This is a genomic window from Sphingobium chungbukense, assembly GCF_001005725.1.
Classification (GTDB): Bacteria; Pseudomonadota; Alphaproteobacteria; order Sphingomonadales; family Sphingomonadaceae; genus Sphingobium; species Sphingobium chungbukense.
Map to the genome: position 1 here is coordinate 1 of NZ_LBIC01000022.1, position 56,621 is coordinate 56,621.

General features: G+C 61.1%; 56 protein-coding genes, 3 pseudogenes and 1 other annotated feature (1 of these 60 running past the window's edge). Of the genes and pseudogenes, 18 read left to right on the forward strand and 41 right to left on the reverse strand.

The genetic code is table 11. The annotated features are described in order from the left end of the window. Positions 1–249: pseudogene (locus YP76_RS25695) on the reverse strand (HlyD family secretion protein); the annotation flags it as partial. Positions 250–462: 213 nt separating this feature from the next. Then, positions 463–675: pseudogene (locus tag YP76_RS28960) on the reverse strand (hypothetical protein); the annotation flags it as partial. A 137-nt stretch (positions 676–812) separates the two neighbouring features. Here YP76_RS28960 and YP76_RS29350 point away from each other — a divergent pair. After that, positions 813–953 (forward strand): annotated as a pseudogene (locus tag YP76_RS29350) (transposase DNA-binding-containing protein); the annotation flags it as partial. A gap of 262 nt (positions 954–1,215) precedes the next feature. Then, complete coding sequence (locus YP76_RS28970) at positions 1,216–2,187, forward strand: IS4 family transposase (protein ID WP_212611297.1); 972 nt, start codon at positions 1,216–1,218, stop codon at positions 2,185–2,187. 9 nt (positions 2,188–2,196) lie between these two features. Here the strand turns inward: YP76_RS28970 and YP76_RS25705 are convergent, their stop codons facing one another. The 8 genes from YP76_RS25705 to YP76_RS25740 form a co-directional block, all read right to left on the reverse strand. Beyond that, positions 2,197–2,790, reverse strand: a complete 594-nt coding sequence (locus YP76_RS25705; RefSeq protein WP_232307734.1) for a plasmid pRiA4b ORF-3 family protein — start codon at positions 2,788–2,790, stop codon at positions 2,197–2,199. Further along, complete coding sequence (gene tnpC / locus YP76_RS27440) at positions 2,787–4,382, reverse strand: IS66 family transposase (protein ID WP_082718743.1); 1,596 nt, start codon at positions 4,380–4,382, stop codon at positions 2,787–2,789. Before tnpC ends, YP76_RS25705 begins: the two co-directional genes overlap by 4 nt. 67 nt (positions 4,383–4,449) lie before the next feature. Beyond that, the gene (gene tnpB / locus YP76_RS25715; RefSeq protein WP_226869714.1) at positions 4,450–4,806 is read right to left on the reverse strand and encodes an IS66 family insertion sequence element accessory protein TnpB; all 357 of its coding nucleotides are present in this window, start codon (positions 4,804–4,806) and stop codon (positions 4,450–4,452) included. Beyond that, entirely contained in the window at positions 4,803–5,195 is a 393-nt protein-coding gene (gene tnpA / locus YP76_RS25720) for an IS66-like element accessory protein TnpA (RefSeq protein ID WP_082718744.1), read from the reverse strand. The genes tnpB and tnpA overlap by 4 nt, the downstream gene beginning before the upstream one ends. Before the next feature lie 481 nt (positions 5,196–5,676). Next, a complete protein-coding gene (locus YP76_RS27445) occupies positions 5,677–6,270 on the reverse strand; it encodes an ABC-type transport auxiliary lipoprotein family protein (RefSeq protein ID WP_076605791.1) in 594 nt (197 codons plus the stop codon). Further along, positions 6,267–7,202: an MlaD family protein gene (locus tag YP76_RS25730; RefSeq protein WP_046766224.1), complete on the reverse strand. Its 936-nt coding sequence runs from the start codon at positions 7,200–7,202 to the stop codon at positions 6,267–6,269. The genes YP76_RS27445 and YP76_RS25730 overlap by 4 nt, the downstream gene beginning before the upstream one ends. Then, positions 7,203–7,970, reverse strand: a complete 768-nt coding sequence (locus YP76_RS25735) for an ABC transporter ATP-binding protein (protein ID WP_046766225.1) — start codon at positions 7,968–7,970, stop codon at positions 7,203–7,205. Continuing rightward, on the reverse strand, positions 7,970–9,067 hold the full coding sequence (locus YP76_RS25740; RefSeq protein WP_046766268.1) for an MlaE family ABC transporter permease: 1,098 nt from the start codon (positions 9,065–9,067) through the stop codon (positions 7,970–7,972). The genes YP76_RS25735 and YP76_RS25740 overlap by 1 nt, the downstream gene beginning before the upstream one ends. A gap of 172 nt (positions 9,068–9,239) precedes the next feature. Between YP76_RS25740 and YP76_RS25745 the strand changes: the two genes are divergently transcribed. From YP76_RS25745 to YP76_RS28975, 4 genes are all read left to right on the forward strand, one after another. Then, complete coding sequence (locus tag YP76_RS25745) at positions 9,240–10,187, forward strand: MlaD family protein (RefSeq protein ID WP_046766226.1); 948 nt, start codon at positions 9,240–9,242, stop codon at positions 10,185–10,187. Between the two features lie 122 nt (positions 10,188–10,309). Beyond that, on the forward strand, positions 10,310–10,990 hold the full coding sequence (locus tag YP76_RS25750; protein WP_226869715.1) for a TetR/AcrR family transcriptional regulator: 681 nt from the start codon (positions 10,310–10,312) through the stop codon (positions 10,988–10,990). Beyond that, positions 10,990–12,588, forward strand: a complete 1,599-nt coding sequence (locus YP76_RS25755; RefSeq protein ID WP_046766227.1) for an ABC1 kinase family protein — start codon at positions 10,990–10,992, stop codon at positions 12,586–12,588. Before YP76_RS25750 ends, YP76_RS25755 begins: the two co-directional genes overlap by 1 nt. A 177-nt stretch (positions 12,589–12,765) precedes the next feature. Then, positions 12,766–12,984: a sigma factor gene (locus YP76_RS28975; RefSeq protein ID WP_226869720.1), complete on the forward strand. Its 219-nt coding sequence runs from the start codon at positions 12,766–12,768 to the stop codon at positions 12,982–12,984. Positions 12,985–13,050: 66 nt separating this feature from the next. Here YP76_RS28975 and istB read toward each other — a convergent pair whose 3' ends face one another. Beyond that, on the reverse strand, positions 13,051–13,779 hold the full coding sequence (gene istB, locus YP76_RS25760) for an IS21-like element helper ATPase IstB (protein ID WP_046766228.1): 729 nt from the start codon (positions 13,777–13,779) through the stop codon (positions 13,051–13,053). Positions 13,780–14,143: 364 nt separating this feature from the next. On the opposite strand from istB, the gene YP76_RS29355 reads away from it, so the two are divergent. From YP76_RS29355 to YP76_RS25790, 4 genes are all read left to right on the forward strand, one after another. Next, on the forward strand, positions 14,144–14,599 hold the full coding sequence (locus YP76_RS29355; RefSeq protein WP_082718745.1) for a DUF4158 domain-containing protein: 456 nt from the start codon (positions 14,144–14,146) through the stop codon (positions 14,597–14,599). A 15-nt stretch (positions 14,600–14,614) separates the two neighbouring features. Continuing rightward, positions 14,615–15,843 (forward strand): IS3 family transposase gene (locus YP76_RS25775; protein WP_099187114.1). Its coding sequence is split into 2 segments (ribosomal slippage): positions 14,615–14,903 and positions 14,903–15,843, totalling 1,230 coding nucleotides; the frame shifts between segments, so codons are not numbered across the junction. Beyond that, positions 14,896–15,012, forward strand: a sequence feature (AL1L pseudoknot). Its footprint overlaps the gene before it by 117 nt. An 89-nt stretch (positions 15,844–15,932) precedes the next feature. Continuing rightward, positions 15,933–18,203 (forward strand): Tn3 family transposase, encoded by a 2,271-nt coding sequence (locus YP76_RS27460; protein ID WP_062017345.1) that lies wholly within the window; start codon positions 15,933–15,935, stop codon positions 18,201–18,203. A gap of 379 nt (positions 18,204–18,582) precedes the next feature. Further along, positions 18,583–18,825: a hypothetical protein gene (locus YP76_RS25790; protein ID WP_046766234.1), complete on the forward strand. Its 243-nt coding sequence runs from the start codon at positions 18,583–18,585 to the stop codon at positions 18,823–18,825. A 7-nt stretch (positions 18,826–18,832) separates the two neighbouring features. On the opposite strand, the gene YP76_RS25795 is transcribed toward YP76_RS25790, so the two are convergent. From YP76_RS25795 to YP76_RS28980, 21 genes are all read right to left on the reverse strand, one after another. Beyond that, positions 18,833–21,640 (reverse strand): conjugal transfer protein TraG N-terminal domain-containing protein, encoded by a 2,808-nt coding sequence (locus tag YP76_RS25795; RefSeq protein WP_046766235.1) that lies wholly within the window; start codon positions 21,638–21,640, stop codon positions 18,833–18,835. Positions 21,641–21,656: 16 nt separating this feature from the next. Beyond that, the gene (locus YP76_RS25800; RefSeq protein ID WP_405053760.1) at positions 21,657–23,054 is read right to left on the reverse strand and encodes a conjugal transfer protein TraH; all 1,398 of its coding nucleotides are present in this window, start codon (positions 23,052–23,054) and stop codon (positions 21,657–21,659) included. Positions 23,055–23,122: 68 nt separating this feature from the next. Next, the gene (locus tag YP76_RS25805; protein WP_405053759.1) at positions 23,123–23,911 is read right to left on the reverse strand and encodes a conjugal transfer protein TraF; all 789 of its coding nucleotides are present in this window, start codon (positions 23,909–23,911) and stop codon (positions 23,123–23,125) included. 63 nt (positions 23,912–23,974) lie between these two features. Then, positions 23,975–24,358, reverse strand: a complete 384-nt coding sequence (locus YP76_RS25810; protein WP_226869716.1) for a hypothetical protein — start codon at positions 24,356–24,358, stop codon at positions 23,975–23,977. After that, entirely contained in the window at positions 24,348–26,240 is a 1,893-nt protein-coding gene (locus YP76_RS25815) for a conjugal transfer protein TraN (protein WP_046766237.1), read from the reverse strand. Before YP76_RS25815 ends, YP76_RS25810 begins: the two co-directional genes overlap by 11 nt. Then, a complete protein-coding gene (trbC, locus tag YP76_RS25820; protein WP_046766238.1) occupies positions 26,237–26,980 on the reverse strand; it encodes a type-F conjugative transfer system pilin assembly protein TrbC in 744 nt (247 codons plus the stop codon). Before trbC ends, YP76_RS25815 begins: the two co-directional genes overlap by 4 nt. Before the next feature lie 12 nt (positions 26,981–26,992). Next, positions 26,993–28,012 (reverse strand): conjugal transfer pilus assembly protein TraU, encoded by a 1,020-nt coding sequence (gene traU / locus YP76_RS25825; RefSeq protein WP_405053758.1) that lies wholly within the window; start codon positions 28,010–28,012, stop codon positions 26,993–26,995. Beyond that, positions 28,012–28,284: a hypothetical protein gene (locus YP76_RS25830; protein ID WP_319024297.1), complete on the reverse strand. Its 273-nt coding sequence runs from the start codon at positions 28,282–28,284 to the stop codon at positions 28,012–28,014. The genes traU and YP76_RS25830 overlap by 1 nt, the downstream gene beginning before the upstream one ends. Further along, positions 28,281–28,937 carry a type-F conjugative transfer system protein TraW gene (gene traW, locus YP76_RS25835; RefSeq protein ID WP_046766240.1) on the reverse strand — a complete coding sequence of 219 codons (657 nt, stop codon included), beginning with the start codon at positions 28,935–28,937 and terminating at the stop codon, positions 28,281–28,283. Before traW ends, YP76_RS25830 begins: the two co-directional genes overlap by 4 nt. Further along, positions 28,934–29,473, reverse strand: a complete 540-nt coding sequence (locus YP76_RS25840; RefSeq protein ID WP_046766241.1) for a S26 family signal peptidase — start codon at positions 29,471–29,473, stop codon at positions 28,934–28,936. Before YP76_RS25840 ends, traW begins: the two co-directional genes overlap by 4 nt. Then, the gene (locus YP76_RS25845) at positions 29,454–30,110 is read right to left on the reverse strand and encodes a type-F conjugative transfer system protein TrbI (RefSeq protein WP_046766242.1); all 657 of its coding nucleotides are present in this window, start codon (positions 30,108–30,110) and stop codon (positions 29,454–29,456) included. The genes YP76_RS25840 and YP76_RS25845 overlap by 20 nt, the downstream gene beginning before the upstream one ends. Next, a complete protein-coding gene (locus YP76_RS25850; protein WP_046766243.1) occupies positions 30,103–30,468 on the reverse strand; it encodes a hypothetical protein in 366 nt (121 codons plus the stop codon). Before YP76_RS25850 ends, YP76_RS25845 begins: the two co-directional genes overlap by 8 nt. Positions 30,469–30,475: 7 nt before the next feature. Further along, positions 30,476–33,061 carry a type IV secretion system protein TraC gene (traC, locus tag YP76_RS25855; protein ID WP_046766244.1) on the reverse strand — a complete coding sequence of 862 codons (2,586 nt, stop codon included), beginning with the start codon at positions 33,059–33,061 and terminating at the stop codon, positions 30,476–30,478. Beyond that, positions 33,061–33,885, reverse strand: a complete 825-nt coding sequence (locus YP76_RS25860; RefSeq protein WP_061938797.1) for a hypothetical protein — start codon at positions 33,883–33,885, stop codon at positions 33,061–33,063. Before YP76_RS25860 ends, traC begins: the two co-directional genes overlap by 1 nt. Beyond that, positions 33,882–34,772 (reverse strand): DsbC family protein, encoded by an 891-nt coding sequence (locus tag YP76_RS25865; protein WP_046766246.1) that lies wholly within the window; start codon positions 34,770–34,772, stop codon positions 33,882–33,884. Before YP76_RS25865 ends, YP76_RS25860 begins: the two co-directional genes overlap by 4 nt. Further along, the gene (locus tag YP76_RS25870) at positions 34,759–36,096 is read right to left on the reverse strand and encodes a TraB/VirB10 family protein (RefSeq protein ID WP_046766247.1); all 1,338 of its coding nucleotides are present in this window, start codon (positions 36,094–36,096) and stop codon (positions 34,759–34,761) included. The genes YP76_RS25865 and YP76_RS25870 overlap by 14 nt, the downstream gene beginning before the upstream one ends. Beyond that, on the reverse strand, positions 36,096–36,899 hold the full coding sequence (locus tag YP76_RS25875) for a type-F conjugative transfer system secretin TraK (RefSeq protein WP_046766248.1): 804 nt from the start codon (positions 36,897–36,899) through the stop codon (positions 36,096–36,098). The genes YP76_RS25870 and YP76_RS25875 overlap by 1 nt, the downstream gene beginning before the upstream one ends. Continuing rightward, on the reverse strand, positions 36,896–37,477 hold the full coding sequence (locus tag YP76_RS25880) for a type IV conjugative transfer system protein TraE (protein ID WP_046766249.1): 582 nt from the start codon (positions 37,475–37,477) through the stop codon (positions 36,896–36,898). Before YP76_RS25880 ends, YP76_RS25875 begins: the two co-directional genes overlap by 4 nt. Before the next feature lies 1 nt (position 37,478). Next, a complete protein-coding gene (traL, locus tag YP76_RS25885) occupies positions 37,479–37,769 on the reverse strand; it encodes a type IV conjugative transfer system protein TraL (RefSeq protein ID WP_046766250.1) in 291 nt (96 codons plus the stop codon). A gap of 57 nt (positions 37,770–37,826) precedes the next feature. After that, a complete protein-coding gene (locus YP76_RS25890) occupies positions 37,827–38,147 on the reverse strand; it encodes a hypothetical protein (protein WP_046766251.1) in 321 nt (106 codons plus the stop codon). A gap of 290 nt (positions 38,148–38,437) precedes the next feature. Continuing rightward, positions 38,438–38,719, reverse strand: coding sequence for a hypothetical protein (locus YP76_RS28980; protein ID WP_232307735.1), 282 nt, complete (start codon positions 38,717–38,719; stop codon positions 38,438–38,440). Here YP76_RS28980 and YP76_RS25895 point away from each other — a divergent pair. Next, on the forward strand, positions 38,718–39,248 hold the full coding sequence (locus tag YP76_RS25895; RefSeq protein WP_052757584.1) for a hypothetical protein: 531 nt from the start codon (positions 38,718–38,720) through the stop codon (positions 39,246–39,248). The genes YP76_RS28980 and YP76_RS25895 overlap by 2 nt on opposite strands. On the opposite strand, the gene YP76_RS27465 is transcribed toward YP76_RS25895, so the two are convergent. Continuing rightward, on the reverse strand, positions 39,229–40,245 hold the full coding sequence (locus YP76_RS27465) for a lytic transglycosylase domain-containing protein (protein ID WP_052757585.1): 1,017 nt from the start codon (positions 40,243–40,245) through the stop codon (positions 39,229–39,231). The genes YP76_RS25895 and YP76_RS27465 overlap by 20 nt on opposite strands. A gap of 40 nt (positions 40,246–40,285) precedes the next feature. Between YP76_RS27465 and YP76_RS25905 the strand changes: the two genes are divergently transcribed. Next, positions 40,286–41,581, forward strand: coding sequence for a hypothetical protein (locus tag YP76_RS25905; RefSeq protein WP_046766252.1), 1,296 nt, complete (start codon positions 40,286–40,288; stop codon positions 41,579–41,581). Between the two features lie 165 nt (positions 41,582–41,746). Next, entirely contained in the window at positions 41,747–42,646 is a 900-nt protein-coding gene (locus YP76_RS25910; RefSeq protein WP_046766253.1) for a MucR family transcriptional regulator, read from the forward strand. Between the two features lie 133 nt (positions 42,647–42,779). Here the strand turns inward: YP76_RS25910 and YP76_RS27470 are convergent, their stop codons facing one another. The 4 genes from YP76_RS27470 to YP76_RS28060 all read right to left on the reverse strand — a co-directional run bounded on the left by YP76_RS27470 (position 42,780) and on the right by YP76_RS28060 (position 44,502). After that, the gene (locus tag YP76_RS27470) at positions 42,780–43,085 is read right to left on the reverse strand and encodes a type II toxin-antitoxin system RelE/ParE family toxin (RefSeq protein ID WP_076605793.1); all 306 of its coding nucleotides are present in this window, start codon (positions 43,083–43,085) and stop codon (positions 42,780–42,782) included. Continuing rightward, positions 43,039–43,332 (reverse strand): type II toxin-antitoxin system ParD family antitoxin, encoded by a 294-nt coding sequence (locus YP76_RS27475; protein ID WP_076605794.1) that lies wholly within the window; start codon positions 43,330–43,332, stop codon positions 43,039–43,041. The genes YP76_RS27470 and YP76_RS27475 overlap by 47 nt, the downstream gene beginning before the upstream one ends. Before the next feature lie 342 nt (positions 43,333–43,674). Then, positions 43,675–44,211 (reverse strand): helix-turn-helix domain-containing protein, encoded by a 537-nt coding sequence (locus YP76_RS25920; protein ID WP_082718746.1) that lies wholly within the window; start codon positions 44,209–44,211, stop codon positions 43,675–43,677. An 81-nt stretch (positions 44,212–44,292) separates the two neighbouring features. Beyond that, the gene (locus tag YP76_RS28060) at positions 44,293–44,502 is read right to left on the reverse strand and encodes a hypothetical protein (RefSeq protein WP_046766255.1); all 210 of its coding nucleotides are present in this window, start codon (positions 44,500–44,502) and stop codon (positions 44,293–44,295) included. Here YP76_RS28060 and YP76_RS25930 point away from each other — a divergent pair. The 3 genes from YP76_RS25930 to YP76_RS27480 all read left to right on the forward strand — a co-directional run bounded on the left by YP76_RS25930 (position 44,501) and on the right by YP76_RS27480 (position 48,013). After that, the gene (locus YP76_RS25930) at positions 44,501–45,118 is read left to right on the forward strand and encodes a GntR family transcriptional regulator (protein ID WP_169576699.1); all 618 of its coding nucleotides are present in this window, start codon (positions 44,501–44,503) and stop codon (positions 45,116–45,118) included. The two genes, YP76_RS28060 and YP76_RS25930, sit on opposite strands and share 2 nt — an antisense overlap. A 506-nt stretch (positions 45,119–45,624) precedes the next feature. Beyond that, positions 45,625–46,257, forward strand: coding sequence for a lasso peptide biosynthesis B2 protein (locus YP76_RS25935; RefSeq protein ID WP_046766257.1), 633 nt, complete (start codon positions 45,625–45,627; stop codon positions 46,255–46,257). 46 nt (positions 46,258–46,303) lie between these two features. Continuing rightward, the gene (locus YP76_RS27480) at positions 46,304–48,013 is read left to right on the forward strand and encodes an asparagine synthase-related protein (RefSeq protein WP_158230105.1); all 1,710 of its coding nucleotides are present in this window, start codon (positions 46,304–46,306) and stop codon (positions 48,011–48,013) included. Here YP76_RS27480 and YP76_RS25940 read toward each other — a convergent pair. The 4 genes from YP76_RS25940 to YP76_RS25955 form a co-directional block, all read right to left on the reverse strand. Then, the gene (locus tag YP76_RS25940) at positions 47,895–50,423 is read right to left on the reverse strand and encodes an alpha/beta hydrolase family protein (protein ID WP_046766258.1); all 2,529 of its coding nucleotides are present in this window, start codon (positions 50,421–50,423) and stop codon (positions 47,895–47,897) included. The genes YP76_RS27480 and YP76_RS25940 overlap by 119 nt on opposite strands. A gap of 56 nt (positions 50,424–50,479) precedes the next feature. After that, positions 50,480–53,578, reverse strand: a complete 3,099-nt coding sequence (locus YP76_RS25945; RefSeq protein WP_082718749.1) for a TonB-dependent receptor — start codon at positions 53,576–53,578, stop codon at positions 50,480–50,482. 120 nt (positions 53,579–53,698) lie between these two features. Next, the gene (locus YP76_RS25950) at positions 53,699–54,676 is read right to left on the reverse strand and encodes a FecR family protein (protein ID WP_062017348.1); all 978 of its coding nucleotides are present in this window, start codon (positions 54,674–54,676) and stop codon (positions 53,699–53,701) included. A 14-nt stretch (positions 54,677–54,690) separates the two neighbouring features. Continuing rightward, the gene (locus YP76_RS25955; protein ID WP_139111427.1) at positions 54,691–55,374 is read right to left on the reverse strand and encodes an RNA polymerase sigma factor; all 684 of its coding nucleotides are present in this window, start codon (positions 55,372–55,374) and stop codon (positions 54,691–54,693) included. 113 nt (positions 55,375–55,487) lie between these two features. On the opposite strand from YP76_RS25955, the gene YP76_RS28065 reads away from it, so the two are divergent. Both YP76_RS28065 and YP76_RS25965 read left to right on the forward strand, forming a co-directional pair. Continuing rightward, positions 55,488–55,772, forward strand: a complete 285-nt coding sequence (locus YP76_RS28065; RefSeq protein ID WP_139111426.1) for a hypothetical protein — start codon at positions 55,488–55,490, stop codon at positions 55,770–55,772. A 140-nt stretch (positions 55,773–55,912) separates the two neighbouring features. Next, on the forward strand, positions 55,913–56,621 hold the 5' portion of the coding sequence (locus YP76_RS25965) for a HEPN domain-containing protein (protein WP_046766262.1). 188 nt of this gene lie beyond the right edge of the window; the window shows 709 of its 897 coding nt (coding positions 1–709); the start codon lies at positions 55,913–55,915; its stop codon lies off the right edge, out of view.

A 56,621-nucleotide genomic window follows, 5' to 3' on the forward strand; every position in this document is an offset into this window, starting at 1 on the left:
CTTCGGTGAAACGGTCACAAAGTCCGCGCGCACATAGGCGTTGTTGGTCGATTGGAGGTACTGGCCGCTTGCGCGGTAATTCATATACCAGACGATGGCCGCGATGATGCCGGCGGCAAGCGCGGCGATGAGGACGTAGCGGACTATCGGGTAGCGCTCGAGAAGCGAGGGCTTCTTCTCAGCCTGGGTCTCCGATTGCGCATCCTGCTTAGGGTCACTGCCGTTTTCTTCAGCCCGCTCGTCAGCCACTCTACAACCCTATGATATGTAAACCGCGCCGTATCATAGTGGGCTTCGGATATTATTCCACCTGTTCTGATTGATTTTCGTATGGAGCTTAACTCCGGCAGCCCGACAGAGCGGCGAGTGTTGGGTTCGCGTTGTTCCACCCCCCAATCTTTAATGATCGAGGAAGTCACATGAACCCCACCTTTAAATGCTGAGCTTGTTAGCGTGAGCTCATCAGAGACGACAGCCTCGGGATATGGCGGCTCCCCGTAAAAAGCCCCGCCGCGCAAACCCCGCATCGATTGCGGTATTGAGGCGACGTAGTGCTGGGGCTGCGCCTGTTATTTCCCTCACCAAGCCACGAAAAGGTATGATCGAGTTGACAATCGTCTTTCCACCAGCTTCCGCCACTTTACCAAGACGATTTTCGTTACGGTCCGCTCCTACATCGTAAGCGTGGGCTGGAGCTTCCAATTACCCACATCTCGCCGCACGACTGATTCCGCTCGACTCATGGCTATTGCCTGAAGGGAGCGGCCCATGATTCATCCCCAAGCACCATTTCGCTGGAGCGGGGGTGCAAGGTGGGAAATTCTGTTTTCGATGCGGCCGGATGGGCTGATGGAGAAGTTGATCCCGGCGCCTTTCGTGATAAGCGGCTGGGCGAACGGCTTCGCACGATGCTTGAGCAGATGGCAGGTGCGATCGGCGCGCCGATTCCGATGGCTTGTCAGGACTGGGCCAATACCAAGGCGGCGTACCGCTTTTTGTCGAACGGCGCGGTCAACGAGGGTGAGATTCTCGCCGGGCATTTTCAGGCAACTCAGGCGCGTGTGGCTGCCCTTGACGGGTTCATCCTCGTTTTGCAGGACACCACCGAATTTTCCTATCAACGGCGCAATCCCGAGCGGATTGGTGCCATCGGTCTTTCACCGAGCCGGCGCGATGAATGGTCGGCTTCGGCTTCATATGGTCTGCGGCCTGCTCATGCACTCCAGCCTGGCGGTCACAACCGAGGGATTGCCACTGGGCCTGACAGCGGCGAAATTCTGGACCCGTACCAAGTTCAAGGGCACCAACGCGTTGAAGCGGCGGATCAACCCCACTCGGGTGCCGATCGAGGAGAAGGAGAGCTACCGCTGGCTCGAAAATATGCGCCAGTCGACGGCGCTGCTGGGCGACCCGGGGCGACTGGTTCACATTGGCGACCGGGAGAACGACATTTACGAGTTTTTCTGCGAAACACAGGCGCTCGGCACGCATTTCCTGGTGCGCACCTGTGTCGACCGTCTGGCCGGTGACGGTGGCCATACAATAGCCGATGAAATGAGCGAAACCACCGTGAAGGGCGTGCATCGGGTCAGCGTTGGCAAGGATGATCATGCCGACATTGAGCTACGCTATCGGCGCATCCAGGTTTTGCCGCCGATTGGAAAGCAAAAGCGCTATCCCTCCCTCAGCCTGACCATCTTGCACGCCCGTGAGTGTGGAACACCGGAGGGTCGACCCCCGATCGACTGGCGGCTCATCACCGATCTACCGGTAACAACGCCGGACGAAGCCATCGAAAAGCTCGACTGGTACGCCCAGCGTTGGAAGATTGAACTTTTCCACAAGATACTCAAATCCGGCTGCCGAGCCGAGGATGCACGGTTGCGGACCGCCGAACGCCTCGCCAACCTGATCGCCATATTCTGCATTCTGTCCTGGCGTCTGTTCTGGATGACCATGATCAACCGCACCGCTCCTGATGCATCGCCTCGGCTGGTCCTGACCGATGGTGAAATCACGCTGATCGACCGTCTTGCGGCGTACCGGAAGAACGGATCCGCAAGCAGAACCCTCGCCGATTATCTGACCCAAATCGCTCGACTCGGAGGCTATCTTGCGCGAGCCCATGATCCACCTCCCGGCAACATTGTCATCTGGAGTGTAAGCGCCGACAGAAGGTGGCGTTGACGCGGCCAGTCAGGCTTTGCGGCGTGTCCGCGGCGCCCATTTTTTCGCGAGCGCTTCCAGCCTTGCCTCGATCAGGGGGATATCGGGCTGGGCGTTGGGATCATGGTCGTCGCCGAGGGTCTCCAGCGCCTCTTCATGATATTCATGTTGGGGGTCGCCGAGCGCTTCGAGCTTTTCAGCATAGCCCCACGGGCCACCGCAGTCTTCTGGCGGCCTCATGCCTACTGCGTCGAGGATGAGCGGATATGTCAGGTCCGGCCTGGCCGGGCTGACGCGCTCGATCTTGACGCTGTGATCCCAGGCATCGCCAAAGTCGTAGAGATATTGGAAGGTCTTGCGCCTGGTATCCGCCAGAACCTGGGCGAGGGTAGCTTTACGGGCGTCGAGCGGTCCGTCGAAGCCGTATTCAGGATCGGGGATGCCGAAGCCGGTTTGCCCGAAGCTCATTTCCCACAGGTGAGAGTCCGTCCAGGAAAAGGCCGTCTGGAAGACGGTGTGCAGGCGATCGAGCCGGATATTGAGCGGGACCTCCAGCGTCCGACTGACGGTCGGTGTGACATCGTCCAGCGTAATCTTCATCCGCACCACGGTGCCGTTGCTCACGCAGCCTTCTCCAGATCGTTGGTCATCCTCGATGTCTGCCAGTTCCAGGGCAAGAAGTCATCGATCCGATTGATCGGATGGTTGCCGATGCGCTCGATGACGTCGGTAAACCAGGCCTCGGGCTCGACACCGTTGAGGCGGCATGTGCCGGCCAGCGAGTAAAAGAGCGCGGCGGCCTCTCCACCCTTCATGGAGCCGACGAACATCCAGTTCCGGCGCCCAAGAGCGACACCGCGCAGCGCGTTTTCCACCAGATTGTTGCTGATCTCGAGCCGACCATCATCGCAGTAGCGGATCATGGCCCGCCAGCGGTTGAGCGGATAGCGACAGGCACGCGCCAGATTGCTGTCGGAAGACAGGCCACGATTCTGGGTTTCGAGCCAGACGCGCAATGCCTCCAGCTTCGGCATCGCCTTGATTTGGCGGATACGTCTTCGCTCATCAGGTGGCGCACCCTTGATATCGCGCTCGATGGCGAAGAGTTCGGCGATCCGCACGACCGCCTCCGCCGCGATCGGTGACGGGCTCTTTTCCAGTATGTCGGTAAATTTCCTACGACTGTGACTCCAGCATCCAACTTCGACGATGTCCCTGGGAGCCTTGGTTTTGGGGTCGCGGTAAAGCGCGTTATAGCCCGCAAAACCATCCGCCTGGAGATACCCCTGATAGCCGGCGAGATGCTTTGCCGGATGCGCTCCGCCACGATCTGCGCTGAAGCGGAAGGCCACGGCGGGCGGGCTCATGTCGCCGCTGGAGCGATCATCGCGCAGATACACCCAGAAGTGCCCGGTTCGACTGCCGTCGCCATTGCCCAGCAGCGTGACCGACGTGTCGTCCCCATGGATTTTGGCGGCTTCCCGGATATAGGCGAACAACCGCTCGCCCAGCGGCGCCAGCAGCCACGCCAGTTTTCGCGCCCAGCGGCTCATCACATCCCGATCAATGTGAAGCCCAACGCGGCGGAAGATTACCGACTGCCGGTGCCAGGGCTGGTGATCGACAAAGCGATTGACGACGAGGTGGGCCAGCAGGGCGCTGCTCGCCATCACCTTGGGCAGCGGCAGATCGACAGCGGGCGCTTGTCGGATCTGTTCGCAGGATCGGCACGCCAGCCTGGGCCGGACATGGCGGATGACCCGGAAGCGCGCCGGGACATAGTCGAGAACCTCAGTGACGGCCTCGTCGATCTGCACTGACGGTCCATTACAACCGGCACTGCACGGGCCGGGCTGATGATCGACGGTCTGACGCGGGAAGTGTGCGGGAAGCGGAACGCGGCCGCCGGCTTTGCGGGCCGATTTCATCACGGGCGGCGCTGACACCTCATCGTTTGCCGGTTCCGGGGCTTCGACCTCCTCGAACATCAGCCGCAGCTGGGCGATATCCATTTTCTCGGAGCTGCGGCCGAACTGGACGCGCAGCAGCCGCGCGACACGATGCTCGAGCTTTTCGATCCGCAAGGTCTGGGCTTTGACGGTGGCTTGCGCCGCCGTCAGTTCGGCCCGTTCCTGCTCCATGACATCGGCCATCTCCAGCAGCATTTTCTGCAAGAGAACCGGGTCTGTGGGAAGGCGATCAAGGGCGAACCGCATGCCGCCGATAATAGCCGAAGCCCACGGTAAATCCTACATAAAATGGCGGTTTTCCTGATCTTTTTGGCTATGCGAGCCTCGGCGTGATCACCTCGTCGTGGACGATCGCCTGCTTCCAGTTCAGCCCTTCAACCAGCATCGCCATCTGGGCTGCCGACAGGCGGAGCGCGCCCTCATGAGCACGAGGCCACACGAACTTTCCGCGCTCGAGACGCTTCGCATACACGCATAGCCCGGACCCGTCCCAGACCAAGGCCTTCAACCTGTCGCCCCTTTTCCCGCGGAACAGGAAAACCGCCCCCGAGAAGGGATCAAGCTGAAGAATATTGCGCACCTGCGCCGACAGCCCATCAAATCCCTTGCGCATGTCGCACGGCGCCAGCGACAGATAGATTTTCGTCGAAGGCGGGAACGCCAGGCTCAATGATCCAGCTCCCGCAGGACATCGAGCACCTGTTTCAGGGCGGCCCGATCGACCTCGCCATCAACCAACACCGTCAGGCCGCACCGCCCGCGGACCTCGATCCGCCCTGGTTCCCCAGTTTTAGCCGACGGCGAAGACGATGCCAGTTCGACCGGCACGAAGCCTGCCATCGCTCCGCGGAGCAGCTGCTTGCGCCAGGTATAGAGCTGGCCTGTTCCAATGCTGTGCCGTCGAGCTACGGTCGATATGATCGCGCCAGGCGCCGTCGTCTCCTTCAGGATCGCCAGCTTCTCCTCGTCGCTCCAGTTCCGACGCCGCTCCAACCGTACAAGCGCTCCGCCATCACCGCGACCGCTCATACGAGGCTCGTTTGACTGCTCGATGTCCATGCTCACGCCTCCTCAAAAGCCGCGAGCTTTCCTATTCCGCTGCCGGCAGCAAGGCCGCCTTCCGTCGGCGCTTACTCTGGAGTGGATGGTCCCGACTGATGGACATCAAAATCGGTGCCGACGTCAGCCGTGTCACTTGTGGGTAATTGGAAGCGTCAGACCCCGCTTACCCTACATCGAAATCCGGTCCGAGAACATCGTCCAACTCAGCGATATTACGCTTTATCTCGTTGCAGGTGCGGGTCGATGCCCGATCATATGGGTTAGAAGAAGCGCTTAAGAGAATGGGTGGGATATCCTGCTTTACCGCTCCAACGTCTTTAGCTGGTTGGGAGGCAATAGATCGAACTGAATCCGTTCCGGTATTTTTGGATTCCTTGTGTCCCTCCTGAGCCGCGCCGGCAGACGCAAAAGTCAGTACCAAGATAGTAAAGGCAGCTGAAAATTTCGTCATATCCGTCCCTATCTACTATGATAATATTCAGATATTCCTGTACCACAGGGTAATCTCTTGTGTGATATTGGAGACGCCAGCACGATAAGCTGCAACGATGGACGTCACCGTCGCATCAGTGGCTCTTGTTCGCGATTCGAAGGACCGCACTGCCACATCACGTGCTGCCCCGCTTGTGACCTCTGCGCGCACGACAATAGTGATCAATGGGGGAGCCTTCAGTCCCTGATCAAAGGTGGCCGTGAACTGCGAAATTTCCGCCGACATGATGTCCGCCGGTTTTTGGAAGTCGCTTCGCGCAACTCGCGTTCGGGAAGACTGCTCCAGCTGGTCAATCAGAGCTAGACGGAACATCTCCGGGACGGGTTGGGACCAACGTGCTTTTGCGAGAGCAGCAACCCGCGAGTTGGCATTGGTTTCAATGCTGTCAGGCCGCAGATTATTCGGAAATGAAAGCTGGCGGACAGCAACAACCCGTGCATCGGCATCAGGCTGCCTTTGCGGGGGCTCACTGCGAAAGGAATATAGGTCCGCAGGCTTACCTCCGCCCAGAAGCCCACCAACACAGCCCGACAGCGAGACTAAGAGGAGCGCTGAAGAGATTTTTAGCAAACTTTTCACTTTGGCAGCTCCACTTCTCGCGCTTTCCCTCTTCCGAGAACAGAACGCGGATCTTGCTGTATTTGTCGGGTAAGTCGATCGAGTGACTCGGCAGCCTTTTCAAGCCCACGTAGAGCCCCCGCCACACGATTACCTTCTGGCCCCTCAAGACCTTCTGCACTCGCGTTCAACTTAGCTATAAAAGCCCGTGCATCGTTCGTCGCGCTCTTCGCATTCGCGGCCGCTTCTCGGATGTCTGCAAAGGCTTGCGTACCATCGCCCTGAATAGCGGTTCTCGCAGCCGCCGCAGCCTGCTCGATGTCACCCGACGCTGAATCAAGGCGACGGATTGCATTTTGAGCATCCGCAAACATTGCCTTTCGACTGTTAAGTTCTGCCGTCACTGATCTGATGTCAGCGAGCATGCCATCGACCTTTGCGATATTTCGGTCAGAAAGCACCCGATTGACCCGATCGAATGATTCAGAAACCTTAGCGAGGGTCTGCCCTCCCGCTTCCAGCACCGAATCCAACGACCCGGGCTTCGCCCTTATTATCGGGGGCTGCTCACGCGAAGCATCGCGAAGCAGTGGCCTTGTAGGCGAACCAGGAGTTAACTGGATAATGCTGACCCCTGTCACACCTTGGGACTCTTTTGAGGCAAATGTATCTACCCTTATGGGTGTACTCTCTTCGACCTTCACATCGATAATCACACGGCGAGAATTCGATGGATCTACACGAAGCTTCGTGATCTCCCCGACCTTGATGCCGTTAAAGTCAACTTCGCTACCTTCGGTTAGGCCGCGCACAGGTCCGTCAAAAACAACTCGATAATGGTCGAAGCCTTTACCAAATTGGTCGTTACCTAGCCAGAGAATGAAGCCGATCGCTGCCACCAGCAGACCAACTGTCAGACTACCCACCAGAGCGTAATTGGCATGCCTCTCCATTTAGTCGCCACCTGAGTTGAATCGCCGTGCTCTTCGGCTTTGAAAATAAGAGCGTGTCCATTCGTCTTCAGAATCACGCAGTTTCTCGACTGCGTCAGACGCGACGATCCTTTTGTCCGCCAGAACCGCTACTCGATCAGAAATTTGAAACAGGCTGTCCAGGTCGTGGGTGACCATGACGACAGTCAATTCCAAGGCATCACGCAGCGATACGATCAAGTCGTCAAACTCTGCAGCCGCGAGGGGATCGAGGCCTGCCGTTGGCTCATCTAAAAAAAGAAGCTTGGGATCGAGCGCTAGTGCACGTGCAACGCCAGCACGTTTTCTCATGCCGCCGGAAAGTTCTGCCGAGCGCTTATAAGCTGCATCATTAGCAAGCCCAACCAGAGAGATCTTCATCTGGGCCAATCGGCTTAGAAACTTGCCTCGAATTTCGGTATGTTCAAGAAACGGCGCTTCGACATTCTCTTGAAGCGTCAGGGACGAAAATAGCGCACCGTTTTGAAACATGACGCCCATGTTCGATGCGAGCCATTGCCGATCAGGACTATTAAAGATGTCCTGACCGTCTACTATTACCGATCCAGAAACTGGTCTCTGTAATCCCAACATCGTATTGAGCAACACGGATTTTCCGCCGCCCGAAGCGCCAACTATTCCAAGAATCTCCCCGCGATAGACGTCGAGGTCTAAATCTTCATGGATTACCGTTTTACCGAACGCTGTTTTAAGGTCGCGTACTTCGATCACCCTTTCCCGCTCGGCCATCACAGGTCCAATTTCATGAAAACGAGGGCGAAAGCTGCATCGAGGAGGATGATGGCGAACAATGCCTGAACGACTGCGGTCGTGACGTTTCTACCCAACACCTCGACGTCGCCACGGACGGCCATTCCCTGGCGGCAGCCAGTCAGTGCAATGATGATGGCCATTACAGGTGTCTTGATCAGACCAAGCCAGAAATGCTGAAGGTCCACCGTCTGCCGAAGACGCTCTACGAAAAACACTGGTGAAATATCTAAAGAAGCCCAGCTCACAAGCAGGCCACCAAGAATGCCGGCAATCATCGCTGCGACTGATAAAAGCGGGAGAGTAATGATCATCGCCAGCACGCGTGGGGTTACAAGCGCCTCCGTGAGATCGACACCCATGACCACCATTGCATCTGTTTCTTGGTTCATTCGCATAGCTCCGATTTGGGCAGCGAATGTAGACGTCGATCTGCCAGCCAGAAGAATTGCTGGTATTAGCACCCCAAACTCGCGCAACACCGATACCCCAACGAGCTGAACGGTGAAAACCGATGCCCCCAAGTTCCGCAGCAGGTTCGTGCCGACCAAAGCCACCACTGCCCCGATGAAGAATGTCATCGTCATGATGATTGGGAGCGCCTCGAGACTTCCCTGCTGCATCACGCTTACTAGCGCTCGCACGCGTAACCTGCGAGGGTTGATAACCGCTCTTCCAACGCCCACCTCAGAGCGGCCCAGGAACAGGATGTTACCATATAGTTCGCTTAGTCCTGCAACCACTTTGCGGCCTAAGCGTGTGAAAAAACCGTAAGACTTTTTGGGTTTTTCGGTCGCATGTTCCTGGATTGCGGGGGCAACGATGTCTAGGACACGCCGAAGCCGATCTGGTACATCGTTTCCTAGATCGCTGGCACCAAGCGCCTGAATAAGCGCGAACGCGCCTGCACTGTCGACCCGCCCTAATTGGCTCCAGTCGATCTGCTCGTCTGAAGCCAGCAAATGGCCATCGGTCGTTGCTCCCGCCGATTGGACCGTTGAGGCCAACCAATCGCCCGAAATTTTCGTTACGTTGTTTTCGGAATGAATGACGGGTTCAGAGAACGGCAAAATCACACCCAAAACCGTTTATGGTACGATACGGTATACTTAACGTGAGGGGATGTGCAATAGGGCAGGCTTACCGTGCTGTTCGCACACCGAGAATCGGCGTCCTTCAGGCACTGGCTGATGTGCGGGGACGGTACGGCCTAAAACTTACCTGCCGCCTTAATGGGATATCATCTCGATGGAGACACGGTCGAACAGCTTTCTGGTTCTCGCGGTGACGGGCTTGCTGCTGGGCACCTTGGTCTTTACGCTGTGGCTGTTGGAGCCTCGCAACGGGAACCGCAGGCCCTATATGATCCGCTTCTCGGGAAGCGTCGCCGGCATTGAAAAGGGATCACCGGTGACATTTTCGGGCGTGCCGGCTGGGCATGTTACATCTGTCGGATTCGACAGCCAAGACCCGTCCGTGGTTCTGGTAGCTGTCAATTTGGAACCAGAAATCCCTATCGTTACCGGCGTCAAGGCTACGATTGTCCGATCAGCATTAGGCGGAACGGCGAACATCAGTCTCGATGGCGCAACACATGATGCGCTCCCGATCGTTGCCGCAAAAGACGGGGAGTTCCCGATCATTCCTGCCAAGGAGGACGGGCTTCTTGGTGGTGGGGGAGACCCGATAGCACTTGTGGAGAAGGTAAGCCGCACCGTGGACTCCGTTTCACGCAACCTTGGTGCCGCTCAGCAGCAGCGCGCGAACGAGCGTCTTGCGGTGCTCGCGCACAACTCCGCGGGGTGGGTAGACAAGGTTGGAACGGCGTCGGAGGGACTCATCGGTGCGCGAGGGCGTATGGTTGCCTTGGGAGAGGGTTTGCAACGGTCAGGCAATCGCGCCGAAAGTCTGAGGGTCACCTTGAAAGATCGCGGTCCATCCGCTCTTGCTAAGGCGAACCGCAAATTAGGGATCGCTCGTGACTCAGCTGAAGGATTCGCTGCCCGCGCCGAGGCTCTGAGGCCCGAGATCGAGCGGGCGACCGCCCTGCAGGACCGCCTGGTCGAGACAATAGGTTCAGTAAGGAGCAAGGTAAGCGCCGTCAGGGAGACGGCCGTTCGTATCGATCAGGAGGGGCTGGGTCTAGGCTCTCCGTCCCTCCCCACATACAAGCCTGACGCAGAGCCTGGGAAATAATCTGCTTGCAACGTTTTCAAGCCGTCGGCGGAGTCCGAGCCGCGGCCACGGAGCCTACGGTCCTTGCGGCATTGCTCGTCAAAGTGCTCGGATCGCGCTATTCTCGGTCCAGGAGAAAGAGATTGAGCGATGATGAGAAGAAAAAGGCGCGGCGCCCCCGAAAGATGGGCAGACCGACCACCGAGGACGCGCTCCGCCTGACCTCGCACATCCTCAAGAGCGCTCGCCAACTGTTCTTCGAACACGGGTTCGATGGCGCCAGTGCCGACATGATCGCGGACCAAGCGCGCATCTCCAAACGAACACTGTACGCGCGCTTCGGTAGCAAGGCGCGCGTGTTCGAGGCGGTGATCCTCGACGAGATCGATACGCAGCTGCGCGCGCTCGAACCCTCCGGCAGCGACGAACCCGACATTGGAGCGCGCCTTCACGTGATTGCCGATCGCCTGCTCGAGTGGCTCCTGACGCCCCGGATCGCCTCCATGGAACGCGTCGTCATTGCGCAAGCGGTGCGTTTCCCCGCGCTCGCGGCGAACATCCACGACTTCGGTTACCAGCGGGCCGTCCAGTGGGTGGCATCGATCCTCGCCCACGCCAATGCCAAGGGAGAGCTTTCGCTGGCCGACCCCGTGTTCGCTGCCGAGCAGTTCGTCACACTCGTCGTGGTTGCCCCCATGCGCCGTGCAGCGCTGGGGTTGTCTCCGCCAGCTTATGACGAGGCGGCGCGCGATCGTATCTCGCGCGGTATCGACCTGTTCCTTGATGGCTGCCGCCCGCGAGACGGGGATGGTTGCAGCAAGTGATGCCCGCCACGGACGACGAGCCTCAGATCGGTGAGCGTGCGCGCCTCGCAGAGCTTATCCAGATCATGGGGCGCCACGGCCTGAACGGGCTCGCCTCTCGCCTGGGCCTGCTGCCCGGTCGTTCCGAGCAGCCGGTGGACGTCGGTACGCCCGAGCGGGTCGTCGCGCTGCTGCGGGACCTTGGACCCGTTGCGGTCAAGCTGGGGCAGGTGCTGGCGACCCGTGAAGACCTGCTCGGGCCGGAATGGGTGCGCGCGCTGTCGACGCTGCAGGACCGGGTGACCCCGTTGCCGTTCGAGGCGCTGGAGCCGACGATCCTGGCTGCGCTTGGCTCCCCGATCGCGGACGTGTTCGCGAGCTTCGACCGCGAGCCGATCGCCGCGGCCTCGATCGCGCAGGTTCATGCAGCCACCCTGAGCGACGGAACCGAGGTCGTGGTAAAGGTACGCCGACCGGGGATCGCGGAACGTGTCGATGCCGACCTGAGGCTGCTCCGCCGCATTGCGCGGCTCGCCGCGAGACACTCACCGGAGATCCGCCGCCTCAGGCCCGACGAGCTGCTCCGGTTCTTCGCGGAGAGCCTGTCGCAGGAAATGGACCTCAGTGCCGAAGCGGCAGCCTGCGAGAGCATCGGCGCGTTCCTGCAGCCGCTCGGCGTTCGCACGCCCGCCTTCTACTGGGATCAGGTCGGCCGCCGGATCAATGTGCAGCAGCGGCTCGACGGCATGCCCGTCCGCGCTATCCTTGATGGAGCGGGAGACTGCGGTGCGGATATCGCCGGCAGATATGCAGATGCAGTCCTGCGGATGATAATCTTCAACGGCCGGTTCCATGCGGACCCCCATCCCGGCAATGTCTTTGTCCTCGCCGATGCGTCGCTGGCGTTCATCGACTTCGGGGCGGTCGGCGTGCTCAGCCCCGCCCGACGAAACGAGGTTGTTACGCTCGTCCTTGCGATCGCCGGTGAGGACACGCGATCGGTGACGGACGTGCTGCTGCAATGGTCGGGCGAAACAGACGTCGATCGCCAGGCGCTGACCCGCGAACTCGACGCGCTGATCGGCCAGTTTCGCGGGGCGGTACTCCAGCAGATCGAGCTCGCCGACGTCTTCGGTCGCGTCTTCGCGCTGCTGCGCACCTACCGCCTGGCGCTACCACCCGATCTGGCCCTGCTGCTGCGAACCCTGCTGATCGCCGAAGGGTTCGTACGACGGCTCGATCCCGGCTTCGACATCGCGGCGCGCGCCGCACCGATCGCGCGCGAACTGCTGCGGGAGCGGATCGGCCCGGCCGGCCTCAAGCGGGGCGGACGCCGGCTGGCGACGAGCCTGGGCCGTCTCGCCGCCGCCTCGCCCGAGCTGGTGGCTTTCGCCGAGCGGGTAGCGCGGTCGGGCGCGCTGCCGATCGAATTACAGGGAGGCGCGGTTTCCCCAAATCCGACGTCGCCCTGGCGCGCCGATCCCAACATCCTGTCAGCCGGGCTGCTCGTCGCCGGCGCGATCCTTCAGCGCGACCATGATGTTGTCGGCGCAATGATGATGGCATCTGCGGTGCTGCCAGCAGCCTGGGCTTGGTTCGCAAGCAGGCAGAGGCGCTGAGGGAGTGGAACAATCCAGGACAGGTGGCGTTTTTCCGAAAAGTAAACCGGTCGGTATATATATTGCCGCCTAATTTCATCGAACAGGGGCCTATCTTTCTTGTCCGAACTATTGGAAAACCGATCGCATGTATCGACTGAGGAGTGGCCGGAATTTGGCGCCGCATTGAGCGACCTGATGCCTAGGCTGGCGAGCTATGCGCGATCGCTGGTCAGGAATTCCGATACTGCACAGGACCTTGTTCAGGAAGCCGTGCTGAAGGCCTGGCGCCACCGCGCGTCGTTTGAGCCCGGTACGAATTTGAAGGCTTGGACTGTCAATCGGCGTGCAAACGGGACCCCCTTTCGAGTATGGCACGACGGTCGAGGAATGCTCCTTGCACTGCGAGCGGCGTAGGGAGGGCGGAGCCCGACCGGAGGCGCGCGCAGCGCAAGGCATCTTAATCCCGGCGTGCCGCAGGGATCAGTTTCGGTTCTTGAAGCGCCAGCTGTCATTGCCGGTCTCGATGATGTCGCAATGATGGGTGACACGATCGAGAAGAGCGGTGGTCATCTTGGGATCGCCGAACACGGTTGGCCATTCCCCGAACGCCAGATTGGTCGTGATGATGACGCTGGTCTGCTCGTAAAGTTTGCTGACCAGATGGAACAGCAACTGCCCGCCTGAGCGGGCGAACGGCAGATAGCCAAGCTCGTCTAGGACGACGAGATCGAGCCGGGCGAGCTGGGCGGCAAGCGCGCCGCTCTTGCCGATCCGGGCTTCTTCTTCGAGGCGGGTCACCAGATCCACGGTGTTGAAGTAACGCCCCCGCGCCCCGGCGCGGACCACATTGGCGGTGATGGCGATGGCCAGATGGGTCTTGCCGGTGCCTGTGCCGCCGACCAGGACGACATTGCGCTGTGCAGGCAGGAACGCGCCGCTGTGTAGCGAACGGACCAGCGCCTCGTTGATCGGCGTCACTTCGAAGTGGAAGGCATCGAGGTCTTTCACCACCGGCAGCTTGGCGGCTGTCATTCGGTATCGGATCGAGGCTGCGCGGCGGTGGGTTGCCTCCGCGCGCAGCAGATCGGTCAGTATCTCCATCGTCGTGCGCTGCCGCTGAAGGCCGGTGGTAACGGCCTCATCGAACGCGCCAGCCATCCCCTTGAGTCCAAGCCCGCGCATCGCGTCGATCATGTCATGCCGCTGCATGGAAGTTCCTCAGTTGGTCGTAACGGGGTTCCCGTACCACTTTTGCCAAAAGTAGCGGTAAGAATAGTTGTGATAAATCAGCATGTTGCCGACACGCCGCATTGCCGCTCCGCGTAATATCAATGGGTTGTGTGGCATTCAGGTTTTCAAAGACTCTCCGCAAGAATTCCCATAGCCTTGTCTGTCGGCAAAGGAGAGCTGCCGATGGAAAGCTGGCGAGAGCAATATCTGGGCGTTGACGCGTTGCCCACTTCACTGACCCATGCGGAGATCGAGTACTTTTTCCAGCCGGCCGAGCATATGCTCCCATATGTCTCTTCGCGTCGGCGGCCTTTGACCCGCTTAGGGCGCTCCTGCACATCGGATTCCTGCGTATGACCGGCCGTCCGTTAGCCGGGTTCGAAAGAATTCCGCCCGGAATCCTCGAGTTCGTTGCCAATCATGCCGGCATTCCAGCGCCACAGATCGCAACGTTGCGTGCAATCTATCGACGCCGGAGACGCTGTTCGCGCATCAACGGCTGGCTGCCGAAGCGATCGGCTGGCGGTCTGCGGAAGACGGTGTGCTGCGAATGCTGACGGCCTTCTTGCGATGCCAAGCCGAGACACAGATCTCGAGGCCCGATTTGATACGTCAAGCGCGTCGGTGGTTGTACGATCGTTCGTATGTCTTGCCAGGGGAACGGTTGCTTGAGCGACTTGCCGCCGCGGCGCAGGATCATGTATTGGAAGGTCTGAGATCGGAGATCGAAGCTGCAGTTGGGGCCGAACTGACAGGCAGTTTGAACCGCACCGAGATTGCCGGAGGCCTTAACTCCTGAGAGTGAGGGTCTACGATGAGCAAGACGACGAACAAGTTCGCCCCTGAGGTTCGGCAGCGAGCGATCCGGATGGTGCTGGATCACGAGGGCGATTATCCCTCACGCTGGGCTGCGATCACATCGGTTGCCGAGAAGATCGGGTGTTCCGGTCACACGCTGCTGGAATGGGTGAAGAAAGCGGAGGTGGACAGCGGCAAGCGCGGAGGCGTGCCGACGGAGACCGCCGAGAAACTCAAAGCATTGGAGCGTGAAGTCCGCGAACTGCGGCAGGCCAACGAGATACTGCGCAAGGCGTCGGCATATTTTGCCCAGGCGGAGCTCGACCGCCCGTTCAAACGATGATCGCCTTTATCGACGAACATCGCGATGCCTATGGGGTCGAGCCGATCTGCCGGGTTCTGCCGATCGCCCCATCCACCTATCACGAACGCCTTGCCAAGCGGCGAGACCCGGCTTTGCAATCTGCTCGTGTCCGGAGAGATGAGGAGCTGAAGCCCGAAGTTCTGCGGGTCTTTGCCGAGAACTTCGGTGTTTACGGTGCGCGCAAGATATGGCGGCAGATGAAGCGCGAAGGCTTCGATGTCGCGCGCTGCACTGTGCAGCGGTTGATGCGAAATCTTGGTCTGCAAGGGGTGATCCGCGGCAAGCCGGTTCGCACCACGATTGCAGACAAGGCGGCCCCACGCCCGCTCGATCAGGTCAACCGCCAGTTCCATGCTCCGGCGCCGAACATGCTATGGGTTTCCGACTTCACCTATGTCGCGACCTGGGCGGGGTTCGTCTACGTTGCCTTCGTGATCGACGTCTACGCCCGTTACATTGTGGGTTGGCGCGTCAGTAGAACAGCGCATGCCAGCTTCGTGCTGGATGCGTTGGAGCAGGCCATCCACGACCGACAGCCCGTTCATCGCGGCGGCCTGGTCCATCATAGCGACCGCGGATCGCAATACGTGTCCATCAAGTACACCGAACGCCTCGCTGAAGCCGGCATCGAGCCATCCGTCGGCAGCGTCGGCGACAGCTACGACAACGCTTTGGCCGAAACGATCAACGGCCTCTACAAAGCCGAAGTGATCCACCGTCGAGGACCTTGGCGCTCGTTCGAAGCCGTCGAATACGCCACGCTGGAATGGGTCGATTGGTTCAACAACAGGCGCCTGCTGGAGCCGATCGGAAACGTTCCGCCCGTCGAAGCGGAGCAACGCTACTACGCCATGCTGGACGACGTCCCACTGGCTGCCTAATTTAAGAAAACTTGCCTCCGGCAATCTCGGTGCGGTTCAGTTGGTCAAGTCGTCTTTCCGCCGCGAGATCCATCCCCAAAAGCGTATCCTTGCTCGACTGGCTCCGCGCACCTGCCAAAGGCTTCGGGCGGAACGATATCCAAATGATGCAATCCCGTATCACTGAACTTCAATCGCTTGGTGCTGATCGGCTTGCCTTGCCGAACCTGACAGTCGGCCGGATTCGCCTCCACGCTGTCCGTATTGCGCGCCAAAAAGCGGCCACCCTTTCCCGCCTCACCGAGCCCCGGCGCACGGTCGAGATTGGCTGCTGGTTGAGGCTGCAATTACTGGAAGCGACTGACGCCGTTTTGATGCAGACCGGTCGTCGAATTGGGCAGCTGTGGAGTCAGGCGCGGAATACGGTGGAAGAGCGCGCGCTGAACGAGCTGAAACTCTATCGGTCCAGTTTAGGCATCATGATCGGCGCGCTCGACGACCGCCAAATGATCGATGCCGAATTTCGACAGGTCGCGCTGCGCGCGATGCAGCCCTTGCGATCCTTGCCTGCGACAAAAGGCAAGGTTGCCGCCATTCGCGTTCAAATGAGCGAAGCGCCATCGCGACTTCGCGCCCTCATGCAACAGGTCTGCACGTTGCCGATCGATGTCGCGGCTGCTCATCCGCTTCAGCAAGCACTGGAAACCCTCGCTAGTAAATATTCCAAACGCCAAACAGATCTGATGGAGTGGGAATGCGAGCCGTTCCTTCGGTCGCCTTCCGGCGCCGCAATATTGGGCGGTAACCCTGGCCAGAGGTTTGCAGCCTTCGAAGTGGCTACGGCTATGTTGTTGAAACGCGCCCTTCGCAATGGATCTGCCAGCTCACGCCACAGCGTGCATCACCGTAGTATTGCCGATCAGCTCATGCCAGCTATCACCTGGGCGAATTCTCGGGCACAAGCCTTGCGGAACAATGGCTGGCCAACGACGATCGAGGCTTACCTTCGCCGGTTTCAGGAACCGCTTGCATTGCGGATGGAAATGCTCGGCGAAGCCATCGCCGATGGCGAAATCGGCATTGCCAACGATCGGTTCCAGGTTCCGCGGCTGTCGGCTGCGCCAAAGGATCCCGCTGTCGACGAAACTAGGTCTGCGTTGTTCGGTCAGATCGGCGACGTCCAACTTCCCGCGGTGATGGTCTCCGTCGACTGCTCGACGGGATTTTCGAGCGTGCTTTTGGGCCGTGCCCCTACCCGTCCTGCCGAGCTGGAAGTGCTCTACGCTGCATTGCTGGCGCTTGGTACGGAAAAGACCGCCGCCGACATGGCTCGCATGTTGGACGGCGTGAGCGATGATCGCATCGAGATGATGATGCGAACGCTGGAAGAGAACGCACAGTTTCGGGCTGCAAGTGACCGTGTGGCTGCATCGATGCTCGCCAATCCCATCACGCGCCTGTGGGGCTCCGGCATTGCTGGCTCGGCCGACATGATGAGCATGGATGCGACGCGCCATCTCTGGCTGGCCCGGATTGAACCTCGGCGGCGCACTCCGGCAGTTGGCACGTACACGCATGTCGTCGATCAATGGGCAATCATCTACGATCAGCCCGTGCTGCTGAACCTCAGACAGGCGGGCGTCGCGATCGAAGGCGCGCTGAACCAGAAAGTCTGCGAACTGCAAAGGCTCGCCGTCGACACCCATGGGTTCACCCATTTTGCCATGGCCGCCGCCAAGCTCCTTGGTTTTGATCTGGCTCCACGACTGGCCGATCTGGCGACGAGGAAATTGTACCTGCCCGATGGCGTAGCCGTTCCGCAAACCCTCGAACCCATGGTGGTGCGCGTCAAAGTCTCGCGGCTTGCCAAGGAAGGCTGGGACAGCCTGCTCCATGTGATCATGTCGCTGAAGACCGGCCACAGTTCGGCCGCGACAATCATCGATCGGCACGGAAGTGCGGCAAGAGGCACGGCAACCTATGAGGCCGGGACATTGGTCGGGAAGGTCCTGCGTAGCCTTTTCCTGCTCGATTACCTGGTCAAGCCTGACTTTCGACGCGAGGTGCATCGCAATCTGTCTCAGGGAGAATCCGTGCACCAGCTGCAACGGGCAATCCTGGCGGGCAGGATCGAGGCGAAACACGGACGCAAGCACAGCGAGATTGTGGCAGTCTCAGGCGCGCTGACGCTGCTGACAAACATCGTCATGGCTTGGAAAACTGCAGCGATGCAGGAGGTCGTTGATGCGCGACCGGGCCGCTACCCGCCGGAATATCTCGCGCACGTAGCACCTGTCGCGGTCCGCCACAGCAACATGCACGGAAAGCTGCACTTCCCGATCAGGGAGCGTGGGCACCCGCGCAAGGCTGCGACCCCATAACCTGCACAAAATCCCAAGCTACTGAATTAATGAGGAAACTTCACGATGGTAATTTCTAAATCGTTGAATTTATCCCGTTTTCCTACCGCTACTTTTGGCGAAACCCGTACGGGAACCCCCGATACGGCGGTTTCGCCGCCTCTGACACGGCGCTATCAAACCGGAAACGACCCAGAATCGGGTTGGAGGGAATATTGACGGTCCGGCCACAGGCACATTCGATACGCATGTCGATCCGCGACTCAGCCCAATTCTGAAGGGTTGCAAATTGATCGACTGCATCCATTCAGCGCTTCCACCGTTTGGGACCAGCGGCTCAAGCGATACAGTGTTTCGGCAGTTAGAGCGGAACTCAAGTTGAATTAAACACCTGATATTGATGAAGAACGTCGGTTCGAATATAAGCCTCTTGGAGGCTGCTGTGCTTAAGATCGACCTGAACACATATGGAATGACGCAGGATAGCCCTGCTTGTCCAATCGTGCACATGACGCAGGATGAGTTTGATCCGCTTCAGCCCAATCAGATTGGAGACGGAGACGAGACTACCGCCCAACGTATTGGCTACGCCATCGCCTATCTCATCGCATTCTCGTGCGTCGCCTATTTCATCTACATTTGATCCCAATCTATCTCCGTAAGCGGGGATCCTGGAAGAAGCCTATTTCATGATCAGCGTTCACATCTGCCTGAACATCCGCTGATCCCCGTACCGCAGACGCACGCTGGATTTCTGCATTGTCGCGAACATTATCGATCGAATCTTTACCCTGATTGATGATTCGGCCTGCTGCTCCTGCATCGCCGGTATCTGGTCCATTCGGAATCCCCTCCACGGAATGCGGATGATATGTCGCGCGGACGGTGTCGAAATTTCCGATCTCTCGATGAGGAACGTCCACAAGGTTTGGGCTATGTATCAATTCCTGCACATCCTCTCGGATCGCCGATTGCTTTTGCTGCATCCATGAACCGATCAACGCATTCCTCGCATCACGCTGCTGATCGGTCAGCGTGGTCACCCACAATTCTGGAGCACCCATTCCAGGATTGCGGGACTGCTCCATGCGATACCAATCCGCTAATTCTTGCGAAAGATTGGCGCTTAGTTGCATTCCATGGGTTTCGGCATAGCTCGCGTCACGACTAAGCTGCTCCGATAGTTCGTGGAGTTTTCGTGCGGTCTCTTGGTACGATTTGGCGCGCGAAAGTGAATCCTCCGTACTTCTGGATGAACTCGCAGACATTGAAGCCCGATCGAATGTTCCATCACGGTCATAGGTTCCAAGCGTCTCGTTGGCATTTGAACCATTTGCATGCTCGTCACGCATATTGACCGAAGAGGAATTATTTGATTCCGTATTTCGTTGATCGGAGTTGCTGTGACGCATCGTATCAATTTGCTGCCCGGTTTTGCTAACTGTCCCACCAACACCTGGTAATACGCTACCAATACCGCGGCCGCTTTTTCCCTTTGCACCAGCCCCTGCACCACCGATGCCGGCACGTATCTCGCCAGCGACGGCGTCAATTGTTCCAGCCGTCCTATCATGACCTTGCGAAATGCTTTGACTTTGACCAACCGACGACCTCTCCTCTGTTCCTGCACTGGACGACGCCGTGTTACGATCGAACCGTTCGATCGACGTCCCAGATGAGCGTCCGCGGCTGCTGTCCCACCCGGAACTTTGCTCACTCGACGTGCCAAAGGCGCTGCGATTGGTGTGGGTACTGGTGAGGATGTCCGAAGCCGCGGCTTCATAAGCTTTGGCCTGCCGCTCCGCGACGCTCGCCTGCTCCCTGAGTTCGGACACAAAGCCGGTCGATGCGCGGGGTTCGACATCAAGGCGCGAAATCGCCTGATGCATGTCGATCACCTCGCTGCCATTGCCGAACGCCGACATCACGGACCCATTGTCATTGCGGAAGCTATAGGCCGGCCCACCGTCCTGGTACGTCGCCGCAGTGTTCCACTGGTCGCTCTGCCGCATATTGGACGTCTGGTTTGCCCAGCTCACATTGCCATAGGCGTAATTGCCGGTGGTCTGCTCGAGCGCGGCTGCCTCCGCCGCATTCTGCGCCGGCGCCAGCATCGACATGGATTGGCCGGCGATCGACATGGCGCCCCGCGCGAGCCCGGCGGCGAGAAACGGCACGCTCATCAGCATGAACCCGGCGATCGTCGCGGTTTCAGCGTTGACCGCGCCAATGCCGGCATAGGATCCGAGCGTCATGCCACCCTCGGCCACGCCGGTCGCGGCTTCCTCTGCTCGCGTCATGCAGATCATGTGAAGCACCACATAAAGCGGTCCCCAGGCAGCGAGATAGAAAAAGCCCGTCGCATAGCCCTTGAGCGCCGACACCCCGGTTTGCGGCATGAGGAACAGCGGGAAAATCACCGGGAACATGGCGAAGAAGACGACCGTCAGCACGATGTTGAGGATCGGAACCCAGGCCATCGCCTGCTGGGCGATGCTGTTATAGGTGTTGCGCGCCTGCATGTCGGCGCGGGTCTGCGCGAAGCTGTCGATCGCGCCGGCCGCCGCCCCACCCACCATATTGTTACGCGCCTGCATGAAGGCGTTGATCGCCGTATTCTGGCGCATCGCCTGGGCAAAGCCATCGCCGGACCCTGTAAAAGCGCCATTGACGACAGGGATGTCATGTTTGAGCTTGTCGGCGGCCAGCGTGTTGCTGAGCTTGGGATAGGCTTCCTTCCCCCAGATCGGCGCATGCGCATCGATCATCGGTGCCCATTGCGCGTCGAGCATCTGATAGGCCTGGCGGCAGGTCACGATATAAGGCGTGACCGTGGTGCCGCTGCGTTCGAGCCATTCCTGTGAGCGCGATTCCGCCTCGGTGGCGATCGCCGCCCAGAGATCGGTCGCCTTGGCCAAATCGGTCAGCGATTTTTGATAGAGCATGATGTCGCCGAACACGCACTGCTTCATATATTGCTCAAGGTTCGTCGAAAATTCAGCATCGCGGATGATGAAATTGCGGGTCGCGTCAAAGAGCCGCGCGCCGTAGATGAGGCCGTTGGTGGAATAATTGAGCTCGCTTGGCATGACGAACACGGTCTCGGCCGTGCGGGTCAGATAATCGCCGATCTGGGTGGTGAAGCTTGCCAGTACGCCGAGGCCTAACGGCACATTTTCGACGGTGGCAGGGGCAAGGCTGGGATTGATGCGGTCGGTCACCTTGATGCTGACCGTCGGGACCATCAAGCACATATAGATAAGCGTCGCCTGCAGGAACCAGTTGAGCCAGGCCTTGTAGTTCAGGGTGAAGGCGACGACGAACAGCGAGTAGATAAGGCCCATCACCATGGCGACGCGGATCATAGAGCGATAGCCCCCGCCGCCTGACCAGGCCGCGACGGCGTTGAAGGTGTTGACGAGATATTCGCCGCCGCCGACCGTGAAGACCTCCAGCATCGCCCGTCCCTCCCGCCTAGTTGAGGCCCTGGGCGGACAGCCCGCGTGAGAAGCTCAATGCCGCGGCCATGCCTGGCGACATGCTGTTTTGGAGCGTAGATTCCAGTGCCATGGTCCGGTTGATCACCTGCATGGTCACCTGGAGCTTGGTGTTGAGCTTCATCTCGCGCTGGGAGAAGCGCTGCCGGGCTGCGGTGATCTGCTGCTTCCACTGATCGGCGGTCGCCTGGTCGGCCGTCTGATAATGGACCTTCGACTGCTCGACCCGGTCCATCATATTGTCGAGCATGGCGTTCAGAAGGTCGACCGCGACGATCTCCGACAGCGCCTCGGTTTCGCCATAGGTGAGCTGCGTATGCGCATAGGCGTAAACGGTCAGGATCTTGTAGAGCGGGACGGTGGCGAGGTTGAGCAACTGGCGTTCAGCGGCGGTGAGCGCCGTGTTGGAGCGGACCTTCCCATACATGTCATCGATCATCTGCTGGATGCGGGGGCGAAGGGCGCTCGCCCGGGGGATGGTCAACGTCTGCTCACCCACATCATAGCAATCCCCATCATTGCATTTGAGAATCTTGACCGCCGAGCCGCCTTCGGTGCCATCGAGCAGCGCCGTCACCACCGCATCCTCGGCAGGCCCGAACATCACCACCTTGCCGCCGACGCTGGCATCGGTCGAGGGCGTCGTGACGATCGTGCCGACCAACGTCATCACATATTCGGAAAATTCCTGGTCGAACGCCCCGAATTTGGCGGATTTGCTGAGCGCCTCCCAGGTATAATTATGCTTCTCGCCGACCAGCTGGTCCTTCATCGCCGCGTCGGAATTACCCGCGATTGTGCTGTCGCGGCTCCCGCCATTATTGCAGCCCTGGCGCGAGGCGGCCCAATCGGAAAAGACACCCTGGCTGTTGCCGACCGCCTCGCAGATAGTGGCGCGGGTCGTGTCCATCTGCGGCCATATGCCGCCGACCAGCGCCTGCGCGGTCTCGCAGCTGGAGATGTTCATCTGGTTCAACAGTTGCGCCTTTTGGCTGAACTCGTCCATGACCTTGCCGATTTCAGGCGAGACGGAATCGATCGCGAGCTTGAAGGCAAAGCCCAGCGCATTGTTGGCGGTGGCCTTGAGCATCGCCACGATCTCGGACGCGTTGATGAAGGAGAAGGAACCTGAGAAAAGATCGATGCCGCCGCAGCCCGCACGCGCGCTCGGAAGCTGGAGGTTGAAGGGCGAGACGCTTTTCTGCGGAAAGCGCGTCCAGACATTGCCCAGCGAATAATAGCCCGCCGACTGGCCCTGGAAGGCGGTGGGCCCGGTGATGTTGGCAGCGCCCCCCGCATCATTGAAGAAGCTGTTCATCTCGGACGCCACATTGGCGTCGGCAACGCCGATGACGCTCAGATGCACCGCCGTCATCAGGGTGACGGCAGCAGCCCCGCGCTGAAGTAGAGAACGGAGCCTGCTGTCTTTGCTTGGCTGTGCCATCAATAATCACTCCCCACCTTGGTGTTGGTCAGCATGAATATCCGATCCATGATCTCGTCGGCGCTCAGCATCCCGAACCCGACGGGGACCGTCCGCTTGGTCGCGGTGTCGAACAGGACCAGCGCCGGCGTCTCGTTGCCCGGCACACCCATGCGCACGCGCTGGCCCGCATCCACCACATAATCGGGAAAATCGCGGTTCGGCCCGCCGTCCATCGACACCGCCATCACCGCCATGCCATGGCTGTCGGCCACGGATTTGAGGATCGGCCCGAATATCTCGCAGGCGCCGCAGCTTTGCGCGTAGAAATAGAAAAGCCCGTAGCGCTGCCCCAATGTTTCCAGCACTGCGTCTCGATCGGCCTTGCGATTATCGAGCCAGGCGCGCTTGCCGACCGTACTGACCGGCCGCTGAAGCGTGTAATCGAGATCGGGGTTCTGCCAGAGCGCCCGCTGCCAGGTGTCTGAGAAGGTCGAGGCGCGATCGAGTTGCTCCCGCTGGAAACGGACATAGGCGATGACATTCTGCTCTGTCGGTTCGAGGATCGCTCGTGCCTTGAGCTCATCCAGTTCCTTCGTGATCGCCGCCATCCGATCGGCGGCGCTTTGCTGGGGCGTTTGCGCTGGCTTTTCCGGTTCAGCCTTGGGCCTGACGCAATAGAACCACTGGCCGAGGCGGCGTTCCCGGCAATAGAAATCGTCTCCCGCATCGGACTGCTCCACGCCATCGGTCGCCGCACCGGGTTCGTCCGCGTGGACGGGAGCGGAAATTATGGCCGATGCCAGCATCCACGCCACAAGCACGCTTTTCATCGCCATTTTATCGACCCTCCTTGCCTTAAACACGCGACCTCAATGGCCGCCGGGCGCGCTGTCCAGTTCCCCCTTGGTGAGCTGCAGCACCGACATCATCAGCGCGACATCGAGCAGCCGCGTGCCCTGGTCGAGCATGCGGATGATGCCGTTCATGAGCGGTCGGGCCATGTCGCGGCCCTGGATGGTTGCGCGAAACCGGTCGCCGCGCTTGATGAGCCAGCCGCGCCCGGTCATGTGGCCGACGCTATCGGCAAGGGACTCACCCGGAATCCCGCAGTCGAACCATCGCCCTACTCCATCGTGAATCTCCTGCGCGCGCATCGGCGAAGGGCTGCGATAGACGCAGATGAAGATGGCAAGCTCGAAGGCGGTCATGTCCCATCCAAAGGGAGCGCGGGGCGCCATCATCTCATTGGCCATGGAGATCATAATATCCCTGTATCTTCGCTTGAATGTCCGTCATGGTCTGGACTTCATCAGGCAGCTTGGCCGCGTCCATGAACTCGGAATAGACTTCGGTAAAATCCATCACCGAGAGATCGAGGCTCGCAAACTCCTCGATGGTAAAGCCCTTGCACTGCTCCTTCTTGGGCTTGTCCCAGGGCTTGTTCAGCTGGATACGGCCCTGTTCCTGCAGGATGCGCGAGAGCTTGCTCTCAAAACAGCAATAGGCGGTACGCTTGGTCTTGCAGATGCCCAGGATGCTGGACGAGCAATAGGTGCCGACCTTGTGGCAAAAGCCCATCCGGTCCTTGATATCGAGCTTCATCTCGCCCTGCGAGCAGGCGAAGAGCGTCAAGAAAGGCGTCGCCAACGCCGCGATCGCGGCGGGGCCGCCGGCAAGCGCCGCCGCGCCCGCGCCGATGGTCAACAGCCCGGAGGTCTTCCCCGCGCAGCAGTTGATGAGCCCAAATACCGGCTTGTGGCAGCTGTCCCGTTCCCCTGAAAAGACGGTGAAATTATTTTCGTCAAACTCCTTGCCGGCTTGGTCGATCGAGTGGAGCGCCACCAGCGCGTCCTTGAACTCGGTCGAGGCCTCACGGACGATCGGTTCACAGTCGCCGTTGATGCAGTAGACGTCGCCGCCGCAAATATATTGCTTCTCCGCACCCCGTTCGCTCTGCGGCACCGGGCAGCGATAGACATTTTCAAAGACCTTGCAGGCGCCAGGGTCGTAGGCCGGATCCTCCTCGTCATCGATGCATTCCTTGCGCAGGAAGCTGCATTGGGCATTGGCCTCCAGATCAGCGCAGTCATTGCCCTCGCCGATAATGGTGCATTGGTAGCTGTTCGCTTTGGCCCAGCAATCCTGTGTGACGCTCACCCCATCGACCATCCGGGTCCTGGGTTCGCTGTCCGTGCAGACCGACGATGTGAGCGTGCATTGTCCATTGCGGACCGGCGCAACGCAGGAAGCCAGGTCATCCGCCGTTCCGACATGCACCTTGGTCGTGCCGCTCCCTAAGTCCACCACCGGCGCCGGGGTGAAGCAGCCGAAGGCATCGCAATATTTCTTGCCGTTTGTCGACGCTGCGGGCGCCGTGCAGCTATAGGTGCGCACGGTGTTGGATTGATAAAGCGAGCGATCCTTATTGAGGCGGCCCACATAGCGGCGCTCTACGGTGAAGCTCGTGCTTTCGAGGCTACACGTCGGGGCGGTTTCAAAGCCGGTGCAACTGCTGCTGCTCGTGTTGGGATCCCATCGGATCTGCTTATGCCACACCTCATTATACCAGTAGCCGCAGCTGTACCGGTATGCCGTCTTCTCCTCAAACTGCGGAACCTGGGGCACGGTGCAGCTGGGCTGGCTCTGGTCAACGCTGGCGCCGGCATTGCAGGTTGCCTCATAGCTGCTGGACTGCCCGTCGCCCGGCGGCAGCGCGGTGCAACTGCCACTCGTGCCGCCGATCTCCTGGCCCTGCAAATAGCTGCCCGGATCATTCTCAATCGTGGTCGCCCTGCTGGCTGTCGACTTGATCTCGTCATTGTCGAAGGTCGCCCGTGTTCGATCCGCGTCCGTGGTGATCCGGTAGCTCTCGCTCGTGGATTTGAGCGCCGCACTGTCATTTTCGAGTTTCTCAGGGTCATCGAAATAGTCCCCCTGCTGCAGGCTCGACCCAGCATAGCCCGGCACGGCCTCAGCCTGCGATTGCTCGCTGGGCACCAGCGCGCCGTTCGACCGCATGGCGTTGCCGAGACCCTTCCCCTCTTCCCGCGCCTGTTCCTGCGTCATTTGCGCGTATAATGGCGCTGCCGCGGCCGCAGCGCTGATCAGCAGCAGCAGCGCGGCCCTGTATCTCACGGCTTTGCCCGGTCCATATGAGCGAGCGCGATTCCTGCAACCTGTGCGCCTGGCCCATGGCCTTCCGCAAAGCTGCTGAGCGCATAGCGGACCGTCACATTGCCCGTCATCCGGTCATGCGGCGGCACCCGTGTCTGGCAATCAAAGCCCGCACAGACGTCAAAATCGGAGGAGACCGCGACATAGGTCGGGACCGCCGCCACATCGAAGGCGCGGAAGAGACGTGGATCGATGCCGATATTCGCCATATCCTGTTCGTCCACGATTTTCCCAAGCTGGCCGGCGAAGACCTTCATGCTGTTGCCGGGAAAACCGCGAAATACGACGATGCCGCCGGCCGCCGCTGTATCCCGCACCATCTGCTTTAAAGACGCTGGCGGCATGGAGAGGCTGGCAAAGGCGATGAACTGCGGTGCCTCGCCGGGCTTGGCGGTGAGATTCTGCGCCGCCCCCTCGACGATCGCGTCAAAGTCGATGGGGCCGGCAGGTCCGGTCGGGAGATCACTCGCGGCGACCCGCTTCATATTTTCCGTGCCGTACTCATGCACGCTGAGCGCCTCTTCCCGGAATGCGTCGCCCCGATCCTTGACCTCATCGACAAAGGCATTCGCTTCCGCCTGCATGTCCGCCGCGCGCTTCTTGACCGCCTGGACGTCGATCCCCTCGACAGTCTGGGCGAGCAGTGCCGAGAGGCCGGCGGTGGCGAAAAGGGCGGCAAGCCCGATCCTGGCGAGATGCATGGCGTCCCTCCCCTAAAACACGCAGCAGTTGCGCTTGCGCCAGACCAGATAGCCCATATCCTCGCCGACGGCGGGGAAGGCCCGGCCCGCGTCGGGCGGAAAGGTCGAGGCGCCGATCGCCGAACATGCGAAACGTCCCGAGACCGTCGGGATTGGGTTCACCATCTGGAAGCGATATTGCTGCTTGCGCATGATCGGCATCAGATATTTCTTGCACAGGCCCTTGGACCCCATCGTCCCCCAGGCCAGCGCCTGGCGGTGCATCTTGTAGGCGAAGCGCGACAGGGCGAGCCGGGAGGATTGCACATGGCCGATCGATGAGGGAATATTTCCGTTCATGGGATACATGGACCCCTGGCAGCCCGCACACCAGAAGAGCGGATCGAGCGGCACGCCGACGGTGCCCGCGATGCAGTCCGCGGCGCAAGCGGCCTGCGCGACGGGGTTGGCAAAGACGATCGCTTCGGGGTTGATGAGGCCCGAGAGCGCATCATCCTGCCAGAGCGGGTCGACCTCAGTCATATAGGCGATGTCGAAGCTCGCCTGCTCGAAGCAGACGAAGTCGGTCAATACCTCCATCCAATAGAGCAGCGGATAGACATACCAGTGGACATGCCATTTGGCGGTGCTTTGCGAGCGCCCCCCGACCATCGAGGGCCCGGTCATATAGCCCTGGCCGATATCGAAGCCGGGCGCGACGCGGATGCCGCCGAGATTGGGGAAGCACCAGGGCTTCATGGTGACATCGGCGAGGCGTGCCGGTTCCCAGAAGCCGACCGAAATGCCGATGCGCGGGAGCGGGTCGGCGCAGGCGCAGATGGGCGAGGCGGGATTGCCGGTATCGGGCCGGTTGCCCGGCCAGATCTTCGTGCCGCCGACCGAAAGAGGAAACAGGCAGGACCAGCAGACATCCGTGATGGGATTGGCGAATTTGCCGTGACAGGTCGGCCCCGCTGCCTCGGCGCGCTGCGGGGTGAGAGCGAACGCCGCCAGCAGGCCGAGGATCATCAGCAAGGCGCGAAGGCTGCGCATCATTCGCCCTCCCCGGCTTGGGTGAGCCACTCCGTGTCCGCCCGATTCTTGACGCGGAGATAGATGAGGCTGTGGGTGGCGGTGAGGAGCATGAGCCCGGCGATGAGGAGCGAGGCCCTGCTGCCGAGGAGTTGCTTCAATGGGTCGAGCAGCAGGATGGTGGTGGCGAGGGCGAGGTAAAGACCCTGCCAGACATGCCGCATCGCCCGCAGGAACCGGGTTTCGGGCGCCGCCATCGGCGTGCGCAGGAGATCGAGCCAGAGCGGCATCATCCGGCCCTCTTCGCGTCGAGCAGCAGCTCTTCGATCTGCATGACCCGGCCCGCAGGCCGCACCACGGCGGGCGTGTGCTGGATGCCGAACCTGGCGGTAAGCCGCCCCTCCTGATCGAAATAGAAACGGCGTTTGCGGTTGGTCATCTCATCGATCGGTGAGCCGCTGACCAGGATGATCTTCGCCTTGGCGTCGCTGTACCGGGTCGTCGCCCAGGTCATCTGGGCCGCGTCGTCGCCATTGACGAACACCAGCGCCTGGGTGAGCCGCACAAAATCGAGCGGATTGATCTTCTGCCCCGCCGCCGCAATAAGTGTCCCCTTCTGGTCCCTGATATCCTGCTCGAGCGTGACCGTCGGATCGAACTGCCAGCTGCGCGCCGCCTGCGCAGGCGTGATTCCGGCCACGGGATCGGGCCGGCGGACCTTGGCTTCCACCCTCTTGGCAAAAGCCGCGTTCATCCGCGCCAGTTCGCCGCTCGCCTCGGCGCGTTTCAGCCGCGCTTCGATAGTGGCCAGGAGATCGGGTTCGATGACCGGGAAGGTTTGGCCGACCGCGCCATAGTCCCGCGCTTCCGAACGCATTGGGCCGATGATCAGCAGGGCACCCGCCAGCGCAGCGCCGGCGATGGGGACGGTGAGCAGCACCCTCACAGCACGGGCACCCCTGCCCCGAAGATTTGCCGCGCGCAGACAAGACCAATCTCGCCATAGCGGCTGTCGAACCCGTCCTTGTGCGGCGTGCCGACATAATAGCAGCTATTCGGGATCACGCCGGTCGGTCCCGGCGTTAGCCGCTCGCCGAGGCGCGTACGCGCCTTCCTATGCGCGACCGGCCGACCGTTGATGCGAACGTCGGTGCCGTCATGGCTGATGACATCGCCCGGCATGCCGTAGACAATCTTGCCGAATAGCGGCGTTGGGTTCCCGAAGTGCCGTCGCACCAGCGCATTGGCGGGCGGATCGAAGAAGATATAGTCACCGCGCGCCGGAACCTTGGTGCGGTGGATCAGGAACGCCCAGTTGGGCAGCGAGTCGGTGAGGTTGATCAGCACCGCATGGCGCTCGCGCCAACCGTGAAGGGCCTGCCAGGCGCCATAGCCGATGACGGCGATGCCGAGCAGCGCCCAGAGCCGCTTGCGCGGACGCCAGCCCGATACGCGCGGGCTATCACTGACCACCAGCGCCATCGTGCCCTCCAAAGCTTGAGACCGAAGCGCCCATCCCGCCGGGATACTCACCTGCCAGAGGCACGGGCGCGAATGGTGACGAGGCTCCGGCGGGCGACGGCATGGCGGGCATCGGCGACGGAGCAGACGCCTGCGATTGTGGAGTTGGCATTGGCCCTTCAAGACCACCGGTCTCGCGCTGAAGGCTCAGCAATTGCTGGGCGCTCGCTTGCTTTGGCATGGCGATGCCCGAGGCATAGACGGCCTTTTTGATGCTCTCGGTGATGTCCGGCACATTTTTGGACAGGACCGCCTCGCCCACCATGACGATCTCGCCCTGGCGCGAGCGTCGTTGCAACTCCTGGTCGAGCGTGCCCATGAAACGGCGCATTTCGGCCTCGACCTGGGCGGGCGAGGATGCCGAATGCGCCTGCGCCTGGACATATTCGCCGACAATGGTCGAGAGGCGCGCCGACACGATCCGCTCGGCCGGTGGCGCGAGCAAGGTCTTGGTGACCCACATGCCCCAGACCAGGGCCGCGGCCAACGCCGCGCCACCCAGAAGCTGGCCGCGGGTGAAGCCTGCAAACAGGCTGGTACGGCGTGGACGGAGGACGGGGTCCGGCGCGGGCAGATCGAGTTCCTGCTGCTCAGCCATGGCGGGCGCTCCTCTGCGGCGCGGGCAGGATATGATGGCGGCGCAGGATCATGAGGAGAAGGGCCGCGCCGCAATAGATGGCGACGGCCAAGTGCCGGAAAGCGGCAAGCCGCGCAGGATCGGCCGCCAAATAGCGCGTGGTGAAATTATGGAGCTGGATCACCATGCCATCGATTGAAAAGCCGCCGATCGCGAAGAAGAACAGGGCAAGGAGACCCCAGCTCAGGAGCAGGGTCGTGGCCAAAAAGCCCGCCAGTTTCAGCGTCAGCGCTGCCAGGCCCGCCCAAAACTGGCGCGACCGCCGCCGCTCCGCTCTCCGCACGATCTCCTCACTAGCACTGATTGTCAGTTCTCGCATGACTCCATCACTCCGCTGTCAGGGGAAGATCGCCCGGGTCCGCCGACCATTTTTCCGGCATGTCCGGGAATGCGACGCGCTCGATCGCCTGCTCCATGGTGAGACCCTGCGCCACCAGGTGTTCGATCGCAGCGAAGGTCCTGGGGCTCGATGAAAAGAGCGTCGCGCTATAGGGATCGAGCACGAGGCGGCCGACCGCCAATGTCTCGGGTCCCTTGATCATGATATCGGAATACTCAAAACCGTTGCGTTTCAGCGACCGCAGCAATGCATCGGTATAGTCATCCATCTCGAAGCGGTCATGCTTCTTGAAGTCGGCAATGGTTTCCGGCTTCTGCTGGAGAATGACGAACCAGTCGCTATTTTCGAGTGCCGCGATCGATCCTGGCGACTTATAATAGTCGTTCAAGGACTGGGTCGCCGTTACCAGCGACGCGCCATATTTGCGGCAGGTGCGCGCATAAGTCTCGATGAAGTCCGCCATCGCGCCGCCGCGCAGCATCTGCCAGGCCTCGTCCAGGAGCAAGGCCTTGGGGATCGATCGGTCAATCTTGCGCATCATCTGCTGGGAGAGGAACATGATCGCGGTGAGCACCACGCTGCGCAATTCCTCGCGCGCGGAAAGATCGGAAAGCTCGAAGACGGTGAGGTCCGCCGACAGTTCGAACGACACCTCGCCTTCGAAAAATTTGCCGAACGTACCGCGCGACGAGAAGGGCCGCATGGCGATGCCCAGCGCATTGGCAAGTTCGTTGCCGGTCCGGTCGAGCGCCGCGATCACATCATCGATGCACCCGGATCGCCCCTTTTCTTCCCAGACCTCATTCACCGCCCCGTCGATGAGGCCCCGCTCGGTATCGTTCAGCCGGTCGATATGGCGGGCCATCTGGTTCACAATGGCTTTCAGCATCGCCATGCAGTCGAGCTGATAATCCTCGTCGCGCGCGGCGAGATCGGCGTCGATCATGCTGAAGGGATTGAGGCAGAAGCCCGAGGACATGGTGAACTCGACAAAGGCGCCACCCTGGAGCTTGGCGCTGTGCTCGAACGAGCGACCGTCGTCGATCACCACCACCCGCGCGCCCGCGCCGCAGAGCGAGGCGCAGAGTTCCTGGAGGGCGACCGATTTGCCCGACCCCGATTTGCCGAACACCGCGACATTATGATTGCCCGCCGCATTCTCGAAGGGTGACCAAAAGAAGGGCTGGCCCCGCCGGCCGATCAACAGCAGATGCGGCGTCCGGCCGCCCAGATACTCGCCCTGGATCGGCGCCAGATTGGCGGCCGTAGTGGTCAGCATCGTGCGCATCCGCTTCATGCGCTCGAGATCCTTGGAAAGGCCGTTCGCCATCGTCATGGGCATGGCGCAGAGCAGGCCCATGACCTGGAGATAGCGATCGTCGAGCAGATCCCAGCCCGCCGCGCGATAGACGGATTTGAGGACCCGCTCATGGGTATCCCCCTTCCCCTTGGGCGAGAAGGCCGTAACCGAATAGAAGAGGCGCACGAGCTTGCGTCCCTGCTTCATCTCGTCATTCACATAGCGCCATTCCTGGCTCTGCTCCTTCAATTGCGGCAGGAAGCGCGCCGACTTGCTGTCGGCCAGGCTGGTCGTGCGCATGAATTTGAAGCCCGCCTTGCTGGACGCTGCCTCGACATCGGGAAAATCGATGCAGAGATTGGTGGCGACCGGACAGGGCATGCGCAGCTTGTCGGTGAACATGTCGCCGATCAGCCGCGCGACATCCCAAGGCGCCCAGCGCTGGGGCAAGTTGCGCACCGAAAAGGAGCGGACATCGAAGGTGTCGGGGTAAATCTCGCCGATCTCGGGGGTACCGTCGATCTCGCGGCCGGTGGGACGGAAGCGCTCGGTGCGCAGCAATATGCGATCCGCCTCAACCCGCATCTCGACATCGCGCCGGATCGCCTGGTCGGCGATGGGATCGAACGCATTATAGCTCACCGCGTCGTCGCCCGGCGCGGTGGTGGGCGAGGTGATGTCGTCGATCCACGCGATGAGCGCGGGCGGGTCCATTTTGCGGGCGGTGACGTTGATCGAGGCCAGCGCGGAAATGAGCCCGTCCATGACGCCGACAATCTCCTCGTTGGAGACGCGCGAACTTTCCGGCGTCGAATAGGAGATGGCGACACGGTGGTTTCGCAGGCCAAAGGGCGCGTCGGCCGAGAGCGAGGTCCAGACGCCCTGGGTCATATGCTCGACCCGGTGCTTGGCCATGCGCTCGTAAATCCCGTGCGCCCGGTAACGCGGCACATACCATTTGGAGAGCAGCTCGCCGACGCGCGGGCTCATCCATTGGTGAAATTGCAGGCAGCCGGGCGTCGGGATCGCTTCGGAGAGGAATTGCGCAAGGATCTCGCCGCTGCGCTCATCCGCGCCCACCATCGGCGCCACCTCCAGCACGAAGCCGCGCGAGGCGCTGTTGTAGAAGATGCCGCTCTTCGCGTCGTAGCTGCGGTAGGGCAACCAATGCGCCAGCATCGGGACGCCGAGATCCGGGCGGCCGCTGTCCGGGCGCTTGGTGTCGCCCAGCATCCCCGCCATCAGGCGCTCGAAAATATTGGGATCAGCCATCATTCATCCTCCGGGATGGCGGCAGGAAAGGCGGTTGCCCGCACGATGGGTTGGACGACCGGCTTAGGCGACGCGGGCACGGAAACTGCGGCGGCGCCTTTCGCCGGAACCAGCTTGCTCGGAAGCGCCGCTGGGGTAGATGAGGCCGCTTGCGGCGCGGAAGGTGTCGGAACCGACGGCGAACCGGCCCGCGCGGCGGTCCCAAGCCGACGCGCCACATCAGCCTTGATGGCCGCTACGGGATCCGCCTTCCGCGCCCGCGCCGCTTCGACGGCTGCCGGCGTCGGCAGATCGGGATCAACGGCGAGCGGTGGTTCGGTGGTAGTGACGGCCTCGGCCAGGCTCTGCATCTGCGGCGCGGCCGAAAACGCGTTGCGCGGCAGGACCGCTTCCTGAGGTTCGGGCGCGCTCTGCCATTCTCCCTGGGCGACCACGGCGCGGATGGCGCTCGCTTCATGGAGCCGACCGCCTTCATCGATGAAAGCCGGGAACACAATGCGCATCAACCGCTCGCGGCTGCGCGTGGCGTCGGCGCTGACCGCCATGCGCACCGGCTCAGCCGCCGCGACCTTGGTGGCCGCCGGACTCTTGCGCTGCTCCTCATAGGGCCCTGCTGGGGTCGGCGTGGCCGAGGGATCATCGGTGATCATGGCGAGCGCTCGATCATCGATGACCGCGCTCGGCGCACAAATGCCATCGGGCGCGGCGCAGGCGAAACTGCCCTTCACATTACCGCCAAGGCTCGCGCAGCCGGTTGAAAGAAGGCAAGCCAGGACGCTGCTGATCATCGCGGCCAGCGGCCTTGTCGTGACGGCCCCGCTCACGACCGTGCGTCCTTAAGCCAGGCTTCGAGAAATTCGCGCGGGCGATACCCTTCCAGCACCGCACCGTCGCTGCGGACGATGACCGGCGTGCCATTGAGGCCGTGTTTGTGAGCAAAAGCCTCATTGGCATCAAGCCCCGACGTGTCGCAGGTCGCGCCGCCCGCCAGCGGCTCTCCGGCATAGGCGGCGTGTACGGCCCGCTCCTTGTCCTTCGCGCAATAGACGCGGTCGGCAATGTCGCGGCTGCCCAGGACCGATATCGGCCGCTCGATCACCTTGACGTTCATCGAACGCAGGACATTGGACAGCGCGCGGCAATAGCTGCAGCGAAAATCGGTGAAGATGGTGAGGCTCTGGCCCTGCGGATTGCCCCAGATGATGGCGCCGTCCTTGCCGAGGCTTTCGAGTGAGAGCTTGGGCGATCGGCGTTCCGGTGTCGGCTTTTCCATCCGGCCACCCTTGGCGGCAGCGGCGAAGGCGGCCTTTTGCGCATCCTCGCCCGTCAGGTTCGCCGCCGCATTGGCCGAGGCTGCCGCGCCCACCAGCATGTCGGGGTTCATCTCCAGCAGCTTGGCTGCCGTCAGGTCCTGGCGGGTCTGCATGTCATAGACACGGCCGATGATGAGGTAGCGTGCGGCGGGATCGACATAGAAGAGATTGGCGCCGGCGGTGATTTCGCACAAGCCACTGACCTTCTGGCAATCGACTGCGCCAACCTGGGTCTTGGGGAGCCGGGCCTTCAGCGCCTCTCTGACCCCGCCCTCCGCGCCGCCAACATCGGCCGCGAGGCTGAGGCTCGCGAGGCCGACGCAACCGAAGGCTAACCCGATCGATGCAGGTCGATATGAGAGGAAGCGCCCAAGGCGCCGCAGCCTAGTTGCGAACATAAACACCCTCCAGGAAGACGATCTCGACATCGATGCCGGTCGGCATCTCGATCACCGGCTGATATTGCTCGGCCCGTTCGATCAGATATTTGGACACAATGTCGCCGGTTTGGGCGACGCCTTCGCCAAGCCCGCCTTCGAGGATGTCCCCGGTCGAGAGCTTGTCACGCTTGCCATTGGTCGAGATGTTGGTGCCCTGGAACACACTGTTCGCATTGGCCGAAAAGCCGCGGCCAAAGCCGCCCACCAGGCCCGCCATGAAGGCCTGGGTGACCAGCGATCCCTCGCGCGACACCACCCGGCCGCGCACGCCCGTCTTGCCGCCAAAGGCGATGAACCCCTTGACCTCGGACACCGCATAGCGGCCGCCCGGTTGCGGGCAGGTCATCTTCTGGAGCTTCACATAGACTTTCTCGCTCGAGAGATCGCCGCGCGCGGCACCATTGATGAGACAGCCTTCGATTTTGGTCGTGAGCAGCTTGCCATTGGCGAAGACCGAGCGAGCGGGACCGGTGATGCGCAGCACGACGGGCAACGGATCGGTCTGGCTGTTGACGCCCGCGCTTGCATCGACCCCGACAATCACCCGCGCGCGAGCGAAACTGTTGGGCGGGAGATAATTGGGGCTGTCGGTATAGACGGTATTGCCCTTGGCGACCTTGGACGCGATCCCACTATCGCTGCTGGTGAAACTCACCATCTTGACCTCATTGCCGCGGGGGAGCGCATCGGCGCGCACCGCACCTGCGTCGCCCGGTGCATCGGGCCGCTGATAGACTTGCGGGCCATTGGGGCCGTAGAGCGCGGAAGGGCCTGCCATCGCTGGCTGTGCCGTGCGCCGCTCGGAAATCTGGCGCTTCAATTGCTCATTTTCTGCCTGATAAGCGGTCAGCACCCGCTGCCCGTCGGCCTGCATCGACTGGTTCTGGGCTTTCAGCGCCTCGACCTGCGAGGCGAGCTGGTCCATCCGCCGCTGCTGGCCGCCCACGGCCTTCAGCTGATTTTCCTGGGCCTGGAACTGGTTTTCCGACATCGCCATCCACTCCTGCTGGGAGAGGTTGCGGTTCACCAGATCCTTGGTCGAGACATCGATTTCTTCGCCGCTTGTGGCTTTGGGATCCTCCTTTTTCTCGTCACCGCTGAAGATCCAGAAGGAGGAGGCGATGAGGCCGATGCCGGCTGCGCCGGCGAGAAGCAGTTGCTGCTTGCGGCGGACGGCCTCGTTGCCGGCGAGGTCAGCGCTGACAGGGGAGACGCCCTCGCCCGCCTCCTGATCGGCATCGAGCGTCCGGCGCTTGCGCGAAAAAAGATCAGCCAATGCCATCAGGGCCTCCCATTTTGCGATACGAGATAGGCGGTCGTGATCTTGCCGGGGCCGAGGCGCGGCTCGGCGATCGAGACGGCCAGCGTGCCCGACGGCGCAACCGTCGCTTCATTAAGCTCGATGGCCGCCGCCCCCTTATTCTCGATGCGCAGCACCTTGCCGGTCAAATCCGCGCCGCGATATTCCGCGATCATCTGCACCTTGAGCGTGCCCACATAGACAGGGCGGAGCGAACGCTGCCGCATCTCGTAGCCCGGCGCCGAGCCATTGGCGGCCATCGCCTGCATCAAGGCAACCGCCGCGTCCTGCGGTCCGATCTTGCCCTGCGGGCTATTCTCCTCCGCTCTCTCACGAGCGATGGCGGGATTGGTGACGAAGATCTGCGCGGCCTGATCGCCTGTGATCCGGCAGAGGAACTTGTAGACATAGCCGCGCTTGCTCGTTCCGAAGAAGGACAGCGCACCTTTCTGGAAACCGTCGGGCACCGAGAGATAGATGTCGCCGCGAACAGGCTCGTTCACCACCGAGAAATCCTCGGTCGGGTTGCCGGTCGAGATTTTCGACACGCTGGCAAACTCATCTTCAACCAGGCTGATGCGGGTCAGGTCCTTGGCTGATGCCTGGCAATCGACCTGCGCACTGTCGGCCGCCACGATATTCTGGTCGGCAAAGGCCGGTGCGCTGATGAGGAGCATCGCCAGCCCGAGCAGGAGCAGGCCGATCATCCGGCTTGCAAAACATTGGAGACGGGAGAGAAAGGCAAGGCCGCCCGCTGCGCTGCCGATGACATAAGCCGACATCATGACGCCCTCCCCTTCTCACGGTGGCCCTTCTCATCCTCCACCATGCCAAAGCCGATGAGCCTCAGGGTGAGGCCCGCATATTCCCAGCGGTAGCGGAAGGTGCGCAGCTGTTTGGAGACGACCTTGCTGCCGACGATGGTGTGGAGTTCGCCGGTCACCTCCGAGCTGAGCGCCTTCGTATCGATGGTCATCGACTGGATGGTGAAGAACTGCGATATCGACGACCCGCGCTGCTCCTCGACAATGCGCATAAGATCGGCCTTGAGTTTGCCCTGTGCCCGCGGCGAAGCGATGGCGAGCACGCTCTCCATCCAATATTCGAGATTTTGCGGATTGCGATCGAGGGTCAGCACCACGACATCACGCGTGATCATCTCCAGATAGTCCCGGCTGACGCCCGAACTGGAAATGGTGAGCGGCGAGCGCAGGACCGGCTGGAGCACGATCTCCCGACCGCGAAAAAGGGTCATGGTCAGCAGCAGCAGGCTGAATGCCCCGAGCGCCGCGACGGCCGCGAACAGCAGATTGCGTTGCCGCAGGATTCGCTGGTGGTGCGAATGTTGGTAGCTAAGGTCCATATCAGCCTGCCATCAGCCGGAGATAGGAAGGTGGTGTGGCTCTCAGGCCCGTAAAACCGGCCGGAAGATGCCAATAGGCCAGGTGCAAAAGCCATGATCCCGCCCGGCCAGCCTTTGCCTTTTTAAGTCCCCACCAACCCGCGCCCGCAAGCGCTACGCCAATGAAGATATGCTGGGTCAGGATACCCCACGTGAACGGTATGATCAGCGCGAGGAACTCATCCAGCGTCCAGAGCCCTATCAATTCAGGATCATCCAGATGAGCCGGGATCACATATTTGTCCTGTGCCATACACCACCCTCTTGTCGGTCCGGCGTGGCTGAAAGCCACTATGGACCACTTGAAGCTTCAGATCGTCGCGGTGACGGTGGAGGTGACGATGGGAACGCCGGTGCCCGCGCCCACGCCGACGCCCACGGGGATGGCGATCTGTCCCAGCGAGAAACGGCCCGATGCGAGACCCACGACCCCGCCGACCAGCGAGAGGATGGTGATGATCCGACCGCCCGAGCCTTCGAGAAACCCGGTGAAGGTGTTTTCCGCCGTATCGAAGGTCGTGTCGGCGCCGGCAAAGGCGGGGCCAACCATCAGCAGCAGGGCAAAGCCGAGAAAAGCGAGCGCGAGCACCGCCATCTCCAAGCGCCCGGCCTGTTTCAGAACAGACTGCATGAGATGTTCCTTATGTTCCGAGCGCGGCTGATCCGTGCTCCAGAGAAAGGCTGGGTGCGTTCCGGCTCTTCACCAAGAAGGAAGCGGCGAAAAAGTCCTCAAATCAGAAAATAAATGGACAATCCCGTGAGCCTCGACAGAAAATTGCGCGAAACTGTCCGCGCTCGCGGGCAACTGTCCGATCTCGCGGATTTCTGCCCGCGATTGCGGACAGTTGAATATTGCATTGAAGCTGATTCGGACAGTCTTCACGGATTTGCCGATTTGAAGATATCATCCATCTCAGGGCGTCATGATATCGAAACCGACCAGAACTTCACTTGCTCCGGCGGCAAAACAGGATGCTCGGGCTCGCTCCTTTGACTCGGTTCCCGCAATCGCATGAAAATTGATTGAATATCGAATTCGCCGGGCCGCATCTTGCACTGCGGCAAGTCAGTTGGTCCCTTGAATTCAAGGGCCAGCAGCTTTCCGTTTGGGCCAAGAACGATGGGTCGGGCAGCCCATTTCTTAGCCCAACTATGCGCAAATCCGGGGGAAAAGTAACGAGCGACCAACAGGGAGAAAGACATGGTATGGCAATCTGACGGTGATGACCCCAATCAATCCAGTTCCAGGTCCAATGACAGGCGCGCGGATGTGCAGGCGGGCTTTCTTGCCGTTATCCTCGAAGATATGGCGCACAAGCGCCTGAGTGTCCGCGATCTTTCCGGCGCGACAGGCATCGGCAAAAGTCGCCTGGGCGCTGTTCTGCACCGCAATGTGGCCAAGCGGCCGCCGATCACCGTGCCCGAGCTTGCAATGCTGCTCGACGCGCTCGACATCCATATCCTGCAGGCCTGGCTCAGGGGCGAAGCACTCATCCATATCGGATTATATGGCGATAGCCGGCTGAACCGGCTCTTGCCCCTGCTCGCGGAATTCTATCTCGATCTCCCCCGCAAGCTGCTCGACGCTCTGGCGCAGATCGAAGGCGCTGACGGCACGGAGCTGCGCCGTGGATGGTCGGAGCCCTTCTCCAACGCGGTTGCCAAGCGCATGGCGCATGAGATCACCCGCGTCGTTGAACGGCGCAATGCGCTCACCGATCTGCGCTTCTGATCCGTTCCTGAAATGTCGAAACTCGCACGATGCGGTATGGGCCTTGGTCCCACCCATCGCCGGGCATCGGCAGCGTTTCCATGCGCCGGTTCGGTACCGCGACACCGCTCAGCAGCGACCAATTGTGCAATATGGCGTCGACATAGAGCCGGGTTTCTCGGATGCGCGGGATCGTCGCGTTGCGAACCCGGCCAGGCCCGGCATTATAGGCGGCAAGCGCCAGATGGACCTGACCGAAACGATCGAGCTGTCGGCGCAGATAGCGCGCACCACCGCGCAAATTCTGGTCAGCCGCGTAGCGATCGACCCCCAATTCCGCTGCTGTGTCGGGCATGAGCTGGGTCAATCCATAGGCATTTTTGGACGAGAAAATATGATGGCGATAACGACTCTCCTGGATGATCATCGCGTCGAACAGGCCGACCGGGATGCCGAATTCGCAGGCAACCTGGCTCATCAGGCCATAATAGCCCTGCCGCCGGTTCTCCGCGTCCGCCTTGAGAAACCCTGTCGGGCGGTAGGCAATGGGCAGGCAAGCCGGTACCCAGCGCGCCGCCGCCGAAGGATAGAGCGGCGAGCGGGTCATCCACGACGGGATTGTCAGGGCACCCGTGGGCGTTTCGGTGTTCGCCGGGCCGCCGCGACCAAGGTCGTTCCAGCTATCAATGGGCACCGGCCCCCGCTCCGCAAAACTGTTCGCCATCTCGATTTCGACCGATCGACGATGAGGGCCACCTGCAAGCGCGACGTGCCCTTCACCAAGGCGTTCGACGACTGCGCCGGTCATCGCATTCGGTCCGTTTTCCCCATCTACAGATGGACTTCCGCCCATCGTGATCATCTGCACGATCCGCACATTCCTGGGAGGCGCAGCATCTGCGGCATCGGTCCCCACGAGCATCATTCCAGCAAACAGCAACGCCTTGTGCATACCATCCTCCTGACTGTTGAAGCCCAAGTGGAGATCAGCGCCATGGCGGCTGTCAATTCGGAGCATCCGGACACCCCTCCCCTCGGTGCCGCTCGGCGAGGCCCTCATGTGGTTAATTGATCGCAATAGCGACGGCCTCCAGACACGGCGCATAGCCCTCCCTCCCCCTGTCCGCATGGCGCTCGTCCGCTGGTATGAAGGCGTGGGTGATCATCATGATGAGGAGGCGGGCATTCTCCTCGTCCAGCAGGCGCGCATTGGCGAGAAGTGGATTGCCTGTGATTGCCTGGAGGAGGGTCAGCCGCCGCCCATCCTGACGCCGGCCTATTTGAGCGAAGCGGAAACCTATTATCTGCGGCGGCTCACCAGTGCGAAGCGGCCCGAACATCGGACCGACTGCCCCTTCTTCCGCGACCAGGCGACGAACCGCATTACCGAGGTGCGAAGCCCTCTCAACCCGGCTGATCCGCCCGCAGGCTTTTTCGAGGTCTTGCGCCCCGCCCCTCAAAATCTCGCCCAAAAGCCGGAAGAGGATTTGACCGATGACCGTACGCGAAACGCGTCGATCCCCCGTCTCGCGCGCTTACTCTGGCGACTGATCGACGCTGCGGGCCTCAACCATTGCCAGCCTATCAGTCACCAACACCGTCCCATGTCGATCGGGGACGAGTTCAAAGCCTTGGGACAGGCCGCCGCCAAGATCGAGATCGCGCCTGGCGTGGAACTGGCGAGCGCGTTCTGGACCCATGCCGGGCCGCTTCACAGCAAACAGGTCTATGCCTCGCTGCGCAGGCTCTCCGAGCGATGGCCGCACGGCCATGCGCCCCAGGCTTTCCTCACCCTGTTCGCCCCTGCCTTCCAAGGCAGCAGTATCGATGTGCCCGGCTGCGATCCGGTGCTGATTGCCAATCGCGTGCAGTCGCCATCGGTGCGGACCAATGTCATCAAAGGCCCCTATCTCGCCCTGGTCGTTATCGGGCAATATCCAGAGTCCCGCGGCTTCGCGCCACTGCGCGCCTATGCACAGCCCATCTACTCAGGACGCCGCTTTGTTCCAGTAGATAGCGAGTTCGAACGACTGGTCCTGCGACAGCTTTTGGAAGCCCAGCAGCATCTCAATCGCATGAATATTGATCTCTCGATCGAAAAGCCGGTCTTCGATCGACTAACCGACTTCGGACCATGCAGGCCCGATTTCATGATCGAGGCTCGTTCGCGGGAGTCCGGCGAAGTACGGCAATTGATCATCGAGGCGATGGGTTTTCACGACGATGTCTACCTCGCGGCGAAGGCCGTCACCTTGCCACGCATGCAACAGATCGCGCCTGTCTTGCCAGTCACACCGAAGGACGCGGAGCGCCGACGAATAGGGCCAATGTTGATCGACATGATCCTGTCATGACTTTAATCTGATTCACCATATTTTTTACAGGACAGACGCAACTGGAACCATGGCAGACGCCAAGTCGTTCACTCATCTCGTCTTGATCGATGCAATTGGAGATTTACATTTTTCTGGATTGCGCGCATGAGGCGCAGAACATCCCTCGAAGACGGGTCCGCGAGCATGGCCGACAACAATTCTTCCGATATCACTACCCTCACTGTTCAGTTGGTGAGCGCATTCGTCTCCAACAATACGGTACCGAGTGCCGACCTTGCCGGCCTGATCCAGTCGACGCGCGCCGCGCTCGTCAATGAACTCAATCCGGCCCCGGCAGAATCCGAAGCGCCGACTTACACGCCGGCTGTCTCGGTACGTAAGAGCCTGTCTTCGCCCGATCACATTCTGAGCCTGATTGACGGCAAGCCGTATAAGACTTTGAAGCGCCACCTCGCCTCGCATGGCCTCACCCCGGAGGAATATCGCGCCCGCTATAATCTGGCCAAAAGCTATCCGCTGGTCGCCAGCAGCTACTCGGACGCGCGCCGCGCCGTTGCCTCGAAGATCGGCCTTGGCCGCAAGTCCGTTACTCCGGCTGCCCCCGCCGCCGAAGTGAAGCCGGCCGCTGCCGCCCCGAGCGCACCCGCTCCGGCAAAGTCGAAAGCCCCGGTCAAGGCAGCGCCCAAGCCCGCTCCCGCCAAGAAGGCCGTGAATGGTGATGCCAAGGCGAAGCCTGCTGCTCTTTCGGCCGCGGCAACGGCCGCGCCGAAGAGTTCCACCCCGGTGAAATCAGCGCCTGCCGCAGAGGCCAAGGCCCCACCGGCAAAGGCTGATGCGCGCAAGCGCCTGTCGATCGCCGCACCCAAGGATGAAAAGCCCGCTGCAAAGACTGAAGCTGCCGCCAAGCCGGAAGTGAAGACTGTTGCCGCTCCCAAGGCGAAAGCCGCGCCCAAGGCCAAGCCGGCTGCTGCGCCTAAGGCGGCCAAACCTGCGGATGCCCCGAAAAAGGCCGCCAAGACAGCCGCCCCGGCGTTGAATGGGGATGCGAAGGCCAAGGCGGAGGTGCCCCCGGCCAACGGCTGATCGCCGGACGCCAAATAGACCTGCAATTTTGAAGGCAGCCCCGCATTGTCGGGGCTGTTCTTTCATCAGCAGTCAATCGATGTCGGACAGCCGCAAAAATCTCCGGCGTTTACGCCCAGCATAATTCTCATCTTTAGTGGCCTTCGAAGTAACGCTCGATGTCCAGGCGACCATTGAGAACATTCACGATTTCCACACGCTCCTCGCCGTAACGAAAGAAAATGACATACCCCTGATGCGGAAGAGACCGGATGTCGGACCGCAATTCAGGGCGATGGGTTCCAAGCGTACCGGGCAGATCGGCAAGATTGTCGCATCGGGCCACGAGTTTTTCGACAAAGGCTTGAGCGACCGCCAGATCCCCGCTTTCAGCCGCGATACGACGCAGGACGTCAGCCAGATCGTTTCTGGCTGACGTCAGATAGACGAGGCGACGCACTCAGTTTTTTGCTGCGGTTCAATTCTTCCGACACACGCGTCAGATGACTCCGCACATCGTCAGCGTCATGTTCGCCACGCGCGGCGATCGAAGCGTTCAGCGTGTCTCGCAGCGATATTAGCTTGACCTCCCGTTCCTCGACCAGGCGAAGGCCTTCGCGCACAACCTCACTTGCCGAACCGTAACGGCCGGATTTAACCACGGTTTCCACAAAGCCTTCCCAGCGTTCGCCAACAGAAACGTTCACCCGACCCTCCATTCATGTCCCTCAGCGGCATAGCATGATAACATAAGATGCGCAATTTTTGACATAGCGGCCTGCCGCACCACTACAAGTGATTGGAGGGCAGACAGATTCGAAAGGCGCGGTTCGAACTGGCATTCGGGTCGACGGCCGTCGACTCTGAGGACGGTGGTCGGGATCACGTTGGCTCTATCTATGCGGATCCCGAACCGTCGCGATCCACTGCGCCAAAGTGCAGGCAGCTATCGCTGTTAGCCCAATGCGGAGACCTAAACTTTCACAAAAAAGCCCTTTTGGTTTGAAATGTTATTCCGACGAAAAGATGCACCGAACATGATGGCTCGCTCAGGTTTCGGCAAGCCGCCCCTTTCTCAACCCAGCCGGCAAAGCGGCGGACTTACGCGATTTGCCTTTCTGCAGCTCCAACCATTTCTCGGCATAAGTGTCGCGCTGGCGGACGTGCGCGACCCATTCATTGACGAGCCTAGACATGCCGCCAATCATGGCGCCGGGTTCCAGGAATATCATATCCTCGCCGAGTTTTTCATGGAGTTCGCGCATGAAAGAAATGACGATACTCATCCCTTTATTGTCAGCGCAGAGCAGAGCAAACTCCGGCGACCCGATCTGGAGAACCGACCACAGTGCATCGGCATCGCTATTCGTTGCCTCGGCAAATCGGCAGACCCGCTCATAGCTTATCCGCCCCTTGCCAGATTCCAGATGCTCGTAGGACCGCACAGGGAGACCCATGACCTTCGCGACCTCGGATGGCTTCAGACGGCGCTCCGTGCGGATCATGCGCATGGCCTTCGCGATCAGCTCCACGTCGAGCGTCTCTTCGGTCGATTTTTCCCTCATCTCCACATCTTTCCCATGCATTCCGGCTGGCCCGGCGCTGACAGGGAGCAACGCCAGTTGCACAAGAAAACCAGAAAATCAGGCACAAATAAACCGTTGATTTTAAATGGATCGGCTAAATGCCGAATCCGCGCCATTTTTTGGCGTGATATGCGCAAATAGCTGCGGGAAATCGGCAGACAACTGCGGGCTTTGACCCCAATATCCGAAACGTGCTCCATTTAACCCCATATGGATCAAATTGTCCTCGCCAGCGGCTTGCATGACCGCAACTTCCATGATTCCGAATTGGAAGGGACGCAGAATGTTCATGGGCACCTCAGAAGACAGGGCGTATCTACAAGCCTATAAAGCCATCCGTCAGGCACTACGCGAGCGCTATTGGCCCGAAGGCCAACATGTCTCGGTCGCCAGGTGCGCAGAAAGCTGCAAATTCAGCCCAACGCCGGTTCGTGAAGCCATGGCCCGCCTCGCGGGCGAAGGCCTGCTCGATGAGCGGCGCGGCCTTGGCTATTTCGTACCCCGGCTTGGCCCGGTGGAGTTGAGCGAGCTCTACACTGTCGCGCAGAGCACGGCGGTTTCGCTGCTGAGTGAACCGGTCGTTCTGTCCGCTAACGTCGCGGGCAATGGCGCTGAGGAAACACTGTTCGACAGCGGGACCATATTGGTGACGCTCGCTGGCCAGACCGCGAATTCACTGCTCTGCCTGATCGCCGCCAATCTCGATGCAAGGCTGGCGCCCGTGCAACCCGCCGAAGCGACAATGTTCAACCCGACAGCTGAGTCCGCTGAGTTTCTCGCCCTTATTGCCGCGGGCGATCGGCGACTCCTCCAGCGCTTTACCAACGCCTATTACAGCCGCCGTCGCAAAGCCGCCCTTGAAATCGCGCGGCGACACGATTCCCTCGCACGATCGGCTACACAATGAAAATAGTCTCAATATCATTTGAATAGCTTCGGGCCGGGGCGCCTCATGAACATGCCGATGTTCGGCAAATCCAATGAAGGAGGTTCGTGATGACCAAAGTGAAGACCATTCGCTTGCGGCGCCTCGGCAGCGTCTCCCGCGACACCAAGGCGATCGTTCAGACCGGCGAACAGGAAGAATTTCTGCCCGTCCTGTCCTACGCCTGACCCCACCGGGAGCGGCCTTCTTTTGTGGAGGCCGCTCCTCCCTTTCATGAAATAGCTCGGCGCACTGTGACCTTCGCGGCTCACCGCCGGGACGATGACCTTCATACCCCCAAGGAGGTTTGTAATGACCAAGCCACTGACCCTGCGCCTTCGGCGCCTAGGCAGCGTTTCGCGCGATACCCGTGCGATCACGCAGATGGGCGAGAGCGAAGACTTCATGCCTGTCCTCTGCTGGCCCTGACCTTCAACGGGAGCGGCTCCAAATCTGACGCCGCTCCCCATTTTCCTGGGCTGCTTTCCATGCCACTCACCACTGCACCCCATGTTCGTGCCGCCGATGTCGGCAAAGACCTCATCCTCCTCGACCTTTCCGACGACAGCTATCTGTGTCTGCAGGGCGCTGATGGCGAGGATGTCATTCTCGCCCTTCGCGGTGATGACCATGATCCCGGCAATCCCGTCATCCGTGAAGTGATCGATGCAGGGCTGCTCCGCGCAGTGGACAACCATGTCCCGACCATACTCGATCCGACATGGCCGGTCGATGGCATGCCGCCGCGCGGCAACGCCCTTGCCAGCCTGACCCTCATTCCCGCTGTGATCCTGGGCCTCGTCCACTATGGGCTTCGCCGCAAGGCGCTGCTGCGCCGCCCGATCCGTACCGCTGCGAAAGTGAGGCTGGATGATGCAGGGGTCATACGTCTCGTTCAGCGTTTCAGGCAGTTGCGGATTCTGCTGCCGCGCAGTGGTCGCTGTTTTGTTCAGTCCTGGCTCCTGCTCCGCCTGCTGCGCAAGCGCGGCGTAGCGGCAGAATGGATTTTTGGCGTTCGCACCTATCCCTTCGAAGCCCATTGCTGGGTCGAATGGCAGGGGCGTGTTCTCAATGACTGGGCCGATCATGTCCGCTGGTACGACCCCATTGCCCGCTTCTGATCCCCTGCGGTTTTGCGCACTCCTGGCGCCACCGGGTGCCTCAACCATGGAGCGCGCTCGAACCATTGGCGGAGCGCTGCGCTCGCGCCTCCCCGACCTCATGGTGCAGGCAGACGACCCCGGCTTTTTGCTGCTGGCGGGCGCTCCGAATCCGGGATGGGCCTTGCACGCTGCGCGCGAGGGCAGAACCCAGGTACTCGGCTCCCTGTTGCCGGGAACGCTGCCGAAGGATTCGCTGCCCGCCGCGCTGGAGACCTCCACCGATCCCGTCGAAGCTATGTCCGCGATCACCCGGCTGTGCTGGGGCCGCTACGTCGCGTTCATTCACGACCCGGAACGCCAACAGACAAGCTTGATGCGCGATCCGTCGGGGGCGCTGCGCGCCTATATCTGGAAGGTCGATGGTCTGACGCTGATCACGAGCGGCCTGCCCGACGCATTGCTCGACAGCGTAGGCGTGCGACCCGTGGTCGACTGGTCCGCGCTCGCAACACTGACGGCCTTGCCCGAACGGGTGGGAAGCCTGAGCGCGCTGACGGATGTCACCATCCCCCTGCCGGGAACTATCTATCATGTCGGCAAGGACGGCATCACCACGCAGGGCATCTGGTCTCCGACGGCGATCGCCCGCCAGGATCCGGCGCCCCTTGCCGATCTCCCGCGCGTCCTGGCGAATTGCATTGCCGGTTGGGGCAATGGCTCCAGCCCGGTTTCGATCGAACTGTCGGGTGGCCTTGATTCTTCCCTCATTCTGGGAGGCCTCGCCCGACGCAAAGACCGACCGGCGATCCACGCGCTCAATCTCGTGCCGGGCGCGACCGGAGGCGGAGAGAGCCGCTTTGCCAGCGCGGTCGCCGATCACTGGGACGTGCCCCTGGTAGAGGTCGGTATCCACCCCAGCGAGATCGACTATATGGCGCATATGGAGCGATCGCGACCAGAGCAGCCGCTCGTCTATGGTCTCGACCATATTGCCGACCAGACATCGGTGCGCTCCGCCGACCTTGTCGGCGCAACGACAATATTGAGCGGCCAGGGCGGCGACGCGGTGCTGTTCCAGCCACGCGGTCCCCACATCGCGGCTGACCGGCTGCGCGCCAAAGGGCCTGGGCCGACCTATTGGCGCCTGCTCGCTGAGAGCGCCGCATCGACCAACCGATCCATCTGGTCGTCGCTCTGGCGATCGCTGCGCCCACTCCCCATGCGCGCGGCCGCCAATTTCCAGCCGGCTTTGGCCGGAGCGCTGCTGCGTGCCCAGTTGGAAGCAGGTCTGCCGCTCCATCCCTGGATGGAGGAGGCGAAGCGACTGCCGCCAGGCAAGCGGCTGCAGATCGCCATGCTCTCCAACTGCCAGATATTCCACGCACCGACGCTGACGTCCGCTGGCCTTCGGCTCGCCCATCCCATGCTGTCGCAACCGGTGGTCGAGCATTGCCTTCGCGTGCCGACATGGGAGCTGGTTCCCGACGAGCGCGACCGGGGCGGCGCGCGCGACGTCTTGGCAGACTGGCTGCCGCCAGCGGTGCGCGAGCGTCGTACAAAGGGTGAGGCCACCGGCTTCTACAGCCGGGCCATCGCTCTTCAGCTCGACCGCCTGGGGCCGCTTCTGCGCGAGGGTCATCTGGTGCGGCAAAATATTATCGACCGCGCAGCGCTGGAGCCAATGCTGAACGGTGAAGCGCTGCTCTGGCGCGGTGATCATTCGCTGCTCGCAACGCTGGTGGCGATGGAATTGTGGGCGCAGCGCTGGGCTTGAGGCTTCCTCCGACCGCCAGCCGATCGCCAAGCCAAGCGGCAATGTGCTGCCACATGTCGCGGATATTGCCGGGGCTGCGAAGGTTATGCGCTTCGCCCCAATAGCGCAGCAAGGTCACGTCGCGGCCGCGACGGTGCAACTGCGTGAACATCCGCTCGGAATTGATGGCGAGTACCGGATCGATATCACCGTGGATAAGCAGCACCGGATCGCTGATCGCATCGGCCTGATAATAGGGACTGCTCAACCGATAGCGTTCTGGCGCTGCCTGCGGCCCTGTCTGCATGCTCCCCTGCCCGCCCTCCGCCCAACCAAAGCCGACCGTCAGCGGAAACCCCTCCTCAAGTGCAACCCGGTCGGCCGGCGACAGCGCGCCATGCTGAATCGCAAGGTCAGAAGGTGCCGCGCTCGCGATATAGGCGCGGAAGCGATGACTTTGGGTGGCGATCTTGAGGCTGGTGTAACCACCGAAGCTATGGCCGTAGACTGCCACCCGCTCACTATCGATTAAGCCGGTCGCAATGGCCCGATCTACCGCCTGCTCAACCTGCGTGCCAAGGGTCGCACCTCGGTCCATGCCATCCCGCGCATCGACAAGGCTGGGCATCAGCACGGCGTAGCCAAGGCTCGTGAGCAGCAATGGATTGACTGACGCGGCGACCATGTCGGGCGCAACGGCCGGTCGACGATCCATGGTGAAGGTCATCCCAGGATAGGGCACGACAATGAGCGGTAATGGCTTGCTCCTATTTCCTGCTGGACGGATCAGCCAATCCGTAAGGCCCGTAGCGGGGTTGGTCAGCGGCCGCATGTCAGGCAGATCGACATCTGCCAGATGGGCGTTGGTCCGATCGATCTCGCGAATGCCGGCCGGCCCCGAGGCCATGAGCCGGCCGACACCGCAGGCATCGCGCGTGATCAAAAGCGCGATACCTGCACGCCTGCTGCCGAAAAGCAGGCGCGTGATCGGATCGGTTGTGTGATCAGTCGTTCGATTGGCCCAGCCTAGCCAACGAAGCTGCGCCTGCGCACCCTGCGGGATGACAATGGGGGCATCGTCGCTAATGGCAGTAATCGAACGATGGTTGGCGCGAATGCCGATATCGAAGCTTTCGCTCGTCGATCGCGGCATGCTGATCGGCCCACCTTTTATGATCCTCCTGGAATTTCCAGTGCGGTCCATCGTCCATAGTCCATCAGGGCAGGCGAGGAGCAGTCGGGCGCTCCCCGCCTGCAGCAATGGTGGCTGACAGGGCAGCCGCTCCAGAGCTTTGTTGATGGAGGCTGCGGCACGCGGAGCACTCCAGCGGCTCGATCTCCCGCCCCGCTGGCCAAAGACGAGTGGAACTTCGCCCCACCAGCCCGCGCGCACCAAACGCACGCCGCTGTCGTCGGGCGGCAGGAAGGGGGTCACGTCGTCGAAAGCTGCACGAATGCGGCCAGTCCGCGCGTCAAACAGACGTAGCTCGCCTGCCGCCCAATCTTGGCCGGGCGCTCGCGCAAAGAACATCAGCCGGTCGCTCCTCGGTGCCCATTCGAGGAAACCCGGCTGGATGTCGCAGCCGATGCAGGCCTCCCGTTCCAATCCGCCCTTAGTGCGCAGGACCGACAGTCGATATTGCCGGTTCTGGTCACTCGACCGAACCGGGACGTTCAAAGGGATGACCGGCTCCGGTCCCTCGCGGAGCAGCGCGATCGAGGCGCCGTCAGGAGAAATGGCGACATCCGCAATCGGTCCATCGCCAAGCTGGGTGGTCTGTCCGGTTTCGACATCGATCATGAGAAGTCGACGCTGCGGAAGCGGCGCAGCCTCGCCTGTGCCGCCAACGACTGAGACACCGGGCTCCTGCCCCCGTGCCGTGCGCGCCCAGAGAGGGATGACCTCGGCCTGATAGCGGCTACCCGTCGCGAACGGCCACGGCAGCGCCGGACTGTCCGCTGCAACCAACAACAGGCGCTGATCGTCCAGCCAGTCTGGTGCCGGATGCAACAGTGAGGTCACGGGATGCTGCAGGAGCCAGCGCACCTCCCGCGTCGCCATATCGACGATCCCGAGCGAGAGCATCTCGTCCTTCAGCCTGAAAACCGCTAGGCGCTTGGCCGAAGGCGACAGGCTTGCGATCCAATAGCCCGCGCCATCATCCTGCGAAAAAAGCGGTTCAAGACGCCCGCCATGCTGAAGGTCGAGACGCATCACGACCCCCAGCCCCCGCCGGGTAAAGCCGTCATAGCGGTAGCTCGCGGCGCTGTCATAGCGGCGATAGCGATCGATCACCACCCATCGGCCGTCGGGATCGATGAGCGCCTGGCCGTAGCTTTCGACGCGCAGCATATCGTCCACGCCATAGGGGCGTGCGTCGGCGATGCCGGCCATCGCCAGGCATAGCGCCGCCAGCCATGGGAAACGCATGTCACGGATTCCTGATTGGTGGGGTCTGAGCGAAGCGGCGGCCTAGCCGCGCGGCGCTACCATCGTTTTTTCACCTGCATCGATACGAAGCGGCCCAGCACATCGGCATTGGCCGGGTCGTAGGCAAAGCCCAAATTGCGGTCGACAAAGGGCGGATCGCTATCGAAGAGATTCTGCACGGTGACAGCCAGGCTCAGCCCCTTGCGCCAACCCTCCGCTGTTCGCGGTTCATAGCGCAATTGCAGGTCGACGCCGTTCCACGACGAGATCGGACGCGCGGGCGCACTGATGTTGTCAGTGTAGGGACCAACATGGTTGAGCGAAAGCGTTGCCCCGACGTCGCCTCGCGCCCAATCGAGAGTGCCGCGCAGGCGGAAGTCTACGGGATTGCCCAACGTCCCTACTCGCTCGATCATGGGTGAAGCAGGCGTGAGCTGATCCTTATAATCAATGAGGATCATGCTGTTGACCGAGATGTTCAGCCGGTTCGAACCCAGGGTGAGGCTCTGACGCATCTGGATATCGACCCCGCGCACATCCACCCGGGCGGAGTTGACATAGCGCCCGTCGAGGATCGCGCGGAAGGATTCCGGGGCGAAGGTCGTCGGCACGCTCGACCCTGGCACCGCGAGCAGTTCCCGCACGCGAGCCAGATCGGCGGCGTTATGCGCGGGATCGATCAGAGTTACATAGGGCGCATAGATGGGGTTGGTGAGCGCCTGGAGAATATTCTCGGTGACCGGCTGTCCGATCCGGTTGGAGAAGCGCGTCTGGAAATAGCTGGCCTCCAAGCCAAAGCCCGGCACAGCCTTGGGCTGGACCCTGAAGCCGACAGTCAGCGATTTGGCCTTTTCTGGTTCGAGACTGCGATTGCCGCCGCGTTGGGTGAGGACCGGCAGGTTGCCACCACCCGTGGTCGGGAGCTGGGTGTAGGAGACGCGGAACGGGTCGAAAATCTCTGGGAGCGCAGGCGCGCGGAACGACGTTCCCCAGCTTCCCCGTAGCTGCAATCCTTGCGCCGGCTCCCACACCAACCCAATCTTGGGATTGGTGGTCGAACCGAAATCGGAATAGCGCTCATGGCGGACCGCGACCGACAGGTCGAGGCGCTCAACACCGGGGCGCGCATTGCCCGGGCCGACCATCGGCACGGCCAGTTCGCCAAATACGGCAACGATCGTCCGGTTCGCCTTCGGCGTCACCGGCGCGGGCGGCGTGACGCCCGAGGCGAAGGTCTGGACCGAGCGGGAGAAATGCTCCTCGCGCGCCTGCGTCCCGAAGGCGAGCTTCAGCGGCCCGCCGGGTAGGTCGAAAAGCGTGCCGTCGGCGATCATGCTGCCATTCAGCAATTCGCTGCTGTAGCGCTGGCGGATGAAGCCGCTGCCGATAAAATCGATGATGGCGGCGCTGTTGCTGCTGCCATCACCGAAAGGATTGAAATAGCCGTCGCGCGCCGCGCTATAGGCGGTTAGCGGATTATCGGCGGTGAGGCCCAGCGCTTCATTGAGCGCGCTGCTGTTGAGCAGATGATCGCTCAGCTGCCGATCAACCTGACGGGCGTGCGACATATAGGCGTCGACCTGCCAGTCGCCGCCCAGTTCCGCCCGGACGCCCGCTGTCACCGAATGGCTGCGCACCCGGCCACTGGTGAGGATCGGGCCGATATCCCTGCCAAAATCATAGGCGATCGCCACTGACGAACCGCCGGTGGGCGAAACGAACCAGGGATTGGCGCGGGTCACGCTCATGATGGTGAGCGACGGCTGCGATTTCGCATCGAACTTGCGATCGGAATAGCGGCCTTCGGCATAAAAGGTGAGGCCGGCGGTCAGTTCCTGTTCCCCGCTCACGAACAGGCTGTGCCTGTCCTGCTTCGAGAGCAGGTCGACATGGGCGCGCGGACTGGAAAGACTGGCGCCGGGTAGGAAGTCGCTGGGCTCAAGATCCGTGCCATCCTGTCCGTCGGGAATGGCATAGGCAGGGACATAGGTGCGGCTCACGGGGTCTAGCACCACAACGGTGCCGGGAGCCGAGAAATATTGGCGGTAGTCATGGCCGCCGAGCTGCCGCAGGTCGGCTGAGCGCGTATATTTGCGCGCCGATCCAGGGAGGCGACCGCGATGCTGGTATTCATAGGCCGCAAGGATATGACCGGTCGCCCAGCGGGCACCCACCACCTGTCCGGCGATGATGTCCTCACTGCCGCCTCGCGTCACCGTGCCGAGGCGCAGCCGACTCTCAGCCCCTTCGAAATCCTTGCGCAACAGGATGTTGACCACGCCGCCGATCGCGTCCGAGCCGTAAAGAGCCGACGCGCCATCAGCCAAAACCTCGACCCGCTCGACCGCAACTGCAGGAATGCTGGAGAGATCGGTGAAATCGCCCTTCCCGCCCGCGCCCGCGGTCCGGCGGCCATTGACCAGGGTCAAAGTTGCGTCTGAGCCTAAACCGCGCAGATTGATGCTCGCCCCAAGACCGGGGTTGATGCTGACGCGGTCCGAGCCGGTAAGGCTGGTATCCTCATTGGCCATGCCGCCGAAATTCTGCGGCAGCAGCGCCAGCGCCTCTGCAACCGTACCCGCGCCGGAGCGGGCGATGTCGGTGGCCGTCATGCTGATCACCGGCGATGAGGGCGGCGCTGCCGAGCGGATATTTGTGCCGGTAACGACAATCCCAGCTGCTGCCATGTCCGGCGCGCGAACCGGCTTCGGCCGAGGCGCGATTGCCTGGGGTAGACGCTGGGGGACCGGTCGATGCTGGGACTGACCCTGTCCTTGCGGCGATGGCGCCCCGCGCGGCGAGAGCACATAGACATTGCGGCCCTGATGGCTGACGGTGATCGGATAGCCGCCGATCAGCTTGTGCAGCGCCTTGTCGGCATCCATCGATCCCACGACCGAGCTGGTGCGACGGCCCTCTACCAACTGGCTACGATACAGAATCTGGCGGCCCGTCAGCACCATGTACCGCTGCAACGCCTGATCGAGCGAACCCGCCGCGATGTCGAAACGCGGATGCACCTCCTGCGCATAGGCCGCCGGTGCCATCGCGGGAACGCTCGCCAACGCCCAGGCCGCACACAGGAGTAGGCCGCGACGCTGTGCAGACCTTGCCCGTTTCGGCGAATCCATACGATGGACGTTCCTGGCTGTCATGGTTTCCCTTCCCCTGCTGGTCCGGCGGACCGAGGAGCGGGTCTCCCGCCTTCCCCTGTCGCCTAATTCTGTAACGTAGAGGAACGGGGGTAACCCTGGACGATATGTGAAATTTTTAAATCAGGATCGCACAGGGTCAGGGACAAGACGGATAGTGCCATTGGTTTGCGGCTCCGCGCGTAACGGGTAGAGCGCGATCACGGCCCGGATGAAGGCATCGCGGTCGCCAACGGCAAATCCGCCGTTGACGCGCTCATCCGCGAGATCCGGCGCCTCCAGGATGATAGGCGCCTTGGAATAACGATTGACTTCATCGACTGCGGCGGCGAGCGATCGGCCCTCGAACTGGAGCCGGCCGGTGGTCCAGGAGGTGATCGCCTCGACATTGCCCCGCTCTTTCTCGCCAAGTCCCGCTTCCCGCGCCATCATCATGTCGCCCGGCAACAACTGATCGGTGCATTTGTCGGACGGGCATTGCGCGGCATCCACCCGCACCTTGCCCTCGATCAGAAGGATATTGGCATCCGATTGCTGGCGATCGATCTCGAAGCGGGTGCCGAGCGCTCTCACGGTCGCCACGCCCGCATCCACATCAAAGGGACGGCTCTTGTCATGCGCAACATCGAACATCGCCCGGCCGCTGATCAGGGCGACGCGTCGATGCCCTGACGAGAAATTTATGTCGACGGCGCTTGCGCTATCGAGATGGAGCCTCGTGCCGTCCTCCAGGCGAACCAGGCGTTGCTCCCCAATTCCCGTTTCATAATGGATCGCCACTGGCCGGAGGAGGAATGTGCCAAGGGTCATAGCTCCGGCAATAACCGTGCCTGCCACCCACAACATTGGTCGACGGATGCCTGACCGAGGCGCGGTTCGCTCGATTGCGTCATCGACCAGAGCAGCAATTTGCGGGTCTTTCCCGAGCTTCTGTGCGCTCTCCCAATGCCCATTTAGTCGCTCATAGGCGGCGGCATGGCGCGGATCTTTCTTCCAGGCAAAGAATTGCTGGAGTTCGGCCGTGTCCGCAACGCGGGAATTGAAGCGCGCAACCCAATAGGCTGCGTCTTCCTCGATTTTTTTATCTTCTTCGCTGCCCATCGTCATCCCTACCCTCAGTCCGACAGCCGTTGTGCACACAATATAAGTGCCTTGCTCACCCGTCCCTCAACGGTCTTGACCGAAACTCCCAGCCTTTTCGCGATATCTGCATTCGTCATGCGGGTGAACCGCGACAAAAGAAAGACCGTCCGAAGATCCGGTGGCAAAGATTGGACGGCCTGTTTGAGGCCGAGGAAATATTCCTGCTCTCCACAGTCTTCTATGTCCCAGGAAGGATCGGGATCATTAGCCGCCAGCGGTGCGGGACGGGTCTTGTTGCGGCGCATTTGATCGAAGGCAAGGTTGAGCCCGATCCGGAGCAGCAGCGCGCGGGGCCGACGCTCCGCCTCCTCTTCGCTGTAGCGCGCTACCCGCATATAGGTGTCCTGCACCAAATCCTCCGCTTCAAGACCAGAGCCCGCGAACCGGCGTTGCAGCCTTCCGAGCAGCCAGCCCGCATGATTGCGGTACAGCCTGTCGACCATCCCGTCCTGCCGGCTACCCATTGGCAGCCACGGCGTTTTCCCTTGCTCGCCGGTCATTACCCGCGCCTTTCCTTCAATTACGAAGGGCGTGCCGCCCCATAAGGACGGCAAAGGAAAAGCTCCATGCCGGTGCATCGCGCAAAGGGCGCGCGCATGGATCGGCCATGCCAGCACCAAGTCTGACTCGCCGATCTTCGGTACAGGGGTTTCCACGCCCCGCCATCGGCCTCCCGACGGCACCAAAGAGAATTCCGTATCGAGAATCGGCTGGCAAGGGCTTGAAAAAAGGGGTCGGGTGTTGGAAATCCTGTACAAGGACCCGTTATTTGGACGTCGCGCCGCTGCCGACCGGCCAGGCCAAAAGCCCGCCGATCCCCCGGCCCATGGGACACGCGTCCTGTTTCACGGCACCCGACATCTCCTCCATAGCGCAGCCGCCGCGACTGTCTAACTGCGCCGCGCAAAGCGCAGAAAAAATAATGGCTGAGCTGTTCCTGCGCAGCAATCTGCGGGTTCTTCGCCAATTAGCTGCGGAGATTCGGCATTTAGCTGCGGAAACTCCGCGGCTAAATGCCGAGTTGCGGCGAAAAGCTCTCCCGATCCGCGAATGATTCGATACGCGCGAACTGTCCGACACACTGAGGCTTCGAATGCGGCGATCCGCTTTTATGCGATGATTACCAAGCGGCCTGATTGATACAAGGCACATATTTTTCTTGGCTTTTCTACGCCAAAGGGGGAATCTGGGGGAATGAAGACGTCTCTCGATCATCTGCCCGAACGTAAACAGCGGGAGCTCGGCGAAATCCGTCGCATATTGTTCGAAGAGTTTGAGGACACGATCGCCGGGCGTAATGCCCCTCATCGCAAGGCCGGTCGGATCCTCAAGGTTATCCTCTATGGATCACATGCGCGCGGCGACTGGGTAGAAGACCCGGTCGGTGGTTATTTCTCCGATTATGACGTGCTGGTCGTTGTGAACCATGAGGAACTCGCGGATCCGATCGAATATTGGAGCAAGGCCGAGGACCATCTACTCCGGGCCCACACCATCTCAAAGAAGCTCAGTGTTCCGGCGCACATCATTACCCACAGCCTGACCGACGTGAATAAACAACTGAAGAAGGGTCGCCCCTTCTTTCGAGACATCCTCCGTGATGGTATTGCTCTCTATGAAGCACCTGACAATCCGTTCGATCAGCCAGTTACTTTGCCGCCGGACGAAGCACGAGCAGAGGCACAAAAGCATTTTGACAAATGGTTTCCGAGCGCAACAGCATTTTTCAGCATGGCTCGACACGCACTTTCGGAAGGAAATGAAAACGAAGCCGCGTTCGTTCTGCACCAGACCACTGAACGACTTTATGACTGCTTTCTCCTCGTTAGTACGTTGTACGCACCAAAATCACACAAGATTAATTTGCTCAGGTCACAGTGCGAACAGTTGGATGCAAGGTTGA

Coding starts and splice junctions, on each gene's coding strand:
- YP76_RS25890 (WP_046766251.1), bottom strand. CDS start 38,147: ATGCAGTCTGTTCTGAAACAGGCCGGGCGCTTGGAGATGGCGGTGCTC.
- YP76_RS25735 (WP_046766225.1), bottom strand. CDS start 7,970: ATGGCCGAGCGGGAAAGGGTGATCGAAGTACGCGACCTTAAAACAGCG.
- YP76_RS25790 (WP_046766234.1), top strand. CDS start 18,583: ATGAAGAACGTCGGTTCGAATATAAGCCTCTTGGAGGCTGCTGTGCTT.
- YP76_RS25910 (WP_046766253.1), top strand. CDS start 41,747: ATGGCCGACAACAATTCTTCCGATATCACTACCCTCACTGTTCAGTTG.
- YP76_RS25845 (WP_046766242.1), bottom strand. CDS start 30,110: ATGGCTGAGCAGCAGGAACTCGATCTGCCCGCGCCGGACCCCGTCCTC.
- YP76_RS25930 (WP_169576699.1), top strand. CDS start 44,501: ATGGGCACCTCAGAAGACAGGGCGTATCTACAAGCCTATAAAGCCATC.
- YP76_RS25920 (WP_082718746.1), bottom strand. CDS start 44,211: ATGCATGGGAAAGATGTGGAGATGAGGGAAAAATCGACCGAAGAGACG.
- YP76_RS25945 (WP_082718749.1), bottom strand. CDS start 53,578: ATGACAGCCAGGAACGTCCATCGTATGGATTCGCCGAAACGGGCAAGG.
- YP76_RS27480 (WP_158230105.1), top strand. CDS start 46,304: ATGGAGCGCGCTCGAACCATTGGCGGAGCGCTGCGCTCGCGCCTCCCC.
- YP76_RS25950 (WP_062017348.1), bottom strand. CDS start 54,676: ATGGGCAGCGAAGAAGATAAAAAAATCGAGGAAGACGCAGCCTATTGG.
- YP76_RS25730 (WP_046766224.1), bottom strand. CDS start 7,202: ATGGAGAGGCATGCCAATTACGCTCTGGTGGGTAGTCTGACAGTTGGT.
- YP76_RS25810 (WP_226869716.1), bottom strand. CDS start 24,358: ATGGCCAATGAGATGATGGCGCCCCGCGCTCCCTTTGGATGGGACATG.
- YP76_RS27465 (WP_052757585.1), bottom strand. CDS start 40,245: ATGCTCCGAATTGACAGCCGCCATGGCGCTGATCTCCACTTGGGCTTC.
- YP76_RS25840 (WP_046766241.1), bottom strand. CDS start 29,473: ATGGCGCTGGTGGTCAGTGATAGCCCGCGCGTATCGGGCTGGCGTCCG.
- YP76_RS25935 (WP_046766257.1), top strand. CDS start 45,625: ATGCCACTCACCACTGCACCCCATGTTCGTGCCGCCGATGTCGGCAAA.
- YP76_RS25800 (WP_405053760.1), bottom strand. CDS start 23,054: ATGACGGCGGTGCATCTGAGCGTCATCGGCGTTGCCGACGCCAATGTG.
- traL (WP_046766250.1), bottom strand. CDS start 37,769: ATGGCACAGGACAAATATGTGATCCCGGCTCATCTGGATGATCCTGAA.
- YP76_RS25870 (WP_046766247.1), bottom strand. CDS start 36,096: ATGGCATTGGCTGATCTTTTTTCGCGCAAGCGCCGGACGCTCGATGCC.
- tnpA (WP_082718744.1), bottom strand. CDS start 5,195: ATGGACATCGAGCAGTCAAACGAGCCTCGTATGAGCGGTCGCGGTGAT.
- YP76_RS25795 (WP_046766235.1), bottom strand. CDS start 21,640: ATGCTGGAGGTCTTCACGGTCGGCGGCGGCGAATATCTCGTCAACACC.
- YP76_RS28970 (WP_212611297.1), top strand. CDS start 1,216: ATGCACTCCAGCCTGGCGGTCACAACCGAGGGATTGCCACTGGGCCTG.
- YP76_RS28975 (WP_226869720.1), top strand. CDS start 12,766: ATGCCTAGGCTGGCGAGCTATGCGCGATCGCTGGTCAGGAATTCCGAT.
- YP76_RS28980 (WP_232307735.1), bottom strand. CDS start 38,719: ATGTCTTTCTCCCTGTTGGTCGCTCGTTACTTTTCCCCCGGATTTGCG.
- YP76_RS25830 (WP_319024297.1), bottom strand. CDS start 28,284: ATGATGCCGCTCTGGCTCGATCTCCTGCGCACGCCGATGGCGGCGCCC.
- YP76_RS25880 (WP_046766249.1), bottom strand. CDS start 37,477: ATGGACCTTAGCTACCAACATTCGCACCACCAGCGAATCCTGCGGCAA.
- YP76_RS25850 (WP_046766243.1), bottom strand. CDS start 30,468: ATGCGAGAACTGACAATCAGTGCTAGTGAGGAGATCGTGCGGAGAGCG.
- YP76_RS25745 (WP_046766226.1), top strand. CDS start 9,240: ATGGAGACACGGTCGAACAGCTTTCTGGTTCTCGCGGTGACGGGCTTG.
- trbC (WP_046766238.1), bottom strand. CDS start 26,980: ATGCATCTCGCCAGGATCGGGCTTGCCGCCCTTTTCGCCACCGCCGGC.
- YP76_RS25755 (WP_046766227.1), top strand. CDS start 10,990: ATGCCCGCCACGGACGACGAGCCTCAGATCGGTGAGCGTGCGCGCCTC.
- YP76_RS25895 (WP_052757584.1), top strand. CDS start 38,718: ATGGTATGGCAATCTGACGGTGATGACCCCAATCAATCCAGTTCCAGG.
- YP76_RS28060 (WP_046766255.1), bottom strand. CDS start 44,502: ATGAACATTCTGCGTCCCTTCCAATTCGGAATCATGGAAGTTGCGGTC.
- traU (WP_405053758.1), bottom strand. CDS start 28,012: ATGCGCAGCCTTCGCGCCTTGCTGATGATCCTCGGCCTGCTGGCGGCG.
- YP76_RS25875 (WP_046766248.1), bottom strand. CDS start 36,899: ATGATGTCGGCTTATGTCATCGGCAGCGCAGCGGGCGGCCTTGCCTTT.
- YP76_RS25865 (WP_046766246.1), bottom strand. CDS start 34,772: ATGTTCGCAACTAGGCTGCGGCGCCTTGGGCGCTTCCTCTCATATCGA.
- istB (WP_046766228.1), bottom strand. CDS start 13,779: ATGCAGCGGCATGACATGATCGACGCGATGCGCGGGCTTGGACTCAAG.
- traC (WP_046766244.1), bottom strand. CDS start 33,061: ATGGCTGATCCCAATATTTTCGAGCGCCTGATGGCGGGGATGCTGGGC.
- YP76_RS25905 (WP_046766252.1), top strand. CDS start 40,286: ATGTGGTTAATTGATCGCAATAGCGACGGCCTCCAGACACGGCGCATA.
- YP76_RS25940 (WP_046766258.1), bottom strand. CDS start 50,423: ATGCGTTTCCCATGGCTGGCGGCGCTATGCCTGGCGATGGCCGGCATC.
- tnpC (WP_082718743.1), bottom strand. CDS start 4,382: ATGCGGTTCGCCCTTGATCGCCTTCCCACAGACCCGGTTCTCTTGCAG.
- YP76_RS25805 (WP_405053759.1), bottom strand. CDS start 23,911: ATGCTGGCATCGGCCATAATTTCCGCTCCCGTCCACGCGGACGAACCC.